Source organism: Actinokineospora enzanensis DSM 44649 (assembly GCF_000374445.1).
In the GTDB taxonomy this organism is placed as follows: Bacteria; Actinomycetota; Actinomycetes; order Mycobacteriales; family Pseudonocardiaceae; genus Actinokineospora; species Actinokineospora enzanensis.
This window is the reverse complement of record NZ_KB894405.1, coordinates 440,518-498,188: the sequence shown is the minus strand read 5'-3', so window position 1 is coordinate 498,188 and position 57,671 is coordinate 440,518. Positions and strand designations below refer to the sequence as shown.

At 69.9% G+C, this 57,671-nt stretch carries 48 protein-coding genes (2 of these 48 only partly in view); 17 read left to right on the top strand and 31 right to left on the bottom strand.

Going from position 1 to position 57,671, the window contains the following annotated elements:
* Positions 1–2,185 carry the 3' portion of an ATP-binding protein gene (locus C503_RS0106810; protein WP_018681444.1) on the top strand. It extends 158 nt beyond the left edge of the window, so only the last 2,185 of its 2,343 coding nucleotides appear in the window; its start codon lies off the left edge, out of view; the stop codon is at positions 2,183–2,185.
* Positions 2,186–2,331: 146 nt separating this feature from the next.
* On the opposite strand, the gene C503_RS0106805 is transcribed toward C503_RS0106810, so the two are convergent.
* Entirely contained in the window at positions 2,332–2,907 is a 576-nt protein-coding gene (locus C503_RS0106805; RefSeq protein WP_018681443.1) for a hypothetical protein, read from the bottom strand.
* Positions 2,908–3,369: 462 nt separating this feature from the next.
* Between C503_RS0106805 and C503_RS38290 the strand changes: the two genes are divergently transcribed.
* A complete protein-coding gene (locus C503_RS38290) occupies positions 3,370–5,280 on the top strand; it encodes a vanadium-dependent haloperoxidase (protein ID WP_169514502.1) in 1,911 nt (636 codons plus the stop codon).
* Positions 5,281–5,487: 207 nt separating this feature from the next.
* Here C503_RS38290 and C503_RS0106795 read toward each other — a convergent pair whose 3' ends face one another.
* The 7 genes from C503_RS0106795 to C503_RS0106760 all read right to left on the bottom strand — a co-directional run bounded on the left by C503_RS0106795 (position 5,488) and on the right by C503_RS0106760 (position 12,799).
* Complete coding sequence (locus C503_RS0106795) at positions 5,488–6,111, bottom strand: superoxide dismutase (protein WP_018681441.1); 624 nt, start codon at positions 6,109–6,111, stop codon at positions 5,488–5,490.
* Positions 6,112–6,248: 137 nt separating this feature from the next.
* Positions 6,249–7,025, bottom strand: coding sequence for a hypothetical protein (locus C503_RS0106790; RefSeq protein ID WP_018681440.1), 777 nt, complete (start codon positions 7,023–7,025; stop codon positions 6,249–6,251).
* Between the two features lie 172 nt (positions 7,026–7,197).
* A complete protein-coding gene (locus C503_RS0106785; protein ID WP_018681439.1) occupies positions 7,198–7,380 on the bottom strand; it encodes a hypothetical protein in 183 nt (60 codons plus the stop codon).
* A gap of 7 nt (positions 7,381–7,387) precedes the next feature.
* Positions 7,388–9,475 (bottom strand): tetratricopeptide repeat protein, encoded by a 2,088-nt coding sequence (locus tag C503_RS38285; protein ID WP_063710770.1) that lies wholly within the window; start codon positions 9,473–9,475, stop codon positions 7,388–7,390.
* A gap of 11 nt (positions 9,476–9,486) precedes the next feature.
* Positions 9,487–10,677 (bottom strand): hypothetical protein, encoded by a 1,191-nt coding sequence (locus C503_RS38280; RefSeq protein ID WP_018681437.1) that lies wholly within the window; start codon positions 10,675–10,677, stop codon positions 9,487–9,489.
* 420 nt (positions 10,678–11,097) lie between these two features.
* Positions 11,098–11,508 carry a helix-turn-helix domain-containing protein gene (locus C503_RS0106765; protein ID WP_018681435.1) on the bottom strand — a complete coding sequence of 137 codons (411 nt, stop codon included), beginning with the start codon at positions 11,506–11,508 and terminating at the stop codon, positions 11,098–11,100.
* 346 nt (positions 11,509–11,854) lie between these two features.
* Positions 11,855–12,799, bottom strand: a complete 945-nt coding sequence (locus tag C503_RS0106760; protein WP_018681434.1) for a helix-turn-helix transcriptional regulator — start codon at positions 12,797–12,799, stop codon at positions 11,855–11,857.
* A 57-nt stretch (positions 12,800–12,856) separates the two neighbouring features.
* Between C503_RS0106760 and C503_RS0106755 the strand changes: the two genes are divergently transcribed.
* On the top strand, positions 12,857–13,984 hold the full coding sequence (locus C503_RS0106755; protein WP_018681433.1) for an epoxide hydrolase family protein: 1,128 nt from the start codon (positions 12,857–12,859) through the stop codon (positions 13,982–13,984).
* 100 nt (positions 13,985–14,084) lie between these two features.
* A complete protein-coding gene (locus C503_RS0106750) occupies positions 14,085–14,597 on the top strand; it encodes a nuclear transport factor 2 family protein (protein ID WP_018681432.1) in 513 nt (170 codons plus the stop codon).
* A 144-nt stretch (positions 14,598–14,741) separates the two neighbouring features.
* On the opposite strand, the gene C503_RS0106745 is transcribed toward C503_RS0106750, so the two are convergent.
* Positions 14,742–15,191 (bottom strand): hypothetical protein, encoded by a 450-nt coding sequence (locus C503_RS0106745; RefSeq protein WP_018681431.1) that lies wholly within the window; start codon positions 15,189–15,191, stop codon positions 14,742–14,744.
* 487 nt (positions 15,192–15,678) lie between these two features.
* On the opposite strand from C503_RS0106745, the gene C503_RS0106740 reads away from it, so the two are divergent.
* Complete coding sequence (locus C503_RS0106740) at positions 15,679–17,778, top strand: M6 family metalloprotease domain-containing protein (protein ID WP_033400318.1); 2,100 nt, start codon at positions 15,679–15,681, stop codon at positions 17,776–17,778.
* A 44-nt stretch (positions 17,779–17,822) separates the two neighbouring features.
* Here the strand turns inward: C503_RS0106740 and C503_RS0106735 are convergent, their stop codons facing one another.
* Both C503_RS0106735 and C503_RS0106730 read right to left on the bottom strand, forming a co-directional pair.
* The gene (locus C503_RS0106735; protein ID WP_156893023.1) at positions 17,823–18,050 is read right to left on the bottom strand and encodes a hypothetical protein; all 228 of its coding nucleotides are present in this window, start codon (positions 18,048–18,050) and stop codon (positions 17,823–17,825) included.
* A 226-nt stretch (positions 18,051–18,276) separates the two neighbouring features.
* The gene (locus tag C503_RS0106730; protein WP_018681428.1) at positions 18,277–19,608 is read right to left on the bottom strand and encodes a glycosyl hydrolase family 18 protein; all 1,332 of its coding nucleotides are present in this window, start codon (positions 19,606–19,608) and stop codon (positions 18,277–18,279) included.
* Between the two features lie 425 nt (positions 19,609–20,033).
* Here C503_RS0106730 and C503_RS0106725 point away from each other — a divergent pair, with 425 nt between their 5' ends.
* On the top strand, positions 20,034–20,762 hold the full coding sequence (locus C503_RS0106725) for a phosphatase PAP2 family protein (RefSeq protein ID WP_018681427.1): 729 nt from the start codon (positions 20,034–20,036) through the stop codon (positions 20,760–20,762).
* 35 nt (positions 20,763–20,797) lie between these two features.
* On the opposite strand, the gene C503_RS0106720 is transcribed toward C503_RS0106725, so the two are convergent.
* Both C503_RS0106720 and C503_RS0106715 read right to left on the bottom strand, forming a co-directional pair.
* On the bottom strand, positions 20,798–21,175 hold the full coding sequence (locus C503_RS0106720; RefSeq protein ID WP_018681426.1) for a PPOX class F420-dependent oxidoreductase: 378 nt from the start codon (positions 21,173–21,175) through the stop codon (positions 20,798–20,800).
* Between the two features lie 13 nt (positions 21,176–21,188).
* On the bottom strand, positions 21,189–21,782 hold the full coding sequence (locus tag C503_RS0106715) for a dihydrofolate reductase family protein (protein ID WP_018681425.1): 594 nt from the start codon (positions 21,780–21,782) through the stop codon (positions 21,189–21,191).
* Between the two features lie 90 nt (positions 21,783–21,872).
* Here C503_RS0106715 and C503_RS0106710 point away from each other — a divergent pair, with 90 nt between their 5' ends.
* The gene (locus tag C503_RS0106710) at positions 21,873–22,325 is read left to right on the top strand and encodes a winged helix-turn-helix transcriptional regulator (RefSeq protein WP_018681424.1); all 453 of its coding nucleotides are present in this window, start codon (positions 21,873–21,875) and stop codon (positions 22,323–22,325) included.
* A 220-nt stretch (positions 22,326–22,545) separates the two neighbouring features.
* Here the strand turns inward: C503_RS0106710 and C503_RS0106705 are convergent, their stop codons facing one another.
* The 4 genes from C503_RS0106705 to C503_RS0106690 form a co-directional block, all read right to left on the bottom strand.
* On the bottom strand, positions 22,546–23,121 hold the full coding sequence (locus C503_RS0106705; protein ID WP_156893022.1) for a hypothetical protein: 576 nt from the start codon (positions 23,119–23,121) through the stop codon (positions 22,546–22,548).
* 201 nt (positions 23,122–23,322) lie between these two features.
* Entirely contained in the window at positions 23,323–24,525 is a 1,203-nt protein-coding gene (locus C503_RS38275) for an ATP-grasp domain-containing protein (protein WP_018681422.1), read from the bottom strand.
* A gap of 3 nt (positions 24,526–24,528) precedes the next feature.
* Positions 24,529–25,788 carry an ATP-grasp domain-containing protein gene (locus C503_RS0106695; RefSeq protein ID WP_018681421.1) on the bottom strand — a complete coding sequence of 420 codons (1,260 nt, stop codon included), beginning with the start codon at positions 25,786–25,788 and terminating at the stop codon, positions 24,529–24,531.
* 27 nt (positions 25,789–25,815) lie between these two features.
* Positions 25,816–27,588: a hypothetical protein gene (locus tag C503_RS0106690; protein WP_018681420.1), complete on the bottom strand. Its 1,773-nt coding sequence runs from the start codon at positions 27,586–27,588 to the stop codon at positions 25,816–25,818.
* Positions 27,589–28,452: 864 nt separating this feature from the next.
* Between C503_RS0106690 and C503_RS38270 the strand changes: the two genes are divergently transcribed.
* The 5 genes from C503_RS38270 to C503_RS0106660 all read left to right on the top strand — a co-directional run bounded on the left by C503_RS38270 (position 28,453) and on the right by C503_RS0106660 (position 33,892).
* On the top strand, positions 28,453–29,706 hold the full coding sequence (locus C503_RS38270; RefSeq protein ID WP_018681419.1) for an MFS transporter: 1,254 nt from the start codon (positions 28,453–28,455) through the stop codon (positions 29,704–29,706).
* 113 nt (positions 29,707–29,819) lie between these two features.
* Entirely contained in the window at positions 29,820–30,407 is a 588-nt protein-coding gene (locus C503_RS0106675) for an ArsR/SmtB family transcription factor (RefSeq protein WP_018681418.1), read from the top strand.
* Complete coding sequence (locus C503_RS0106670) at positions 30,404–31,633, top strand: MFS transporter (protein WP_018681417.1); 1,230 nt, start codon at positions 30,404–30,406, stop codon at positions 31,631–31,633. The genes C503_RS0106675 and C503_RS0106670 overlap by 4 nt, the downstream gene beginning before the upstream one ends.
* 55 nt (positions 31,634–31,688) lie before the next feature.
* Positions 31,689–32,285, top strand: coding sequence for an acyl-CoA-like ligand-binding transcription factor (locus C503_RS0106665; RefSeq protein ID WP_018681416.1), 597 nt, complete (start codon positions 31,689–31,691; stop codon positions 32,283–32,285).
* A gap of 65 nt (positions 32,286–32,350) precedes the next feature.
* Complete coding sequence (locus C503_RS0106660; protein ID WP_018681415.1) at positions 32,351–33,892, top strand: FAD-dependent monooxygenase; 1,542 nt, start codon at positions 32,351–32,353, stop codon at positions 33,890–33,892.
* Between the two features lie 72 nt (positions 33,893–33,964).
* On the opposite strand, the gene C503_RS0106655 is transcribed toward C503_RS0106660, so the two are convergent.
* The 12 genes from C503_RS0106655 to C503_RS0106600 form a co-directional block, all read right to left on the bottom strand.
* Positions 33,965–34,786: a MerR family transcriptional regulator gene (locus C503_RS0106655; protein ID WP_018681414.1), complete on the bottom strand. Its 822-nt coding sequence runs from the start codon at positions 34,784–34,786 to the stop codon at positions 33,965–33,967.
* 36 nt (positions 34,787–34,822) lie between these two features.
* Positions 34,823–35,662: a TrmH family RNA methyltransferase gene (locus tag C503_RS0106650; RefSeq protein ID WP_018681413.1), complete on the bottom strand. Its 840-nt coding sequence runs from the start codon at positions 35,660–35,662 to the stop codon at positions 34,823–34,825.
* A 27-nt stretch (positions 35,663–35,689) separates the two neighbouring features.
* Positions 35,690–36,727 (bottom strand): methyltransferase domain-containing protein, encoded by a 1,038-nt coding sequence (locus tag C503_RS0106645; RefSeq protein WP_018681412.1) that lies wholly within the window; start codon positions 36,725–36,727, stop codon positions 35,690–35,692.
* A 59-nt stretch (positions 36,728–36,786) separates the two neighbouring features.
* Positions 36,787–37,542: a methyltransferase gene (locus C503_RS0106640; protein WP_018681411.1), complete on the bottom strand. Its 756-nt coding sequence runs from the start codon at positions 37,540–37,542 to the stop codon at positions 36,787–36,789.
* 239 nt (positions 37,543–37,781) lie between these two features.
* Entirely contained in the window at positions 37,782–38,513 is a 732-nt protein-coding gene (narI, locus tag C503_RS0106635) for a respiratory nitrate reductase subunit gamma (protein WP_018681410.1), read from the bottom strand.
* Complete coding sequence (narJ, locus tag C503_RS0106630; RefSeq protein ID WP_018681409.1) at positions 38,510–39,136, bottom strand: nitrate reductase molybdenum cofactor assembly chaperone; 627 nt, start codon at positions 39,134–39,136, stop codon at positions 38,510–38,512. Before narJ ends, narI begins: the two co-directional genes overlap by 4 nt.
* Positions 39,133–40,791, bottom strand: a complete 1,659-nt coding sequence (gene narH, locus C503_RS38265; RefSeq protein ID WP_018681408.1) for a nitrate reductase subunit beta — start codon at positions 40,789–40,791, stop codon at positions 39,133–39,135. Before narH ends, narJ begins: the two co-directional genes overlap by 4 nt.
* Positions 40,791–44,471 (bottom strand): nitrate reductase subunit alpha, encoded by a 3,681-nt coding sequence (locus tag C503_RS0106620; protein ID WP_018681407.1) that lies wholly within the window; start codon positions 44,469–44,471, stop codon positions 40,791–40,793. Before C503_RS0106620 ends, narH begins: the two co-directional genes overlap by 1 nt.
* Before the next feature lie 31 nt (positions 44,472–44,502).
* Complete coding sequence (locus C503_RS0106615; RefSeq protein WP_018681406.1) at positions 44,503–45,729, bottom strand: MFS transporter; 1,227 nt, start codon at positions 45,727–45,729, stop codon at positions 44,503–44,505.
* A 515-nt stretch (positions 45,730–46,244) separates the two neighbouring features.
* Positions 46,245–49,001 (bottom strand): tetratricopeptide repeat protein, encoded by a 2,757-nt coding sequence (locus C503_RS0106610; RefSeq protein WP_156893021.1) that lies wholly within the window; start codon positions 48,999–49,001, stop codon positions 46,245–46,247.
* A 374-nt stretch (positions 49,002–49,375) separates the two neighbouring features.
* Positions 49,376–50,782: an MDR family MFS transporter gene (locus C503_RS0106605; RefSeq protein ID WP_018681404.1), complete on the bottom strand. Its 1,407-nt coding sequence runs from the start codon at positions 50,780–50,782 to the stop codon at positions 49,376–49,378.
* A gap of 292 nt (positions 50,783–51,074) precedes the next feature.
* A complete protein-coding gene (locus C503_RS0106600; RefSeq protein ID WP_018681403.1) occupies positions 51,075–52,538 on the bottom strand; it encodes an MFS transporter in 1,464 nt (487 codons plus the stop codon).
* 102 nt (positions 52,539–52,640) lie between these two features.
* Here C503_RS0106600 and C503_RS0106595 point away from each other — a divergent pair, with 102 nt between their 5' ends.
* Complete coding sequence (locus tag C503_RS0106595; RefSeq protein ID WP_018681402.1) at positions 52,641–53,267, top strand: TetR/AcrR family transcriptional regulator; 627 nt, start codon at positions 52,641–52,643, stop codon at positions 53,265–53,267.
* A gap of 45 nt (positions 53,268–53,312) precedes the next feature.
* A complete protein-coding gene (locus C503_RS0106590; protein WP_018681401.1) occupies positions 53,313–53,951 on the top strand; it encodes a TetR family transcriptional regulator in 639 nt (212 codons plus the stop codon).
* Here C503_RS0106590 and C503_RS0106585 read toward each other — a convergent pair.
* Positions 53,945–55,528, bottom strand: a complete 1,584-nt coding sequence (locus C503_RS0106585; protein WP_018681400.1) for an FAD-dependent oxidoreductase — start codon at positions 55,526–55,528, stop codon at positions 53,945–53,947. The genes C503_RS0106590 and C503_RS0106585 overlap by 7 nt on opposite strands.
* Positions 55,529–55,717: 189 nt before the next feature.
* On the opposite strand from C503_RS0106585, the gene C503_RS0106580 reads away from it, so the two are divergent.
* The gene (locus tag C503_RS0106580) at positions 55,718–56,140 is read left to right on the top strand and encodes a RidA family protein (protein WP_018681399.1); all 423 of its coding nucleotides are present in this window, start codon (positions 55,718–55,720) and stop codon (positions 56,138–56,140) included.
* A 101-nt stretch (positions 56,141–56,241) separates the two neighbouring features.
* On the opposite strand, the gene C503_RS0106575 is transcribed toward C503_RS0106580, so the two are convergent.
* Complete coding sequence (locus C503_RS0106575) at positions 56,242–57,057, bottom strand: hypothetical protein (protein WP_156893020.1); 816 nt, start codon at positions 57,055–57,057, stop codon at positions 56,242–56,244.
* Between the two features lie 155 nt (positions 57,058–57,212).
* Between C503_RS0106575 and C503_RS0106570 the strand changes: the two genes are divergently transcribed.
* Together C503_RS0106570 and C503_RS0106565 are read left to right on the top strand one after the other, a co-directional pair.
* Complete coding sequence (locus C503_RS0106570; RefSeq protein ID WP_156893019.1) at positions 57,213–57,662, top strand: hypothetical protein; 450 nt, start codon at positions 57,213–57,215, stop codon at positions 57,660–57,662.
* A protein-coding gene (locus tag C503_RS0106565; RefSeq protein ID WP_018681397.1) for a hypothetical protein crosses the window boundary here: on the top strand, positions 57,659–57,671 show its start. It continues 485 nt past the right edge of the window; 13 of the gene's 498 nt are visible here — the first part of the coding sequence; it begins with the start codon at positions 57,659–57,661; the stop codon falls past the right edge of the window. Before C503_RS0106570 ends, C503_RS0106565 begins: the two co-directional genes overlap by 4 nt.

Genomic DNA, 57,671 nt, shown 5'->3' with positions numbered 1-57,671 from the left:
CACCTCGGTGCATTTCGCCGGGCGCTCCGGGCTACCGCCGGAGTTCTCCGCGTCCCGGGACATGCCGCTGACCGGTTCCTTCTGCCCGGTCGTGGTGAGCACGAACCGGCCGGTGGCCATCGACGACGCCCGAGCCGACCCGGACTACCGCGGTTTCGACGCCGTCCGAAGCGGCGTCCTGCGGGCCTACCTGGGTGTTCCGCTGCGGGACGGGCACGGCCGGGCGGTGGGCGCGCTGGCCGTCGCCGATGGCCTGCCCAGACGCTGGAGCGACGACGACATGGTGACGTTGCTGCGGTTGTGCGAGTTCGCGTCACCGCGCCAGGAGAAGCCGATCGGCACGGGCGGGCCGGACGAAGCGGTGCTGGTGGTCAATTCGCATGGTGATATCGCCGAGTGCAACACCACGGCGGCGGAGATGTTCGGGTGGTCGACCGCCGAGCTGCGCGGTCGACCGATGAACACCCTGATACCCACCCAGGCGTGGGAACGGGCCCGGGACTCCACCGGCCGGGCCGCCCGCAGCCGGGTCACGGCCCACCACAGCGACGGGCACCCGGTGCCGGTCGAACTGTCCATCTCGGATCGGGAGACCGCGCACGGGCACCAGTGGTCGGTACTGGTCCTCGACGCGGCCGAACGCGCGGCGGCGGAGCGGTTGGCGTCGCGACAGGACAGTTTCCTGCACACGGTGCTGGACAACCTGCACGCCCCGGTGGCCGCGTGCGACGCGGAGGGCAATGTCGTCCTGCTCAACCAGGCGTTGCGGCAGAGCATGGGGTTGGCGGGCGGCGGGATCTCCAGCAACATCGACCAGGTGGACTCGGTGCTGTTCCATGGCGACGGCGCACCCATGTCCGGCCGGGACACACCGCTGGCCAGGGCATTGGCCGGGGCCGTGGTGCGCGACGCCGACCTGGTGGTCAAGCTCCCCGGCGCGCCCGTCCGCGCCTTCCTGGCCGACGCCACCGCCATCCACGACGACGGACGGGTGACGGGCGCTGTCGCCGTGCTGCACGACGTGACCCGCCAGCGCCGGTTCGAGCGCTTCCGCCACTGCGAACTCCAGGTGGCCGAGACCCTGGCCACGGCCGTCAGCCTGACCGAGGCGGCACCCGCGCTCGCCGAGGCGGTGGCCCATGCGTTGGGATGGCCGCACGTGCGACTGTTGCTAGTGGACCCGGTGACCGACAGCCTGCACACCGCCGGGCAATGGACCGCGCCGCCGCTCGATGCCTCCTCCGTCGACGAAGTCGTGCACGAAGCCGCCATGACGAGCGGTAGACCGGTCTGGGTCGCCGATATGGCCGATGCCAGAACCGGGCTGCACACGGCCGTGGCCATGCCCATCCCCGGCAGCCCCCCGGTCGGGATACTCGCCTGCTTCGCCGACACGTGCGAGACCGACGAAGCCGACTTCACCGCGGCCCTGCGCTCCATCGCCGCCCACATCGGACAATTCGCCGCCCAACGGCACGCCGCGGGCCTCGCCGCCCAGCTGGACAGCTCCCGCGACGATTTCGTCAGCCTGGTCGGCCACCAGCTGCGGACACCGCTGACCGCGGTCGTCGCCTACACCGAACTCCTGCTCGACGGCCCCGTCGACCCCGCCACCGAACCCCTGCTGTCGGTCGTCCACCGCAACGCGACCGCGCTCACGACCATCGTCGACGACCTGCTCGACCTCGCCGCCCTACGCAGCGGCGACGCCGACCTGCGCCCCACCACCACGGACTTCGCCACCATCGTCCGCGACGCCACCACCGCCCACCTCGACATCGACACCCCCGACCACCTCCCCATCGAGGCCGACCCCACCCGACTGCGCCAACTCGTCGACCACCTCGTGTCCAACGCGATCAACTACGGCGCCCGCACCGGCACGATCCGCCTCACCCGCCTGCTGGACACCGCCGAACTCACCGTCACCGACACGGGCATCGGAATACCGGCCGAGGACCGCCCCCACCTGTTCCGCAGCTTCTTCCGCGCGACCAACGTCCGCCACGGCGCCATCCCGGGCGCGGGTCTGGGCCTGGCCATCACCCGCGCCATCGTCGAAGCCCACCACGGCACCATCACCATCGACCACCACGACCCGGGAACCACCGTGACCGTGCGTCTCCCCCTGCACCTGCCTCCGGTGCCTGGCCAGCGGGCTCGGCCGGCATCCGCTGGGTACTGATCATCCACCTGGCAAACCAGGCCGCGCGTGGTGGTCGTTCGGCGCTCGTTGTTCAGAAGACGGAAGTCTATTCGAACCTTCAACGAAGGGAGGGTCCGATAAAATCGAGACCGGGTGATCCGAGTTTCCAAGCAGGGCTCGCGGTCTCAGCTCGTCGGGTGCTCGCGCGCCCTGCGCCGCAACGCTTTTCGGGCGGCTCGCGGGGAGATTCCGGGGCGTTCGCTGAGCAGCCTGCTGATCTCGGTCTTGCGTAGGTGGGCTGCTTTCAGCGAGGGGAACAACCGGTCGGGAATCGCGGGCACGGAGTCCATGACGATCTGGTATTTCATCGACAGCTTGGCCTGTTCTTCCGGCGTGGACGGGATCCGGTATTCCGCTTTCAGTCCCGACAGCCTGCGCACGGCGTCGTCGTGGCGTCGTTTGCCCGCCTTCCAGTCGACCGTCAGATCGACCAGGGTCACGATGAAGGTCAACACCGCAAACCAGCCGAGCCAGGTCGACCGCTGCGCCACGACCGGGCCGATCCGCACCACCGCCTCCCCCGCGGCAAACGCGAACGCGGTCGCCACCGTCGAGGCGACCAGCAACCCGCACGTCATGGCCAGTGAACGCCGTGCGCACCGGTCGCGCAGGATCGAGTGGGCGGTGATCATCTGATCGAGCACGCGCCGCTGCCGGTCGAACTCGGCGGTCTCGCCCGAGGCGGGTGGCGAGGTGGTCACGAGGCACAACCGTTCGCTCGATGAGCCAGGCAGTCCATGTCGCTCCCCGACATCGTTGACGTTGCCACCAGGACATCGGGTGTATCGCCTGCGGCAGGCCACCCGCAACGGATGCGACCTCGACGCCCGCGGCACGCATCGACGCCTGCCCGAGCATGTCCTCAAGACGGTGCCCGCATGCCTCCTGCGCCGGAACCACGTCCCGTCGCGCTTCGATCGTGCGCACTCGCGTCGACGGGGGCAGCACCGGCCCCGTTTGGAGTCTTGTCGGAGAGTGGCCGGGAAGCCACGGTGGGTGTCGGTCGGTTCTGGGGTCGCGTGGGGTCGGGGGCACGCGCTGGGCTTTCCTGGAGGGCGTCGACGATGCGTCGTGCCGTGGTTTTGTTGTCCTGTCTTGTCTTGGCGACGAGTCTGGGGGTTCCGGTCGCCGCCGCGGGGAGTGTGCGGCCGCGGGATGTGGCGGTGTCGGATACCGATCACGTGTTGTTCTGGAACGACGTTCTCCTCGATGTCTTCCGGAGTCGGTCGAGCGGGAGTGCGGCGCCGACCCGGTTGTCCAGGGCGGCGGCGATGATGTACGGCGCCGTCTACGACGCGGCGAACTCGGCGCGGTGTGCGACCGCGAGTGGTTGTCTGGGGCAGCCGTATCTGACCCGGGTTCCGGTGCAGGCAGGCACGGCACCGGATCCGAGCAGCGCCATCGACCACGCCGCGTACCGGATCCTCACCGGCCTCTACCCGAACGACTCGATCGACTTCGGCGCGAAGCTGGCCGCGGCTCAGGCGACGATCCCGGGCACCGTCACCCAGGCGCAGCGGGACCAGGGTGCCGCGATCGGGGACAAGACCGCGCAGGTGATGGTCGTGACCAGGGCCAACGACCACTCGGACGACACCGTCGCCTACTCACCGGGCACCCGGCCGGGTGACTGGCGGCCGACCGGCTCCGGGGCCGCGCTCGACCCGAACTGGGGGCTGGTGCGGCCGTTCGCCATGGACACGCCGAACCACTTCCGGCCGTCGCACCCGGAGGGGGCACAGGACGTCGGTGAGCTTCTCGCGTCCCCGACCTACCGGGCGCACCTCGCGGAGGTGCGGGACGTCGGCCGGTTCGGGTCGACCTCGCGCAGCGCCGACCGGACCCAGGCGGCGCACTTCTGGGCCAATGATCTCGACGGCACCTACAAGCCGCCGGGGCAATTGCTCCAGCACACTGCGATCATCGCGCGACAGCTGCCGGGTCAAGACCAGTTCGCCAACGCCAGATTGTTCGCGTGGATGTCGCTCGCCCTGGCCGACGCCGCGATCGCCGCGTGGGACGCCAAGTACCGGACCGACATCGACCTGTGGCGGCCGGAGACCGCGATCCATCTGGACTCGACCGACCCCGACCCGAGCTGGCAGCCCGAGTCGCGGCGTACCGACGGCACGACGTTCTCGCCGCCGTTCCCGGCGTTCATCTCCGGGCACGCGACCTTCGCCGGAGCCTGGGCGGGCGTCATGAAACGCTATGTCGGCACCGACAACTTCGCCTGGACCGCGACCACGGAGGACCCGTTCGCCCAGGGCGTCACCCGCTCGTTCGGCACGTTCAGCGACGCGGCCAGGGAGAACCAGCTCTCCCGGGTCTGGCTGGGGGTGCACTACCGGTTCGACGGCGAGTACTCGCTGCCCACCGGTGACCGGATCGCCGAATGGGTGACCCAGCACCTCCTCGGCACCAACGCGACGCTCGGCCTCGACTCGTTCGCGCGCTCGGTCACCGACGGGTTCGGCCCGGCCGACACGGGCGGTGACTGGTGGGTCGGCGACCCGGCCGTCGACTACGCCGTGCGCGGCGGCGCAGGCCGGATCACCCTGCCCGTCGCGGGTGCGGGGCGCAGCGCGTACCTGAACCGGATCCGCTCGACCGATACCGACCTCGCCGTCAAGATCAGCACCGACAAACTCGCCACCGGCAACGGAGTGTACGTCGCAGCGGTGGGCCGGAAGATCAACGACGCGGGCACCTACCGGGCGACCGTCAGCCTGCGCCCCGACGGGAGCGTCCGGCTCGGGCTCCGCCGCACCGACGCCGCCGGGGCGGAGACGGCGCTCACGACCGACCAGACGATCAGCGGGCTCGCCTACCAGCCGGGCAGCGTGCTGCGGGTCCGGCTTCAGGTCACCGGCACGGCACCCACCACCCTGCGCGCCAAGGTGTGGGCCGACGGCACCGCCGAACCTGGTTGGCAGGCCACCACGAGCGACCAGACCGGCGCGCTTCAGGGCGCCGGAAACGCGGGACTGCTGGCCAACCTGTCCGGCTCGGCCACCAATGCCCCGATTGTTGTCACCGTCGACGACATCGCCATCTTCCGCGTGGTCGGATGAGGACGGAGATCATGTGGGGGTCAAGGAAAGCATCGCCATATCGCCTAGGCCTGACGGCCGTCGGATCAGCTGATTTCCTTGCGGGCTAAGCCATTCGTGACGACCATCCACCACAGTGGTCCGAGCGCGGCGAGGGCTCCCGACCAGACCGGCCGGGAGCCTTCCACTACAGCGGTGCATTGTCGGAGCATTCCGCTGTCAAGTTCGTCAGGTCTTCGGCAGGATGGACGTGCCCGCGCGAGCGATGTCGAAGCGTCGTGTGACGTCGGTCCAATTGACCAGGGACCACAGCTTCTGCACATAGTCCGGACGGACATTGCGGTACTGCAGGTAGTACGCGTGCTCCCAGGCGTCGAACACCAGCAGCGGCGCGGTGTTCGCGCCGACATTGCCGTGATGGTCGTAGACCTGCTCGACGATCAGCCGCTCCCCCAACGGTTCCCAGGCCAGCACGCCCCAGCCGGAACCCTGCACCGTGCTCGTCGCCGAGGTGAGCTGGGCGGAGAAGCCGTCGAACGAGCCGAAGTGCTCGTCGATGGCCGCGGCCAGCTCCCCCTCGGGGCGATCGCCGCCGTCCGGGGACAGGTTGTCCCAGAAGATCGTGTGCAGGACGTGCCCGGACAGGTTGAAGGCGTAGGTCTTCTCCAGTCCGACCAGGCCGCCGAACTCGCGCTGGTCGCGCGCCTCCGCGATGCGGTCGAGGGTGTCGTTCGCGCCCTTGACGTAGGCGGCGTGGTGCTTGCCGTGGTGCAGCTCCAGGATCTCGCCGGTAATCGCCGGTGCCAGCGCGCCGTAGTCGTACGGCAGGTCGGGCAGCGTGTACTGGCCCATCGTGCCTCCCAAGCTTCCGGGGTCTTGTCGCATACCGATGCTAGTTGCAACTTACTTGCGATAGATCACCGGGGTCGACGGAAGACCATGACCTGCGCGGTCGGTGCACCGGGCCGGTGCACCGACTGCGACGGCGGTCAGGCCGGGCGCGGGAGTGCGACCTTGTCGCTGAGCCGGAAGACGGTGAACTCCACCTGGGACTGTCCCTCCAGCCAGGTGGCCAGCACCGAGGAACCCTGCGCCACCAGGGACTCGTCGCTCCCCTGGTTGGCGCCGAGGTGCATCAGGCCCGCGCTGCCGTCGGTGCAGAAGTAGGACAGGTGGGCGCGCAGCCCCGGGTCGGCCACCGCTTCCAGGGCGGCGGCCCACTCCTCGTTCGCATCGGCCTCCAGCGGCAGCACGCTCTCCGGCCCGTCACCCAGGGTCAGCGCGGCGCGCATCGCGTCGAACAGGGTGCCGTCCGACACGAGCCTCGGGTAGGCGACGTACCACCGGCCCGCCCAGACCGGGTCGGCGAGGTCGACGCCGTGCCGCTCCAGCAGGGGCGCCAGCTCCGCACCACGCACCAGACCACCCGCGATCGCCACCTCGGCCAGGTCGGCCGCGAACCCCGACGGCGCCTCGTCCAGGTCACCGAACTCGAAGATCGACAACGCCGCGTCGAACCGCGACGGCGGCTCACCCTGGTCGAACAACCCACAGTCCAGGACGACCGGCTCCGCGCCGCGCAACGCCTCGGGGCGGACCCAGGCCGGGTCACTGTCGTATCCGAACTCGTCGAAGACGTTGCCGCCCGCGTACGCGGCGTAGTCGGCGTCGGGCGAGTGGGTGGCGAGGGGGCTGCCCAGCATGATCTCGAAGGCCTGGGAGAGCTGTCGACGCCAGTCGTCGGACAGCGTGGATTCATGGTTCACACGCAGACAATACGACCCGGTGTGGATCTTTGTCGACGTGCCGGAGTCCACATAGGAACTCCGACATCGTGGCGATCCCCGCCACCCGTGCCTACCGGGACGACCGGAGTTCAGCTCGACCGGCGCCTCAGGCCCGCCAGAAGGTTGCGCCGGTTGTGCGGAAGGTTGGTGCTCAACCCACTCCGGCCAGCTCCATGACGACCGTCACCTGCTTGTCCTCATGATTGAGGCGGATCTCCTTGGTCCCGGACCATCCGTCCTCGAAACGGACGTGCACGGTCCGATCGGCCCAGTTGAACGCGTTCTCCACCTGGGCGACGAACGGCAGGCCTGCATCCAGGTCGAACCAGGGCACCGGGCACTCACGTCACCGCGGCCAGTTTTCGTTCGCATTCTCGTAGAGCGGCGATGATGTCCGGGTCCTCGGGGGCGAGGGCGTCGGCCGCCGACAGATCGGCTGCGGCGGCTGTCAGGTCGCCGACCTGTTCGTGGACCACGGCTCGGTTGAACAGCAGTGCCGGGTCCTCGGGGCGCAATCCGAGTGCGTGTCCCAGGTCTGCCAGGGCGACCACGTGATCCCCTTGCGCGTGCGCGACGACAGCCCGGCCCGACAACGCCGCGACCAGGTCCGGGTCGGCGGTCAGGGCGCGGTCGAACTCGGCTCGGGCGGTGGTCAGGTCGCCTTCGTCGGCGTGGGTCTGGGCGAGGGCGGCGACGAGGGCGGGGGCGGCGGGGTGGAAGGCGAGGCCGCGGGTGGCGGCGGCGCGGGCGGCGGTCGGGTCGCCTAGTTCGAGGTGGAGGGCGGAGAGGTTGATGTGGGCGTCGAGGCGTTCGGGTTCCAGGTCCAGGACGTACTCGAAGTCGGCGATCGCGCGGATGGTCTCGCCTGCTTCGGCGAGGGTGTCGGCGCGGTTGTAGAACACCTCCGGGAACGGTGGGCCCAGGTGGGTGCACTGGGTGTACTCGGCGATCGCGCCGTCCAGGTCGCCCAGGCGGCGGAGGACGGTGCCGAGGTCGAAGTGGTACTCCGGGTAGTCCGGGTCGGTGGCGATCACCGCGCGGTAGTCGGCGGCGGCTTCTTCCAGTCTGCCCAGGCCGGTGAGGACCTGCGCGCGGTTGTAGCGGAGCACGGACCGGTGTAGCTGGTGTTGGTCGGCGCCCAGTTCGCGGTCCAGTTCGGTGATGCCCGCGGTGACCAGGTCCAACGCGACCAGCGGTCGGCCGCGGTGGGCCTCGATCAGGGCGAGGCCGTTGTTGTGGAACACCGTGTTGAACGCGCGCAGCTGTCGGTCGTCCAGCAGGGCGGAGATCACGATGGCCTGGTTGATCCAGCCCAGGGCACGCTCGTGGTCGCGGTGATCGGGATCGTGGTGGCGGGTGTACAGCATTGCCGTGGCGTAGGCGCATTGCAGGTGGATGCCGGTGCGCACGCTGTTCGCTCGGGCTTCGTCGCAGATCTCCTCGGCCTCGGGGGCGCGGCCCAGGGCGGACAGCGAGGTGGGGAGCTTGGTGGTGAAGATCCACCACAGGTCGTGGTGTTCGGTGGCGGTGACCATCGCTCGGCCGCGTTGGGACCATTCGACTGTGGCGTCGTAGAAACCCAGCTTCATGCAGTCGTCCAACGCGAACGCGATCGCCTCCGCGCCCGCGCCCAGTGGGTCGGCGCCGCGGCCTCGATGCAGTGGGAGGGCGCCCCAGCGCCAGGATCCGCCCTCGACCTCGTCGGCGCGGCGGTCGTGCAGGATGCGACGGTCCTCATCGGACAGTGCCGTGTAGGCGGCGAGTGCGTGCGGGTCGTCGCCGGTCAGATCGGTGGCGATGTGGTGCTCGGCGAGTGTTCTCTGGTCGGATGTCGGGTCGCGGTCGATGGTGTCGACCGGGACGACGCGGCACCAGCGGGCGGTCTCGGCGAGGGCGGTGTCGGCCTGTTCGTGGTCGGAGTCCATGGACGCGGTGGTGGCCACCACGGTGAGCAGCGCCGGATCGATCCGACGGACCAGGACCGACACCAGCTCGCGGTCCGTGGGATCGGCGGCGTGCAGGTCGGTGATGACGAGCGAACGGCCACCGCCGAGGACGCGCAGGCGGTCGCGGATGAACTCGACCAGGCCGTGGGCGATGCGCAGGGTGCGCAGGCGGGAGTAGAACCGGGTGCGTTCCTCGGGCACGGCCAGCATGGTCAGCGTCCGCAGCGAGGCGGGCACCACGTCGCACAGTTCCGGGGCGACGCTGAGAAGTTCCACCTCGTGGTCGCGCACCAGGTCGGGCTGTTCGCGTTGCGCGTCGGGGACGAGCAGGCGCAGCAGCGTGCCCGCGGCGGTGTAGGGGCCACGCAGGTTGCGGTGGGCGGACACCGGCTCGGTCAACGGGGGCGGCAGGGTCGACGCGCGTACCGCGTCGGCGCGGTCGAACGCGCGACCGCCCACGAGCAGAAGGTGGCTGTCGGACACGGGTTCCTCCTTCACGCGCCTGCTCGGCGCCGTTCACGCAGGTGGAGAACTCCGGCGAGGACGATCTCGCCGACACTCAGGAACAGGAACACCAGACCGTCCACGAACTGGCCGGTGCTCTCCCCGCCCGCGAAGAGCGCGCCCAGCACGGTGCCGAAGGCGTGCCCGGCCGCGGGCACCATGGACGTCACCAGGACGGCGATCATGAAGGCATAGCCGAGCACGATCAGCACCGAGTACCAGCGACCCACCGCTTGGTCGCGCGGGTGCCACAGGTCGGGGTCGTGCGGGCGGGGGCGGCCGCGCACGGCGGCCCAGCGGTTGGCCAGGATCGCGCGGGCGGTGACGTGCAGGTCGACGCAGCCGAGGATGGTGACCACCAGGTGGTAGATGTCGGTCTGCAGGAAGAACCAGAACTGCCAGACCACCCGCAGCAGCGTCAGGTACGCCAAGCCGAGCGCGATGGCCGCCACGGTTCGCGCGACCGTGCCGCCGTCGCGCAGCCACGCGGCGAGCAGGGTCAGCACCGCCATGGCGCCCACGTCGACGAACAGTCCTGCCAGCAGCGGCACGAACCGTTTGCGGCGGGGCACCGAGACCAGACCGTCGAGGGTGGTCTGGAAGACCAGGAAGTAGAGGCGTCGGCTCAGGGACAGTTTCGACGGCAGGCCCAGGCGTCTGCCCGCCAACGCGTGCGCGGCCTCGTGCAGCAGGACCAGCGGCAGCTGGCCAAGGAACATCGTCACCATGACGACGGACATGTAGTGGGTGAAGAAGAGGTGGTGGTAGGTGGGCGCGAGGTCGTCGCCGGTGAGCGTCACCCAGACCCACGCGGCCAGCAGCGCGACATAGAGCACCGCGGCGACCGGGGAGAACAGCACCGCGGCCAGCCGGGTCCAGCGCAACCGCATCGGCGCCGCCGGGGCCTCGCCGTCCGCCAGCAGGAAGCCCAGCTCGTCCAGGTCGGCGGCGAACTCGGCGATGTCGACCGACTCGCCGTAGGTGTCGGCGTACCAGCGCGCGGCCACCGGCGGCGGCGTGCCGTCGACCAGCTTGCGCAGCAGCGCGGCGCCGTCCGCGGGCAGGGCGACGAAGGTGCCGGTGTCGATCCGGCCGACGGTGACCTCGTCGCCGTCCTGGTTGAAGACCAGCGGGTGGAACCTCGGCGCGACCGCCGTCTCGTCCGCCGTGCTCTCCGACATGCCTCGCTCCTGCCTGCTCGCCCGGTCGCCTGGTCGGGATGGCACCCCGGCGGCTCGGGCCACCGGGGTGCCGATGCCTGGACTAGGCGGGCCTGCAGGCGCAGCCGCCGTAGAGCGCGGTGGCCGCGCTGGTGAGCTTGACCGAGCCGACCTTGCGCATGGTGATCTTCTTCATGGTTGCTCCTCTCGGGGTGCCTCGAACGCCGATTCCGGGTTCGGCGCAGACATTGTTAACAGCAGGTTTCCACTGTTCACAACGGTCGCGACCATGAACAGAACGAGTTCGGAACACCGGCGGGCAGCCGGGAAACACCGATGGGCCACGAGCGGGAACCCGGACGAAATGGACCGACTATCGGAACGGGGACGCGCGGAATCCCGGCACGGCGAATCGCGCCGTCCGGGTGGAACTGTCCTCGGTCAGGCCCGGGGGCCCATATTCCGGTGCGCCCGGCCTGCCGCCGCCACGCACATCTCGGCGCACCGGGACAGCAGCCAGGCGGCGCTCAGCAGCACCGCAGCACCGAGCCCGCCGGGTGACTGTTCGGCCGGAACCCTCGGCTGCGCCGGGGAGTCACCAGAGCGCATCGACACCTGCGCGCGCATCGCGGCGACCCGGAGATCCCGCAGCGTGGTCAGGTCGGATCCGGCGATCCGGGCGTACGCGGCCAACGCGGACGGCGGCGGCACCCGCTGTCCCCGTTCGTAGTCGACCAACGCGCTGTGCGCCCGCAACCCGAGCCGCCGCGCCATGGCCCGCAACGACAGCCCCTCGGTCAGCCGCAGCCTGCGTAACTCCGCACCCAGCGCGCGCGTGGCATCCGATTCCATGGAACCGCCCCTCCTCCACACCGCGATGCCCCGCCACCGCACGAGGACCCCCTCGATCCCAGCAGGCTATCCCCGCCGCGTGGCCCCGGAAATCAACCGAACGCAGCACGGTACGGCAGTCGGCCGATACCGGAAGTAGGAGTGTGCCGGGAAAGATCGGCCGAATGGGAGCAATCCGCCCTGGAGGGTGCCGCCGAACCGGTCGATCGCCGCAGATATATGCATCCGTGAATTCGGCCCGAAACGGACGGAGAACGGACCATGGCTGCCGTTCGGACGTGTTAGAGCCCATTCAGTCCAGGTTCGGTGTCCCGGTTCGAACGCCGTCCGGGAGCACCGGCCCGCGTCACGCGCGGGCGTAGCGGTCGGCCAGGACGTGGAGCAGGGGGCGGAGTTCGGGTGGGGACTCGACGGTGAAGTCCAGGCCGAGCATGCCGATGAAGGCGGCCACCGTCTCCAGTGAGTCGGCGCCGGTGACCAGGACGGAGGTGGTCGCGTCGACCGCCTCGACGGCGCCGACGGCGGGGTTGATGCGGGTCAACACGGTCTCGGCGGGGGCGTCGACACGCAGTCGGGCGTGCACGTTCCAGCCACTGCTGGCGATCCGGCGCATCGCGAACGCGGTGTAGTCGCCGTCGGCGATCGGGGTCGGGGCGAAGCGGCGGTGGGTGCGCATGCGCGGGGTGAGGCGGTCCGCGCGGTAGACGTCCCAGTCGGCGGTGACGGGGTCGCGGGCGACCAGGTACCAGCGGCGCTGCCAGGACAGCAGCCGGTAGGGCTCGACCAGGCGCGGGGTGCCGTCGTAGTCGAAGCGGAGCTGCTCGACGGCGTGGATGGCGGTCGCGACGGCGCGCAGCACGGCCGGGTCGACCTCGGGGTCGGGGGCGTCGGTGGCGGTGTTCTCGGGGGCGTGCTCGACCGCCGTCGACAGCGCCTCGACGGCGGGGCGCAGGCGTGGGGGCAGGACCTGTTCGAGCTTGGCGAGGGCGCGGGCGCTGGCCGCCTCGATGCCCGCGATGCCGCGACCCGCGCGCAGCCCGATCGCCATCGCGACCGCCTCCTCGTCGTCGAGGAGCAATGGCGGCAGCTTTCCGCCCGCGCCGAGCCGGTAACCGCCCGTGGCACCCCGGGTTGCGTGCACGGGGTAATCCAGGCCGCGCAGTCGTTCGATGTCGGTGCGGACGGTCCGGGTGGTCACCCCGAGGCGCTCGGCCAGCTCGGTACCACTCCACACGGGACGGGCCTGGAGCAGCGACAACAGGGCGAGCAGCCGGGCCGGGGTGTCGGTCATGAACTCCTCCGCCAATTAGGAAGCAAACGTTCCTATAGCCACTCTAGCGTTACCGGCATGACGAACACGAACCTCCGCCCCTTCCGCGTCGAGATCGCCCAGACCGAGCTGGACGACCTGGCCGACCGCCTCGCCCGCACCCGCCTCCCCCAGCCCGCCCCCGGGGACGACTGGGCGACCGGCACGCCGAACCACTACCTGCGCGCGGCCGTCGCGGCGTGGCGGGAGTTCGACTGGCGGGCCGCCGAGGAGCGGATCAACGCCTACCCGCACTTCATCACCGACATCGACGACCAGCCGATCCACTTCGTCCACGTCGAGTCCCCGCACCCGGACGCCACCCCGCTGCTGCTCCTGCACACCTACCCGGGCTCGTCCGTCGACTACCTGGGCATGATCGACCGGCTGGTCGACCCGGTGGCCCACGGCGGCACCGCGGACCAGGCGTTCCACCTGGTGATCCCGGACGCGCCGGGCTTCGGTTTCTCCACCCCGGTCACCGAGTCCGGCTGGCATTCGGCCCGCGTCGCCCGCGCGTACGACACGCTGATGCGCCGACTCGGTTACGACAGCTACGGGGCGCACGGCTCCGACCAGGGTGCGATGATCGCCCGTGAGCTTGGGCTGCTCGCGCCGGAGGGGTTCCTCGGTCTGCACGTGTTGCAGTTGTTCTCGTTCCCCTCGGGCGACCCGTCGGAGTTCGAGCGCTTGGAGCCGCGGGATTACGCCGGGCTTGAGCACATGAAGTGGTTCCAGAAGGTCGGCGGCTACAACACGATGAACGCCAGCAGGCCACAGACTGTCGCCGCGGGTCTCAGCGACTCTCCGCTCGGCCTGCTCGCTTACAGTGAGCTGTTCCAGTCGTTCGGCAATGGCACTTCCCTGGTGCCGCTGGAGACTGTGCTGTTGGAGGTGTCGGTGGCGTGGTTCACGAACGCCGCGGCCGGGATGACCCGCTCGTACTACGAGAACTCGGAGGCGCCTGAGTCCTCCGCGATCAACGCCGCGCCGACCGGGGTCGCGGTCTTCGCGGACGACTTCCAGACGATCAAGGTGTTCGCCGAGCGGGACAACAGCGCCATCGTGCACTGGAGCCGGTTCGAACGCGGCGGCCACTTCGCCGCGTTGGAGGTCCCGGAACTCGTGGCGACCGACATCCGCGCGTTCTTCACCGCCCTGCGCTGAACCGGGAACGTCGGATGGACCGGTGTTCCGTTGGGGGCTTTTTGGGGGTGTCGGGGTGGGATGCTGGGGATGATCATGTTGCCGATAGTGGGGACGAGCGATGCAGATCAATCGGAGAGCCTTGATCGGGGCGGCGGCGCCGCTGGGGGTGGTGGCCGCTGCCGGGTTGACCACGCCTGCCGGGGCCGAGGGTGTGGGTGTTCGGCGGGTGGAACGGTGGACCGACGCGTATCTCGCGGCGTGGGGGGCGAAGGATGGGGACGCGGCCGCGGGGCTGTTCACGCCGGACGCCGTCTATCAGGTGATTCCGGGGGTGGCCGCGCAGACCTACGTCGGGCGGGCGGCCATCAAGGACTATTGGATCGGGGTCACGGCGCCGCAGTCCGACTTCACCGGAGTACGGGGTAAGCCTGTTGTCACCGGTAACCGTGCCGCGGTCGAGGTGTGGGTGACCATGCGCGCGGCCGGGGCCAATCCGGACGGGGATGACTGGGTGACGCTCATCGAGGCCAATCTTCTCACCTTCACGCGGGACGGGCTCTGCTCCCGCAACGCCGAGTACTGGCATTTCCAGCTCGGCCGTATCACCCCGCCTGCGGGCTGGGGCTGCTGACCTCATTGCCGAGCGTGCCCCAGGACGTCCGCGGATGTCCTGGGGCACGACGCTATCCTGCCGACCGGTCCCGGAATGCCTTACCCGTTCCGCGTCACCCCCGCGACCGGCAGGCTCCTCTTCGGACTTCCCCGGGTCCGACGGCTATCTGCGGGTGGCGCGGTTCTCGGTGGTGGCGCTGACGGAGCCGGGATCGGTCTGAACGTAGGCGAAGCTGTCGCCGGAGGGGTCGAGGTACAGGTCGAAGTGCAGGGTGCCGTTGATGGTGAAGGCGCCGGTGCAGTCCGCGTTGACGGAGTAGGTGCCGGTGAAGGCGGCGCGCGGGGAGGCGACGCCGTTGAAGTTGCTTGTGGACGTCCCGGTGAGACCGCCCGTGCCGTCGAAACGCTCGGAACCGGCGAAGGCCAGCGGGACGGCGCCGCCGCCGGTGACCGACCAACCGTTGCCCGCGAACAGGTAGACACCGCGCAGCGTGGCCTTGGAGCAGGTGGGCGTGGCCGTCGTGGGGCTTGCCACGGCGGAACCGGTCACGGCGATGGCGGCCACGACCGCGGCGGCGGCGATCGCGATGGGACGGGAAAGTCGAGCGAACATCGGGACTCCCTGTGGGGTCGGCGCGCGTGACGAGGGAACTGCGCACGGGGATCGTCATCGCGGAAGTGGCGGAGTGGTTGGCGATGGATTCATCACGCTGCCGTATGCGCGGAGATCTCGTCAACGGGGCTTCCGCCCCTGTTCCGGCCGGATTTCGCGTTGTGGGACATCATATGACGTAGTCTCTCTCCGAGATCACCGGAAAAGCATGGAAACTGTCCCACCGAAAACCGGTGAAACAATTTTCCGTCAATCTGTTCAACATACTCGAAGATCTCTGTCAGCCGCCGCGGACCGCGAGTGAACAACACTCGCATTGCCCGGGCGCCTACCTGCGGTGGCCCGGCGCCGCCCCCGGGTCGGGGGCATAACAGAACCGGCGGGGCGGGCCGTATATCCCGTGGTTCCCAGGCTTTTTGTTAACTGGCAAAGGTTTCCCGATCTGTCCGGATCGTTAGCATGGGTGGACCGACACATCGGAGGCGGCATGTACCTCACCCAGGTCCGCAGGCGTCCGTTACTCCTGATCGGCGCGCTGTTATCCGCTGCCGCGCTGGTCTCGGGAAATGGCAATGCGGTCGCGGCCCCACCCGACCAGCCCGAACACCAATGGCAGTATGGCCACTGGCCGCGACAGCAGCCGTGGCAGCAGGCCCGGGATGGCGCGCGGGTCGCGGCGTACGACGGGCTGCCCGGACCGATCGACCCGCAGAACTGGGTCAACCCCGACCACATGACGTGGGAACAGGACTACCGGAAGATCCCCGGCACGAACTGGGCCGACCCGGCGGTCAAGGGGTCGAAGCGCACGTTCAAGGGCGCGCTGGTCCTGCTGGACTACCGGAACCAGCCGTTCGTCGTGACCCAGCCGCAGCACTCGTCGGTGTTCGGCAACCCCGGCGCCGAGGCGCACGATGTCCCGCGCACCCAGGTCGGCCAGTTCTACCAGGACTTCCTCAACAAGCCGGGCACGCTCAACCGCGGCCACACGGTGCACGAGTACTGGATGGAGAACTCCGGCGGGCGCTTCGGCGTCGACCTGAAGGCGTTCGGGCCGTACACCATGCCCGGCAAGGACCACGAGTACGGCATGGAGTTCCAGTCCGGCACGGCCTGTCCCGCAGGCGACCGGTGCACCCGCGACCTGCGCGCCGACGGTCGCGCGGCCTGGGTCGCCGCGGTCGGGTCGCAGGTCCCGGCCGGGTTCGACTTCGTCTACTACCTGTCCGCGGGTCAGGACGAGACCAGTACCTGGCAGGAGTTCGGGCCGATCAAGTTCGCGACCAAGGCGGACGTGCCCAAGGCGTTCGGCTCGCCCGACCCGGCACTGCCGAACTGGGCGCGCACCCGGTACGTGGACTGGACGTCGTGGGCGTCCGCGTCGACGCTGTGGCCCAACGCGGTCAGCGGCTCGTCGACGCAGGCGGAGAGTTCGGGGCAGGGCGTGTTCGCGCACGAGCTGACCCACATCCTCGGCATCGGCGACAACTACGGCAACCCGTTCGGGACGCCGCAACGCCGGGACTACTCGGGAATCTGGGACATGCTCTCCCGCGGCGCGTTCAACGGTCCCGGTGGCCCGCACTCCCGCTGGGTCGTCCCGGCCACCGCGGGTGCGTCGATGGGATCCCAGCACACGTTGCGGAACAAGCTGAAACTCGGGTTCCTCGACGAGGTCAACGTCCTGCGCCTGTCCCGGGACGCGCTGGCCAAGTCCGGCATGGTGATCGCCAGGGTCACCGCGCGCGAGGCGCGGCCCGGCGCGACGGGGCTCTCCGGCGTCAACATCGTGCTCGACCGGGGCGACCTGTCGACCAGATGCGACATCCGCACCGACCCGTACTGCGACGGCGGCGGCTACCAGAACTACACCGTCGAGGTCGTCGACCGGATGGGCGCGGACTCGTTCACCCCGGACTCCGGCGTGCTGCTGGCGAAGACCAAGAACGCCGATGACGCGCCGTTCACCTGGGTGATCGACGCCAACCCGCAGGACATCGGCATGACCGACTACGTCCTGCCCGACGGCCGCAAGGTCCCCATCACCATCGGCGACTACCGCCAACTGTCGGACGCGCTGTTCCACGCGGGCACGAACTCCGGCAGTGAATACGAATACGTGGACCAGGCCAACCGCCTGCACTTCTACGTACTCGACATCAAACGCGACGACAAGGGAATCCTGTCCTACACCGTCGCCATCCGCTCACTCAGCGGCGCGGGCCCGCAGAAACGCGGCGTCCAGGTGCAGCCCACATCCGGGCACTCCGACCCGGACGGCGTGGCGACCTGTGCGTTCCCGTTGTCCAACACCGGTACCGGCGGCAAACCCGCCGGGCAACACCCGGAGGACGTCAGCGCCTATCTCAACGGCGACGTCTACCGGGTCACGGCCAAGGCCGATGGTCCCGGGTGGACGGTCGACGTGCCCAACGCGCTGGCCACGGCGCAGTTCGGTGAGAACGTACAGGTGCCGGTGTACGTCAAGCGGGACAGCGGTTCCGGTCCGGCGAAGGTGACCTTGACGGCCACCTCGGAGAGCAGCCCGACCATCACCGCGACCGCCACCTGCACCGTGGACGGCTGATGGGTCCGGGGGCGGGCCTCCCCCGCCCGCCCCCGGACTTCCCCTTACCGGTTGGCCAGCAATACCGCGGGTGCCGCCAGGCCGTACTCGATCGCCGTGGCGTCCGTGCCGTACTCGATCGCGGTGGCCTGGGCGTGGATGACCCCGTCGGTGTCGGTCGTCTCGGTGTGGATGACACCGTTGTCGGCCAGGGCGGGCTGCCCGGCCAGGCTCATCGCCACCACCGCCGCGACCCCCAGCCCCACCTTGACCACGTTCGCTCTGCCACTCATCGGAACCGCCCCTCTCCACAGCTACGCCCGTACGGCTCACCACTTCATACCGATCGGGGTTACACGGGACCGGGGGCTCGGTTCACGGCTCCCGGGGATGCTCGGCAAACCGACCGCGCCGCTACGAGAAACCGCTACGAGAAAGAGCCCGTCCGGCCACACAGGGCTGAGGCCGGACGGGCTCTTCGTTCTGGCACAGGCTGGGACTATCCGGTACAGGCTGGGACTAGCGGCCCTGCAACGATCTGACGTTGTCGCCGAAGCTCCAGCTCTTCGAGCCGTCCCAGTTGAGCGACCAGGTCATCAGCCCCTTGAGGCTGCCGCCGCCGGTGGTGCTCCACGCCTGGGACACGAGCGAGGGCGTCATGTAGCCGCCACCCGCGCCGGGCTGCGCGGGCAGACCCGGGACCTGCTTGTCGTAGGGCACCTTGATGGTGGTGCCCTGGATGGTCAGGCCGTTGTTCAGGCAGTCGGTCTGCACCTTGAAGCCCTGGACCGTGGCCGCCTGGTACGAGTCACCGCTGCAGCCGTACATGCTGCCGTTGTAGTACTGCATGTTCAGCCACCAGAGGCGGCCGTTGTCCACGTACTTCTTGATGATCGGCAGGTAGGCGCCCCAGATCGAGCCGTAGGTGACGCTGCCGCCGGTGACGTACGCGGTCTCCGGGGCCATCGTGAGACCGAAGTTGGACGGCATCTGGCCCAGCACGCCGTCGATGATGCGGATCAGGTTGGACTGCGACGCGGACAGCGTGTTGATGCTGCCCGAGCCCGACAGGCCGGTCTCGATGTCGATGTCGATACCGTCGAAGTTGTACTTCTTCAGGATCGGCACGATGGTGGCCACGAACTTGTCCGCCACGGTGGCCGAGTTCAGGTCGATGCCTGCGGCCGCGCCGCCGATCGACATGAGGATCGTCTGGCCGGAGGCCTTCGCCGCGCACATCTCCGCGGGCGTGGACACCTTGACGTTGCTGTCCATGCCGTCTTCCCACAGCACGGTGCCGTCCCCGCGGATCACCGGGAACGCGGCATTGAGCACGTTGTAGCCGTGCTGGCGGATCACCGGGTTGGTGACCGGCGTCCAGCCGAACGGCGGGTGCACGCCGTTGATGGAACCGTCCCAGTTCTCCCAGTAGCCGACGAGGACCTTGCCAGCGGGCCTCGACTTGACCGCGCAGGTCTCGCCGCCGGGGGTGGTGGTCGTCGTGGTCGGCGGGGTCGTGGTCGTCGTCGTGGTGGTGCTCGTGTTCGGCGGGGTGGTGGTCGTGGTGGTGGTCGTCGTTGTCGTGGTCGTCGTCGTTGTCGTGGTCGAGGTGGGCGGGTTGCCGTCGCAGGCACCCTCGTCCGACCACAGCGACTTCGACGCGGCGGGGTTCCAGCCCGCGCCCGGCCACGCGGTGTGCGCGACCCTGGCCTTGTAGAGCCGGTTCTGGTAGGTCACCTGGGCCCCGGCGGCGTAGTTCGTGCCCTCGGCCCACGCGGGGGCGCTACAGGGCACGAGCGCGGACGGCGCGGCCGACGCAGGCCCGCCCCCCACCGCGAGCGCGGTCGCCACAATAATGGCAACACTGGCAACCATCGCGATCACTAATCTCTGGGATCTCGTCAATCTTGATGGTAAAGAAAAGTTCCACATACTGTGATTATCATAAACCGTCCAGTCCATGTCCATACTTGCGCGCGCCCGCGACCCGGCGCCACCGGCCCGCTGTCACGCTTTCCGAGATCGGGTGCCGTGTGTCCGGTTACGGAGTGTTTCACCGCGTTCCCAGAATAGGGGGCGATTCGGTCGACCGCCGAGATGTCGGGTGTCCGATGACGTGCGCCGGGCCGGGCAGCGCGCGGGCCGGGCAGGCTCGGTGCATCTTGATCCGCAGCACCGTTCGGCCTCCCCGCCGCGCCGCCCGCACCAGCGACGACGCCCTGTCCCGGTCCGGACCACACCGATTTGACGTGGTGGCTGGGTAGGCTCCGGGGCGCATGGGGGTCTTGTCGCCGCGGCGCGTGTGGTCGAAGTGGTATTTCGAGGTGCCACTGCTGGTTGTCGGGTATTTATTGTTCGGGCTGGCTCGGGCGGCCGTCGATCGAGGTGAACCTGCCGCCACCGATAACGCGTTGTGGGTTCAGCGGGCGGAACGGGCTCTCCATATCGCTATCGAGGATCCGTTCAACCAGGCGATGCTGGGAAGCTCCGCCGCGATCTATCTGACCGGATACTTCTATCGGTTCAGCGTATTCGCCGTCCCGGTCGTCCTGGTCTGGCTCTATATTCGGAAGCGGGAGCGGTACGGGCGGTTGCGAACCGCGCTGGTGGTGGTGATGTTGCTGGACCTGCCATTGGTGTGGCTTTGCCCGGAAGCGCCACCGCGCTTTGCCCAGCCGGGGATTGTCGACTACATGGCCACCTACGACATTCTCGGCGGCGCGGCCGCGCGGGTCCCGCACGCGGGGGCGAACCTGTTGGCTGCCATGCCGAGCATGCACGTCGCCTGGACGACCTGGTGCGGCTATGCGGTGTGGTCGGCTCTACGCGAACGCGCACCTCGGGTCGCTTGGTCGGCTTGGGGGTATCCGGTGCTGACCGCGCTTGTCGTGATTGTCACCGGACATCACTACGTGCTCGACGTCCTGGCCGGGGTGGCACTCACGGGAGTCGCGGTCGGTTTGACCACCTGGGGCCGTCGGATGGTCGCGCGCGGTCGGGAGTGACCGGCGCTTCTGTCTATAAAGGACGACCGAGACGGTCAGCCGATGATTTGGCGGTCCGGCTCGATGAGCGCGACGACGCGCTGTTCGTCCCGGCCGTAGGGCCTGCCGATGTACTTCGTCGAGATGCGGTCGACGATTTCCCAGGCGGGGTCGCCCGCCAGCCATTCGACGACCCGGCCGCGCAGGATGACCGGTCGGAACGGGTTGTCGGCGGGGGTCAGGGAGACGGCGACGCGCGGATCGCGGTGCAGGTTGCGGGCCTTGCGGCTGTCCGGGCCGGTGAGGATCACGACGTGGTCGCCGTGGGTGCCGATCCAGACCGGGACCGAGTGCGGGGCGCCGTCGGGCAGGAGGGTGGCAAGGTGGGCGATCGGGGTGCCGTCGAGGACGCGGCGGATGTCGGGGTTCAGCATCGTCGGCTCCGGCTTATCGCTTGATCAGGTAGTGCAGGTGGGTGACGCCGGGGGCCGGGACGGCCTCGACGAGGTCGAGGCGCACGTGCTCGGGCAGCGGCTGGAAGAAGGGTCGGCCCGCGCCGAGGAGGATCGGGACCTGGTGCAGGACGAGCTCGTCGACCAGCCCCGCCTTGAGCGCCTCGGTCATGACGCCGCCGCCCATGAGCCCGACGTCCTTGCCGTCGGCGGCCGCGCGGGCGGCCGCGATCGCGTCCTCGATACCGGTGGTGACGAGCGTCTGTCGTTCGCTCACCTGCGGTAACGGGCGGTGGCTCAGCACCACCAGCCGCGCCGCCGGGTGCGGGCTGCCGCCACCGAAACCGTCGGAGTCCTCATAGGTGTTGCGCCCCGCCACGACCGCGCCGACGCGGCCCGCGAGGGCGTCGAAGACCCTGGCGCTGGGCTCGCTGAGCCGGAACCCGTCGAAGACGCGGCTGGGGGTGTCGCCGTCGAAATACCAGTCGAACAGCATCGACCCGGTGCCGAGTCCGTGCCCGGGGCCCGGCTCGCGGCCGGTGATGTACCCGTCGACCGATACCGACAGGGCGCCGATGACCTTGCTCATCCTCGCGTTCCCTTCCAAGTTCCTTCAGGAGACTCCGCAACCGTAGCAGCTTGAGTTCCCTCAGGGAACCCCACGCGCTAGACTGGCCACATGCAGCGCACCGACTTCGGCAGCATGACCTGCTCGATCGCGCGGACCCTGGACGTCATCGGGGAACCCTGGTCCCCCCTCGTCCTCCGGGACGTCTGGGTCGGGCTCACCCGGTTCGAGCAGCTCCAGGCCGACCTCGGCATCTCCCGCAAGGTCCTCACCGAACGCCTGAACCACCTCGTCGACGCGGGCATCCTCGACCGCCGCCCCTACGACCGCCGCCCCCGCTACGAGTACGTCCTCACCGAGAAGGGCACCGAACTCGTCGACCTCCTCCTGGTCATGGCCCACTGGGGCGACAAGTGGCTCGCGGGCCCGGCAGGACCCCCGGTCCTCCACCGCCACCACGCGTGCGGCGAGATCACCACCGTCGACCTCCGCTGCACCCACTGCGGCGAACCGATGCACGCCACGGACGTCGACCTGCTGCCCGGTCCCGGCGCGACATCCTGACCTGCTTCGAGCCACGAGACCGGGTGGCCCTCGCCCGTATCCACGCGGCAGCGGACTCCGCCGTGCTCGGCATGATCGACGAGGCGCGAGAACGGCTGCGGGGCGCGCTCGGCGAACTGCGGCACCTGGCCCGCGGGAGCACAGCGTCGGCTACCTCCTGGAGGATCGGGTCGCCGACGAGGTGGAACAAGGACCACAACCAGGCGGGATGGCCGGGAACTCAGGCGAGGGCGCGGACGAGGCCGTGCAGCCAGGTGTCGTAGGTGCTGGTCGCGTAGATCTGTTCGGGGACCAGGTACAGGGAGCTGCCGACCCGGCGGACACGGTCCTCCACGATCGGCAGGACGGTGATCCGAATGGCGAAGGGGGCGGCCTCGTGGCCGATCTCGGCTTCGACGGCCCGGACGATGTCGCCCTCTCGGCCGTGCGGCCTGCTCATGGCGGCGCGTTTGCGGCGCGAGTGCCAGGTGTCGGCCTCGGGCCAGCGGGCGGCGACCACGGCCTGCAGTGCGGGATGGTCCGCGAGGCCTGCGAAATCGGGCGGGGCGAACCTCGATATGTCGGCGAAGGTCGGATCGGTGCGCGTGCGGTGGGCGACGAGGGTTTCCCACCAGCGCAGCCATCCGTCGGTGAGGTCGGCGGGGCGCGGTGTGGATGGGTCGGGCAGGGGTGTCAGGTCGGTCTCGCCGACGACGTCCACGTCGATGCGTTCGGCGGCGCGGAACCACAGGGCCCAGTCGAAGCCCTGGTCAGAGGGTTTGACGCCGATCGACCACGACTCCGGTCCCGAGAACATCCCGACCACCCCCCCATCCCACACTCCCGCGAATCACCGCCGTTGTCCAGTTCGGTGGCCCCGGTCGCGGCCGGATCCGCTCGACGTCGGCCATCGGGAGTTCGCCGTCGTCGTGGACGAGGATGACGCCGTTCCGGTCTCCCACCGTCGAGGACGACCGGACGGCTGCTGGGGCGGCGCACCTCGGAAAGGGCTTCTCCGTCAGCGACGGATGTCGATGCGCAGGCCTGCCAGCAGGTCATGCAGAGTCTCGTCGACCGCCGCCCGGGTGGGTCCGCCCACGACGAGCACGCCGTGTCGGTCCGCGGAGCCTCGGATGGGACCGATGACGTCGCCCGGTCGGACCGACAGGTGGGCCGTGATCACCGCGGGATGGGACACCGCGTCCGTCCATCCCCCGACGGAATGGACGGTGCCCGGTGGCAGCAGCAGGAACTCGACGCCCGCGGCGGTGGCGGGTGGCGGGATGTCGGCGACCTCGCCGAACAGGTCGTCGATGAGCAGGCCGTACAGCTCCAGGCCGGGGCGGGTGTGCTCGACCATGGCGTGGATGAAGTCGCCGCCGGGGCGGGCGTGGACCTCGCCCAATACCACGGTGTCGTCGTCGACCCAGAACTCGACGTGGAAGATGCCGTGGGTGATGCCGATGACCCGCAGGGCCGCCTCGATCTCGGCGTGGGCCGTGGCGGCGGTGGCCGGGTCGAGGTCGGCGGGCATGCGGTGGCCGGTCTCCACGAAACCCGCGCCGGTCGTCTTGGCGGTCAGGGCGAGCACCCGGGGTCGGCCCGCGAGCAGTACGCCCTCGGCGGAGAACTCCCGTCCGGACACGAAAGTCTCGACCAGGAACGGTGTTCCGGCGGGTAATCGGGACACGGCATCGGACAGATCCGCCGGTGAGCGCACCAGGGATACGCCGACGCTGCCCATGCCGTCGCGTGGCTTGACCACCCAGGGGCCGCGGGTGCGGGCGACGAAAGCCGTCGCGGCTGCCAAATCCTCGGCCACCGCGCATTCCGGCTGACGGAATCCCTTGTCCCGCAACAGCTCCCGACACAAGTCCTTGGTGCGGATGGTGTGCGCGACAGCGGGATCGTTGCCCGCCAGGCCCAACGCGGACGTGGCGGCGGCCACCGACTCGACGCACATCTCCCGGAACGTGAGCACGGCGCCGATGCCCGCGCGGCCGTTCGCCCACGACCGCACCGCGTCCGGCGAGTGCACGTCCAGCACCGCGGTCTCACCGACCACACCGGACACATCAGCCGCGGCCAGGTTCGCCGCGGTGTCCGCGCCGATCACCCGCACGTCCCGGCGGGCGGCCTGCTCGGCCACCCGGCGCATCTGGTCGCGGCCGTGCGGCGTGGTCGAGGCACAGCCCAGGACCAGGAGAGTCCGATCAGCCACGGGTCAGCCCTCCGCCGGGGTGACGCGCACGGTCACCGCGTCGACCGCCCGGAGCAGCGTCGCGCGGACCGCCTCGGCCGAGTCGCCGACCGCGAGGACCGCGCCGATCGTGCCGGACATGTAGTCGGCGGGCGGCAGGGCCACCTTCGCGCCTGCCGCGCGTTCCACGATCGCGTGCCGCACGCCCGGCACGCCCAGCGCCTCGGCGAGGCCGTCGACGCCCGCGAGCACGCCGTCCCGGTCGGCCATGATCTTCCGCACGCCCGAGTACAGGCCGTCGCCCGCGGGCAGGACCGGCTCGCGCCCGGTGGCCACCCGGATCACGTTCTCCGCGAACGGCACCCCGGTCGCCAGGCCGACCAGGTGCGAGGTGATGAAATCGCCGCCCACCCTGGCCGCCACCTCGACCAGCTTCGCCGTGCCCGCCGGGGACACCATGCACTCCAGGTGGAACGTGCAGTCGTCCAGGCCGAGCGCGCCGATCACGACCTCGGTCAACCGGCGCACCTCGGCCAGCGTGGACTCGGGCAGGCTGCTCGGGAAGACGTGCGCGACCTCCAGCCGGAACGGCTCGCTGGTCTCCTTGTCGGTGACGCCCGCGATGTGCAGGCGGCCGCCGGTGACGAAGCCCTCGACGCTGTGCTCGGTGCCGACCAGGAACTCCTCGACGATCAGCTCCCCCGGGTTGCCGGTGAACGCCTTGTCCACCTCCGGCCGGGTGTAGCGGACCAGCTCGTCGAACGCCGCGCGCAGGTCGTCCTCGCCGCGCAGCACGAAGATGCCCTTGCTGCCGGAGCCGGAGGTCGGCTTGAGCACCGCCGGGTAGCCGATGTCCGCGACCGCCTTGGTCAGCTCTGCCCACTCGGTGACCCGGGCGAACCGCGGGATCGCCTCCGGGTGGTCGACCAGCGCCTGCCGCATCAGGAACTTGTTGCGGGCCGCGCGCGCCGCCGCGACCGACGGGGCGGGCAGGCCCAGCCTGGCGGCGATCCGGCTGACCGTCTCGACGTCCCGGTCGGACCAGGTGACCACGCCCGCGACGGTGTGCTCGGCGGCGATCGCGTCCACCGCGGCGTCCACCGCGGCGAGGTCGAAGGTGTCCACCTTGTGCACCGTGCGCACGATCCGCTCGGGCAGCCCGGCGGGAACGCTGTCGGCGATCAGTGCGACACCGTGGCCCTGTCGGTGCGCCGCCTCGATCGCCGCGCCGTGCTCCAGGTGGGTGCGGCGGGTGTTGAGGAAGATGACGACGGGCTTGGACATGCTGACGGTCCTCACTGGCTCTGGTCGTTACCGGGCGGTGGCGAGCGTCGACGAATACCGGGCCTGGTACCACGGATTGTCGAAATCGAGGATACCGGGATCGGCGGCGCCGTCGGCGAACGCGTCGACCCGCGCCTGGTACAGGCAGCGCAGCAGCTCGCCGACGGCGGTGCCCGCGCGGAGGTCGTCGAGCGTGTACGGCTCGCCGAACGCGCGCATCAGGCGGAAGTCGAACATGCCGGGCCGGTGCTCGCCCGCCATGGCGACACCGAACGGCACGCGGATGGCGTAGCGCACGCCGTTGGCCACGTGTCCGGTGTGGTGCTGGTCGGACCAGTCCGTCAGATCGGACATCGTGGGGGCGAAGAACCAGTCCCGTTCGTCCGCGCGCTCGTGCATGCCGATGGTGTGCGGCAGGTAGTGCCAGCCGTTGTAGCGCATCCGCGCGCTGATCGCGCGCAGCACCTGGGGCAGCTCGTCCGCGGCCGCGGCGAAGTGCTCGACGAAGCCGCGGCTGGGGGTGACGCAGCAGTAGAACGCGGTGGTGGTCCACTCCATCGCCTCGGGGCTGTCGGCGGCGACCATGGCGGCCAGCTCGCCGATCCGGCGCGGGCCGCGGGACATGCCGACGTCCGAGCCGATCGCCTCGGTGCCGACCATCACCAGTTCGTGCAGCACCTGTTCGAAGCGGGTGCTGAAACCGTCCGCGCCGGAACCGTTGAGCGCGGGCATGGCCGCCTCGAACGCCGTGCGGAGTTCCGCGAAGTCGGCGGGGATCGGGCAGTCGAGTTCTCGTGCCGCCGCGCGGACGACCGCGGTGGGCACGTCGGCGATGGTCACCGGGTCGTGGGCGAGGGTTTCCCGCTTGTTCAGGTTGAGCCCCTGGATGACGCGGTAGGGCCGGGCGCCCGCGGCCGTCGCCGTCGCGCGGCCCTCGGCGCAGGTCTCGGCGAGCAGCTGGAGTGCCTGCCCCGTCGGAAGTCCGTCGATCGGAGGTCGCCCGACCCGGTAGTCGTCGATCTTGCGTCGGAGGAAGGCGAGCAGCCGGTCCGGGCGCAGCTGGGTGCCGCTGAACTCCTCGGCGCGGACGGCCGGGCCGGAGCTGATCAACGCGTGCAGGCAGGCCAGGAAGCAGGCGTCACGCACGTCCCAGTCGGTGATCTCGGTCTCCGCCAGGGACTTCAGCCTGCATCGGTCCGAGTCCGGGCGCACGGACTTGCCGACCAGGTTGCTGGACTTGCCCAGGTTGCCGTAGTGCGCGGTGCCGGTGTAGAGCTGCACGGGAGCCATGTGCAGCAACGAGAACCGGATCTTCTCGATCATCGCGTCGACCCGGGTCCGGGGCAGTCCGGCCAGCCAGTCGCGGATGTCGACCGCCTCATCGAAGTCCCGAGTGGACAGACGGGCCAGCTCGGCGGCCAGGCCCGTGGGCCTGCCATTGGGCCAGTGGACGTATCCGACCGGGTGTCCGTCGTTCTCTTGGTCGTCGTTCTCTTGGTCGCTGTTCTCCTGGTCGCTGTTCTCCTGGTCACCGAACAGCAGGCGGGCACGGCCGGTGCGGGTGAGCACGAGCCGTTCACCCGATCCGGGCTCGGCGCGCAGTTCGGCGCGCGCCGCGCGGGCGGCGGCGAACAGGTGTTCCTCGGGCCGCGTCAGCGCGCGCAGGCCGATCTCCACCGGCACCCGGCCCGCCAGCGAGGCCGCGTGCTCGACCGCCTCGGCGACCGTCGCGCGCGCCGCGGCCTCGCTCGCCACCGACTCGACGAGCGCGGCGAAGCCTTCCGATCGCAGAATTCCCACGTCTTCCCCCAAAGAAGCGGTTCGCATGTCCGATTGGCATGGTGCGGAGCGGTCGGCTCCGCGATGACCCGATCCATGGCACAGCGCGACACGATCCGTCTTCGGATTCGGGCCGCACTCTCAGATTGTCAGCAGTCAGCAGTCAGAAGTCGGAACGTCTCGGAATGTCCGGGAGTCGACGACACAGGGTCTACCGGACGCCCGGCGTGGTCCGGGCGCTGCATTTCCCTTGCCACCCTACCCGCACCGCGGCGGTCACCGGGAGTCCATTTCGATGAATCCGTCAGGTCCGGACAGCCAACAACCAACCGACACGATGTGTGGTCGGCCGAAAAGTACCGAACCCTCGGCGGCCAGGTCAACGTGAATATCGAGGAGCGGACTTGTGATCACCGACACCTTGCCTCGGCCCCGGTCGACTGCGGAGCCTGGCGTGGAGACGGACATCGAGACCGCCGGAAAGTAATCGGCCACGGTGGATAGTCACCTCCGCCCCGCCCGGCGCGTCCCCACCTTTCGCTTATTGTCCACAGCGGAGTGGAGGAAATCGGACAACCCGCGTCGAGCGGCCTCCCCGGTCGCGCGTGGTCACCGGATCGAGGTAGGGAAGTACCCTCGGACGGTCCATCCAGGAGACCTGCCGGTGGACATCGGCCGTGGAACGAGTGAATGCGGTCAACCTGTTCTCCGTGGCGATGTACATTGGCGCTCGGTCCCGGTCATCGCGCCTGCTGTGGCGAGAAGTGGTCCGGCCTGACCGCGGGTGGGGTGTGGTTCCGCGGCCCGGACCCGGCGTCGTGCCTGCTCGGAACGGTGCGGCCGGTGGCGTACCGGGGTGGGGTCGGTGAGGAACGAGAGAGTGGGATGACGGAGACGCTCGTGCAGGAAGCGCGGTCCCGCCGGTTCCGGCTGCCCATGGAACCGGGCTCGCCCGCGCGCAGGCTCGTCGCCGTCTCCCTGGTGGACTCGCTGGGCACCGGCCTGTTCTTCGCGGGCTCGGTGCTGTTCCTGACCAGAAGCGTCGGTCTGACAGCAGGCCAGGTCTCGCTCGGCCTCGCGCTCGTCGGCCTCGTCGGCTTCCTCAGCTCGGTCCCGGTCAGCTCGCTCGGCGACCGGATCGGGCCGCTACGGCTGCTGATCGTGCTCCAGTTCTGGCGGTTCGTCGGGTTCTGCGGGTACGCGCTGGTGCACACGTTCCCGCAGTACCTGATCGTGGCGTTGTTCATCGCGCTCGGCGACCGGGTGTCCAATCCGGTCCTACAGGCGACAGTGGGACTCGCGGTCGGGGAATCGGAACGGGTCACGACGATGGCGTGGGTGCGCAGCACCCGCAACGTCGGCTACACACTGGGCGCCGCGCTGGCTTCGGGAGCGGTCGCGATCGGGACAGAGTGGAGCTACCGGGGGATCGTGCTCGGGGACGGGCTTTCGTTCCTGCTGGCGGGTTTCCTGCTCTGCCGCGTCCGACTTTCGCCCGCAGGCAGCGAAACCGGTGCTGCCGCCGTGCCGAAACGCCGGTTCCGGTACCTCCGGGACAGGCGGTACCTGGCGTTGACGGCGTTCAACGGCTTCCTGGCCCTGCACCTGAGCATGCTGACGGTCGGCATTCCGTTGTGGCTGTCGCAACGGACGGACCTGCCCGGTCCGTGGGTACCCGCGCTCGTGTTCGTCAACACGATCCTGGCCGTCCTGTTCCAGGCCGCCGTCGCGAGACGCCTCGGCTCCCTGCGGCGTGCGGGCATCGCCTGCCTCGGTGCCGCCGTCGCCCTCGCCGCCACCTGCGGCGTGTACGCGATCACCGCGAGCACCGCGGGCGTGCTCACCATCACACTGGCCATCACCGGCATCGTCGCCCTCACCACCGGCGAGCTCCTCCAGTCCGCGGGCGCCTGGGAGATCTCCTACGACCTCGCCCCGCCCGAACAGCGCGGCGTCTACCTGGGTGTGTTCAGCCTGGGCGTGGTCGGCGCCGAGATCCTCGGCCCCAGCCTCTACGGCGGCGTCGTACTGCCTCTCGGCCCGCTCGGCTGGGCCATCCTCGCCGCGTTGTTCCTGATCGCGGGCGCGGGCGTCTTCGCCCTCTGCCGCCGCGAACTCGACCGTCCCACCGCGGACTGACCCGCCCCTCTAGCCCCCTAAGCCGCGCCTGACCTGGGTGTTTGACGTGGCCCGGCCTGGCGTGCAACTCTGAAAGAGGTCTTTCGAAACAATCCTTTCAGAGTGGGGTGGGGATGGCCGAGCTACCGCCGCGGATGCGGGTTCGGGATGTCGAGTTGATGCGGGCGTTGGCGCATCCGCTCCGGGCCGCGCTGGTGAACTACCTGCTGGCCGTGGGGCCGCGGACGGCGAGCGAGTGCGCGACGGCGGTGGACTCGTCGGCGTCCAACTGCAGCTGGCATCTGCGACAGCTGGCCGGGTGGGGGCTGGTCGAGCGGGTCGAGGCGACGGACGCGCGGGAGCGGCCGTGGCGGGCGACGCAGGTGGGGCTGGACTTCGACGAGCTGGACACCGACCCGGCCATGCAGGCCGCCCAGCTCGCCGTGATGGGGGCGAACGTGGCGAACGACCAGGTGCTGACCCAGCGGTTCATCGACACCGTGGACGAGCTGGACCGGGAGTGGCGGCTCGCCGCGGCCATGGGCACCTACTCGTTGCGGGTCACCCCGGCCGAGCTGACGGAGCTGACCTCGTCCATCGACGCGCTGCTCCGCCCGTACACGACCACGATCCGCACCGACCCGCCCGCCGGGGCCCGCCCCGTGCATGCCAACTGGCGGGCGTTTCTTCGAATCGAAGCCGACGGGAATCCCAGTTCATGAGGGACCTGTTGCGGGAACGGGCGTTCGCGCGCCTGTGGATCGCGGGTCTGTTCGCCGAGACCGGTGAGTGGATGCTGCAGGTGGCGCTGCCGGTGTACGTCTACCAGGCGACCGGTTCGGCGGGCTCGACCGCGCTCACCATGGCGGCCGGGATCCTGCCGATGGTCCTGCTCAGCCCGGTCGCCGGGGTGCTGGCCGACCGGTGGGACCGGCGGCGGCTGCTCTGGGGCGTCTGCCTCGCCCAGGCCGTGGTCGCGGCGCCGCTGCTGGCCATGAGCGGGCACAGCGCGGTGTTGATCTACGTCGTGATGGCCGCGCAGTCCGCGTTGGCCTCGCTGTTCGAACCGAGCCGCAACGCGCTGGTACCGGCGCTGGTGGGAACGGAACGGCTCACCGCGGCCAACGGACTGATGGGGTTCAACAGCAGCATCTCCCGGCTGGCGGGCAGTTCCCTCGGCGGTCTCGTCCTCGGCACCAGCGGTCTCGGCTGGGTCGTCTGCGGCTACCTCGCCGCGCTCCTGGTCGCGGCCGCCCTGCTCCTCCCGCGCTTCACCCGACCGGCCACTCCCCCGCCCCGCCAACCGATGCTCGCCGCGTGGCTGGAAGGTCTCGCCGAGTTCCGGGACGAACGGCGGCTGCGGGTCACGGGCCTGGCACTGGGGCTGACCTCGCTGGCACAGGGCATGTTCCTGGTGTTGTTCGTGGTCTTCGTGACCGGTCCGTTGCACGGCGGCGACGCCCAGGTCGGGCTGTTGCGCGGCATCCAGGCCGTGGGCGGGCTCGCCGCCGGGGTGTCGATCGCGGCCCTGAGCCGACGGGTCGCGCCCGCGGTGTCGCTGGGGGTCGGCACGGTCGCGCTCGGGGTGCTGTCGGGCGTGATCTGGAACCTGCCGTCGCTGACCACGTCCGACTGGGTCTACCTCGTGCTGTTCGGCGCGGTCGGGGCGCCCGCGGTGTTCTGCACGGCGGGCGCGCTGACCATGGTCCAGACGAGTGCGCGGCCGGACCGCGCGGGCCGGGTGCTGGCCACGGCCTACGCGGGCATGGCCGGGTGCCAGACCGTCGGCATGCTGGCCGCGGGCGCGCTGGTGAGCGTCTGGTCCCTGGACGTGCTGCTCGACCTGCAGGCCGTGCTCCTCGTCGTCGCCGGTCTGGTCGCCCTGGTCGGCCTGCGCCGACGTGCGGAAACGCCGATCGAGCGGCCGGTGGCCCTTGTCTCCGGGTAAAACTTGCGTGCCGCGCATATTTTCGTGGCGCGCAACTTCGGGTACGGTGGCGGACATGGGTCTTCGGGAGCTCAAGAAGGAACAGACCCGGGAGGCGCTGAGCTGGGCGGCGATCCGGCTGACCGTCGAGCGGGGGTTCGACGCCGTGCTGGTCGAGGACATCGCGGCGGCGGTGGGGGTGTCGCCGCGGACGTTCAACAACTACTTCTCCGGCAAGGCGGAGGCCATCGCCGCCCGCAACCTCGACCGGGGCAAGCGGATCGTGGCGGCGCTGCGGGCCCGCCCCGCCGACGAACCGCTGTGGCAGGCGATCGCCGAGGCGGTGGCCACCGGGTTCATGACCATGCCCACCGGCACTTTCACGGAGAGCCCGCACTGGCACGCGGGCGTCAAGCTGATGATGCAACACCCGGCGTTGCAGGGCGAGGCCCTGCGCGCCAACGCCATCGTGGACGGTGCGATGGCGGTGGTGATCGCGGAACGAACCGGGACGGACCCGGAACAGATGTACCCGCAGCTGATCGCCCGCACGGTCGGGGCCGCCGTCCTGGTCGCCATGGAGCAATGGTGGCGGGCAGACTCGTCGGCCTCGTTCGAACCGTTCCTGCGCGAGGCGATCCAGCAGCTCGCCAATGGTCTGACCGCACCCTGACCCACGTTTGCCCGTCGCCCCCGCGGGGGCTGCTTCGCCATGCCCATTTTCCGGGAGGAACTGCCATGTCCTACGACGTCGTCATCGCGGGCGCGGGCCCGAACGGCCTGATGCTGGCCTGCGAGCTCGCCCTCGCGGGCGTCCGCCCGCTGGTGCTGGAACGGCTGCCCGAGGTCACCGAGCGCAACCGGGCCAACGGCCTGGTCGGCCAGGTGGTCCGGGTGCTCGACCACCGGGGCCTGTACCAGCGGTTGAGCGGGACTCCCGGACCACCGGAACCCGTCCCGCACTACACCTTCGGCGCGATGCGGCTGGAACTGTCCGACATCCCGGACAACCCGCTGTACATCATGGCCGTGCCGCAACAACGGGTGGAACAGGTACTGGAACAGCACGCAACGGAACTCGGCGTGGAGATCCGACGCGGCCATGAGCTGACCGGGTTGTCCCAGGATCCCGATGGCGTGAACATCGACGTGTCCGGTCCCGACGGTCCCGATCGGTTGCGGACCCGCTATCTGATCGGCGCCGACGGTGGGCACAGTGTGACCCGCAAGCTGTTGGACATCGGATTCCCGGGACGAACCCGGAACGACACCGTCTCCCGCACCGCGCACGTCACCGTTCCCGCGGAACTGGTCGGACCGTCCGGACTGGACGTTCCGGGATACGGGCTCGTCCCATCGTTCCTGCACCACCGCACGGAGCGCGGCCTGATCGGTTATGTCCCGTTCCCGGGCCGCCCGGCCATGCTGTTCACCCTCGAATGGGAACCGGCCCCGACCGACGGACCGATGACCCTGGACGAGCTGCGGGCGAGCGCGCACCGGGTGCTCGGCGTGGAACTCCCGCTTTCCGAACCCGCGGGCCCGGGACCACACCTGCTGCGGCGGGTCGAGGGCGGGAACACCCGACTGGCCGACCGGTACCGGGACGGCCGGGTGCTGCTGGTCGGCGACGCCGCACACGTGCACTCGGCGATCGGCGGTCCCGGGCTCAACCTCGGTCTCCAGGACGCGGTCAACCTCGGCTGGAAGCTCGCCGCCGTACTGCACGGCCAGGTCGGCCCCGACCTGCTGGACACCTACGAGACCGAGCGGCGACGGGCGGCCGAGCGGGTGATCACGCACACCGAGGCCCAGGGGATGCTGATCTCCCCCGGCTCCGCCACCACCGCCCTGCGCGAGGTGTTCGGCGAACTCCTGACCGACCCCGGCAACCGCCGCCACATCGCGGCCACGATGGCAGGCTCCGACGTCCGCTACGACCCTGGCCCCGATCCACACCCGCTCACCGGCCACTTCCTCGGCGACCGTCCGGTGTGGACCCGGGACGGCCGGACCCGACTGGCCGAACTGGCCCGATCCGCCCGCCCTCTGCTGTTGGACCTGGCAGGCGACCCGGCCACCGCCACCGCCGCGACCGACTGGCGAGACCGGGTCGACGCGATCACCGTCCGGGCGGACATCCCGGCCGGAGCCGTACTGATCCGCCCGGACGGCTATGTCGCCTGGGCCACCGACACGGCAGGCCAGCGTGGCCTGCGCGCGGCACTCACCCGCTGGTTCGGCACCGCATCGGTATCCGTGCCTGCCGGTCTGTCATGAGGCACGTCGGCGATGACATGGATGATGTGACGGTTCGGTCGGCGCCCTATCCGGCAGCCGACACCATTCAGCTCAGAGACAGGCGCTGCCACGGTCCCGGACAGGACACTGGAACTCGGCCACGTACTCGCCATCATCGAGATATTCGACAAAAACCTGCCGGTACACCCCATGAGATTCCAGATCATGGCTTTCCAGTGCGGCATCGATGGTGAGCCACGGATCGCCGGTGTCGTCCAGCGAGCGGCGATGGGTCACGACAGCCGCCCGCTCCACCGCAGGCAACTCGACCAGTTCCAGACCTGATACCGGAACAGCACCCGAAACAAGTGGGACACCCACCGCAACGTCGATCTTGGAACCGTCCGGGCGGCCAAAGTAGGTATGCACACGAAGGCCGTCCGGCACGCCCGCCGCAGTCAGCTGCCCGGTAAGCGACGCGGCCAGCGCGCGCACCATGGACTTGATCTCGCTGGTGTCGTTGACCTCGCCGCTGACCTGGGCGAGGCGCAGCGCGGGCAGGGATTGGAGCCGCAAGGTTTCGGTGGTCATGGACTGTTCCCTCTCGATCGCTCGGAGTCGCCGCTCCACCCCGGCCAGCCGCTCCCGGTCGGCCGCGATGCGCTGTTCCAGCTCGTCCCGGCGCAGCCGCAACATGTCCCGCAACCGCTCCACGGGCAGGTCGTCGAGGAGGGCGCGGCACTGGTCCAGTGTGAACCCGAGGTCCTTCAGCGCGACCAGACCGCTGACCCGGCCGACCTGCGCGGCCGAGTACCAGCGGTAGCCGGAGGCCGGGTCGATCCGCTGCGGCGCCACCAGCCCGAGGGCGTCGTAGTGCCGCAGCATCCGGACCGACACGCCGGTGCGGTGGGCGAGTTCTCCGATGCTCAACATGGTGAGCCGATTCCAGGCCGTGACACGGTGTCAGGGTCAAGGCCGCGGCGCGCGTTGGCGGGCGATCTCGTAGAGGGTGATCGAGGCGGCGACCGTGGCGTTGAACGAGCTGGCCGAGCCGACCATGGGGATGCTGATCGTGCTGTCGCAGTTCTCGGTCCAGAAGCCGCTCATGCCCGCGGTCTCGTTGCCGACGACGATCGCGGTCGGGCCGCGGAAGTCGTGGTCCCAGATGTCGGCGGCGGCGTCCTCGCTCGTCCCGACCACCCGGAACGGGACGGCGGAACGCAACCAGTCCAGGGCGGCGGCCGGGCTCGCGGCGCGGACGGCCGGGACGGCGAACAGCGAGCCACGGCTGGCCCGGACGGTCTTGGGGTCGTAGAGGTCGGCGGCGTGCCCGGTGATGATCACGCCGTCGGCACCGAGCGCGTCGGCGGAACGCAACAACGAGCCGATGTTCCCGGGACTGATGGGACGGTCGAGCACGACCACCACGCCGTCGGCACGCGGCCGGATCCGGTCGAGGTCGTCCGGCGGGGATTCCACGACGGCGATCAGCTCGGGGGTGTCCTCGTCCTTCTCGCCGAGGTCGTGCAACAGATCGGGAGCGAGGTGCACCACCTCGTCGGCAACCCCGCCGGTCACCAGGTCCCGGGCCCACTGCGAACGCACGTCACCCGCGTGCAGCAGGGCCCGGACCCGCCAGCCGTGCGCGAGCGCCTCGTTGATCGGCCGCACGCCCTGGACCAGGAACTCGCCCCGCCGGTGCCGGGCGTTCCGGTTCGTCAACAGGGACTCCCACTGTTGGAACCGGGCGTTGCGGCGACCCACCCGGGACTCGTCCGTCTTCGGGGGATGGCGCCTGACGTTGGACATGGCTCGTCTCTCTCGGATAACCGGCATTCACACGGTGAAGGTCACGACTGAGGGGTGCGCGCCGAACAGGCTCACCTGGCGGACGTCCCGCACCCGCAGCCCGGCGGCCTTCGCGGCGGTGAACTGGTCTTCCGCCTCGTGCAGCAGCAGCACGGCCTGCCCGGTGTCGGACAGCACCCGCCGGACCTCCCGATAGAGGCGTTCCGGTTGCGCGGACAGCGTGCCCTGTGCCGGAACCTGCCGGTCCCATGGCGGGTTGCTCACCACCCGATCCACCCGACCGGTGGCGACGGGCAGCCTGCCCGCGTCCGCCCTGAGCCAGGTTGTCGCGGGCCCGTTGGCGGTGGCCGCGGCGACGGCGCGCGGGTCGTGGTCGCTGCCCAGCAGCCGGGCCTCGGAGACGAGGGCGGCGGTCTCGATGAGGATGGTTCCGGTTCCGCAACAGGGGTCGAGCACGGTGTCGCCGGGCCTGACGCCTGCCAGCACGGCCATCGCGGCGGCCAGCGGCGGGTGCAGGGTTCCCCGGGTGGACTCCTGCTTGTAGTCGCGGCGGTGCAACGGACGGTCACCGATACGGAGGGCCAGTGCCGCGCGGGTGCCCTCGACCGTCACGCGGAAAGACAAGGTGCCTTCCGGCGGGGCCGCACCGCCACGCCGGGAGTGGTAGGGCAGGCCGAGGGCGCGGGAGAGCTCGATGCCGACGGCGTCCTCGATGTCGAACCGGTTGTAGTTGCGCTTGCCGAGGAAGGAGGCGGCGACGTCGACACCGGTCGCCGTGTCGGCACCACCGCAGCGGCCGCGTTGACGCAGGAGCTCGACGGGGTCGGCGGCGCGGGCGGCGGTGGTGAAGCGGACCAGGTCTGCCTTGGTGTGCCCGACCTCGTCGATGGCCGCGACCAGCAGGAACAGGTCGTCGATCGTGCGCAGGCCGAGCAGCCGGGGGTCCGGCTCCGGCGCGCTGAACCACACCTCGCGGTGCCGCTCCCGCCGCACCCGCCCGAACCCGGCGATCTCCCGCGCGGCGACATCCTCCAACCCACGCAGGGTCCTCGCCAGGAAACGCACGTGTTCGATCCCTTCCCGCCGGCGGGATTACCGGCCGTCACATCATAGAGCGGGGGTTTTCAGCGCCGGTGCCCGAGAAGGTGGAACACCCGGCTGAGCCCGCGGTACGGGTCCCGCAGACTCGCCTGCAACTCCACGGCGGCGACGACTTCGAGGTCGTCGGGATCGGGATCGCGCCAGTCGGTGAACAACCACACTCCGTACCAGGCCACCGGGTCGACCTCGCGGTCCCGCATCAGCTGGGACAGGTGGTCGACGGTGTCGGCCCGGGTGGAAGTCCCGAAAACTCCCGTTTCGGTTGCGGCATCGAACGCGGCCAACGCCTCGTCCCACCGCTGCTCGATCGCGGGCCGGACGGCGAGGGTGCGCGCGTTGAGAGCCATGATCGAGAGCAGACCACCGGGCGCCAGCGACCGACAGAGGGCGTCAAGCATGGGCTCGGGCTGGTCGAGGTACATGAGCACGCCATGGCAGAGGACGACGTCGAAGGTCTCGCCGTCCGCCTTCTCCCCCTCGGCCTGGATGAACCTGACCCGGTCCCGAACCGCCTCGGACTCGGTCGCGACCCGTTGCCTCGCCTTCGCCAGCATGGCCTCGGACGGGTCGAGGACCGTCACGTCGTAACCGAGCCTGGCCAACGGAAGGGATTGGTGCGCGGCTCCCCCACCCACGTCCAGGACGGAGGCGGGCGGGGCGGGGAGGTGGCGGAGCAGGTGCTGGTGCAGGACGTAGGTACGCACCTGCCCCTTCACCGTCGCATAGGCCCCTTCCACGAACGCGTCGGCGAGCGCGGCCCAGGCATCATCATCGGACACGACCGGAGTCTCCCAGCCCCAAGGCCCATCCACGCGCGCCGCGCCTGACCGTCACCCGGTTCCCGAGCCGGACTCCTCGTCCGAATGACGCTCCGGCCGTCGTCCCGTTCGCTCCCGATCACAGTCGACAAGCATCCACCACCCAGATCGGTGGACACGGCAGATCGGGACCCTTCCCCCAAGTTCAATCCAACGGCGGCCGCACGCGAACAGTCGACTTGCGAGATATCGGACCGCGCTCAGGTTGCGCGTTCCCAACCGCGCCTCGGAGCCCTGTTGCCCGGGGCGGCGTCGCGGCTGCGATAGACGATGTAAGGCCTGGTGGCGTAGCCGAGGGGGAACGAGAAGACGTGAACGAGGCGGCTGAAGGGCCAGAAGGCGAAGAGGGTCCAGGCGGCCATGGCGTGCAGGCGGAAGCCGAGTGGGGCGGCGGCCATCAGGGCCGGGTCGGGTTGCAGGATGAAGATGGAACGGAACCACGGGGACACCGTCTGTCGGTAGTCGTGCGGGTCGCCCGCCAGGGTGCCGAGGAAGGTGACGGTCAGGCCGAGCAGGATCGTGCCGATCAGCAGGACGTACATGACCTTGTCGTTGCGGGTGGTTGCGGAGAAGACCGGGCCGACGGTGCGGCGGCGGTAGATCAGGATGGCGGCGCCCGCCAGGGTGCAGATGCCCGCGAGGATGCCGAGGGATACCGCGACCAGGTGGTACGCGTGGTCGGTGATGCCCGCGGCCTCGGTCCAGGAGCGGGGGATGACCAGGCCGCCGACGTGGCCGAGGGCGACGAGCAGGATGCCGAAGTGGAACAGGGGGCTGCCGAGGCGCAACAACCGGTTCTCGTAGAGCTGGGAGGAGCGGGTGGTCCAGCCGAACTTGTCGTAGCGGTAGCGCCAGAGGTGGCCGACGATGAAGACGGCGATGGCGGCGTACGGGATCGCGCCCCACAGCAGGATGTCCAAGGGGGAGTTCATCGGGCGGCTCCGGTGGGCATGTACTCGGGCGGGCCGTACGGTGCGAGGCCGACCTCCTCCTCCGGCGGCCCCTCGGCTGCCAGGCGCGCGATGGTCGAGTGGTCGTGGGTGTTCAACGGCGGGAGGGTGGCCGTCACCGACTCCAGCACGTTCGCCCAGGGCGAGTCGCACTCCCGCAGACCGAGGCGCATCAGTTCCAGGCCCGCGCGGTGTTCCAGCAGGAGGCGGCGGCCCGCGGCCGCGTCCCCCGAGGCGGCGAACTCCAGTACGACGGCCAGGTGGTCCGGTAGTTCGTCGTCGTTCAGTTCCATGCCGACCGCGCGGTACGCGTGTTTGAACCGCAACAACGCCATGCCGCGTTTGCGGGTGTCGCCGTAGGCGAAGTACGTCAGGTACGGGCTGAACTTCCGCCGGTGGTCGAACGTGGCCACGTAGGACGAGGCCAGCTCGATCAGCGGCGTGGTCTCGACCTGGTCGGCGAACACGCCCAGTGGGCGGGCGATGGCGTCGGGCAGGACCCCGGACGCAGCGCGCAGCAACGGGATCGCCTCGACCAGCCGCGCGTCCGGATAGCACAGGGACAGGGACTGGAGCTGCCAGGCCGTGGTCGGGTACTCGGTCACGGCTTCGGCTCCTCTCCCCGCAGCGGGAACAGCCCGTCCGGCCGTCCCTTCCCGTCCCAGTTGAGCAGGTTGACGCGCTTGCCCTTGTCGGTGGGCGCGGCGAGGGTGTCGGCGGTCTGCCGGTCGCGGAGCAGATGGAAGTTCTCCACCGCAATCGGGGACAACGCGCCGGAACTCTCGCCGAACGGGCCGGTCATGCCGGGGCCGCCCTCGTAGTCGAGGCTGCACTCCGTCGCCAGTTCTTCCAGGCCGTGGGCCTGTTCGGCGTGCGCGGGCGGGATGACGTAGCGCTCGTCGTACTTGGCCAGCGCCAGCAGCCGGTACATGTCGTAGACCTGTTCGCCGGTCATGCCCACCGCCGCTGGGATGGTCTCGCGCGGCTCGCGGCCGAGGTTGATGTCACGCATGTAGCTGCGCATCGCCGCCAGCTTGCGCAGCACCGCGTCCACCGGGGCCGGGTCGCCCGCGGTGAACAGGTTCGCCAGGTACTCGACCGGGATGCGCAGGGCGTCGACGGCGGCGAACAGGTTGCCGTGGTCCTCCGCGTCGTGCCCGGTGTCGCGCACGACGTCGACCACCGGCGACAGCGGCGGGATGTACCAGACCATCGGCATGGTCCGGTACTCCGGGTGCAGCGGCAGCGCCACCCGGTACGTGTTGATCAGCGCGTACACCGGGGACCGCTGCGCCGCCTCGATCCAGTCCCGCGGAATACCCGCGCGTTCCGCCTCGGAGATCACCGCGGAGTCGTTCGGATCAAGGAAGACTTCGCGCTGCGCCGCATACAGGTCTCGATCATCCTTTGTGGACGCGGCCGCGAGGACGCGGTCGGCGTCGTAGAGCATCAAGCCGATATAACGCAATCGTCCGACGCAGGTCTCGGCGCACACCGTGGGGATGCCGACCTCCACCCGGGGGAAGCAGAAAGTGCATTTCTCCGCCTTGCCCGTTCGGTGGTTGAAGTACACCTTCTTGTACGGGCAGCCGGACACGCACATCCGCCAGCCCCGGCAGCGGTCCTGGTCGACCAGCACGATGCCGTCCTCGGAGCGCTTGTAGATCGCCCCGGACGGACACGACGCGGCGCACGACGGGTTGAGGCAGTGCTCGCAGATGCGCGGCAGGTAGAACATGAACGTCTTCTCGAACTCCAGCCGCACCTTGTCCTCGATGCCCTTGATCATCGGGTCCTGGTCGGCCAGGTCCGGGGCACCGCCGAGGTTGTCGTCCCAGTTCGCCGACCAGGTGATCCGGGTGGGCTTGCCGCTGATCAGCGAGCGCGGGCGGGCGACCGGGGTGTGCTCCTGCAGCGGCGCGGTGGTCAGCGTGTCGTAGTCGTAGGTCCAGGGCTCGTAGTACGCGTCCAGGCCGGGCAGCTTGGGGTTGCTGAAGATCGTCAGCAGTTTGCGCAGCCGACCGCCGCCCTTGAGCCGCAGCCTGCCGCGCCGGGACAGCTCCCAGCCGCCGCGCCAGCGCTCCTGGTCCTCGTAGGTGCGCGGATATCCCTGCCCTGGACGGGTCTCGACGTTGTTGAACCAGACGTACTCGACGCCGGAGCGGTTGGTCCACGCCTGTTTGCAGGTGACCGAGCAGGTGTGGCAGCCGATGCACTTGTCCAGGTTCATCACCATCGCCAGCTGGGCCATGACGCGCATCAGTAGACCACCTCCTGCGAACGGCGGCGGATCACGGTGACCTCGTCGCGCTGGTTGCCGGTCGGCCCGAGGTAGTTGAACGCGAAGGACAGCTGCGCGTACCCGCCGATCAGGTGCGACGGCTTGATCAGCAGCCGGGTCAGCGAGTTGTGGATGCCGCCGCGTTTCCCCGAGGTCTCCGAGCGGGGTACGTCGATGAGCCGGTCCTGGGCGTGGTGCATGTACACGGTCCCGGCGGGCATGCGGTGCGACACGATCGCCCGCGCCACCACCACGCCGTTCCGGTTCACGGCCTCGATCCAGTCGTTGTCCGCCACGCCGATCCGCTCGGCGTCGTGGTCGGACATCCAGATCGTCTGGCCGCCGCGGGACAGGCTGAGCATGAACAGGTTGTCCTGGTACTCCGAGTGGATCGACCATTTGGAGTGCGGCGTCAGATAGCGCACCGTGATCCCGGTTGCCCCGACCTCTCCGATCTCCGGCTCGGAGAACAGCGCGGTCATATCCAGTGGTGGTCGGAACACCGGGAGCTGTTCGCCCAGCTCGGCCATCCAGTCGTGGTCGAGGTAGAAGTGCTGACGGCCGGTGAGCGTGTGCCAGGGCTTGTGCCGCTCCACGTTGATGGTGAACGGCGAGTACCGGCGGCCGCCGGTCTCCGAGCCGGACCACTCCGGCGACGTGATCACCGGGACCGGCGCGGCCTGGGTGTCGGCGAACGTGATCCGCTTGCCCTCGTGCTCGGCGGCCAGGTCGGCCAGCTCGGTACCGGTGCGCTGCTCCAGGGTGCGGAAACCCTGGGTGGCGAGGTGGCCGTTGGTGGTGCCGGACAGCGCCAGGATGGCCTCGCACGCGTGGATGTCGCGGACCAGCGACGGGCGGCCATCGGCCGGGCCGCCGCGGATCGCCCCGTTCTTGCCTCGGAGATAGTCGACTTCCCGCTCGACGTGATAGGTCAGGCCCTTGGTGGTCACACCGAGCTGGTCGACCAGTGGACCCAGCGCGCCCATCTTCGCCGCGATCGCGGTGTAATCGCGCTCGACCACGGTGATACGGGGCATGGTGACGCCCGGGATCGGTTCGCACTCCCCCATCCGCCAGTCCAGCACCCGCCCGTGCGGGGTGGCCAGCTCGTCGGGGGTGTCGTGCAGCAGCGGCGTCGCCACGATGTCCTTGCGCACACCCAGGTGCTTCTCGGCCAGCTTGCTGAACACCTCGGCGATGGCCTGGAACGCCGCCCAGTCGGTGCGGGTCTGCCAGGGCGGGGCGATGGCCGGGTTGAACGAGTGCACGAAGGGGTGCATGTCCGTGGTGTTGAGATCGTGTTTCTCGTACCAGGTGGCCGCGGGCAATACGACGTCGGAGAACAGGGTCGTACTGGTCATCCGGAAGTCCAACGAGAGCAACATGTCCAGCTTGCCCTCCGGCGCCGCCTCGGCCCACCGCACCCCCATGGGCCGCATGCCGGGCCGTGCCTCCTCGGCGCGCAGCGCGGAGTCGGTGCCCAGCAGGTGCTTGAGGAAGTACTCGTTGCCCTTGGCCGACGAGCCGAGCAGGTTGGCCCGCCAGACGCTGAGCACGCGCGGGAAGTTCTCCGGCGAGTCGGGGTCCTCGCAGGCGAACCCCATCATCCCCGTCTTGAGCTGGGTGACCACATGGTCGGCGGCGGACACGCCCGCGGCCTCGGCCTCGTCGGCCAGGTCCAGCGGGTTGCGGTCGAAGGTCGGGTACGAGGGCATCCAGCCGAGCCGGGTGGCCAGCGCGATGATGTCCGCGGTGGTCTTGCCCGCCAGCACGCCCTTGGTCGTCGCGGCGGAGAGCGTGTCGGCGCCGAACGGGTCGTAGCGGAACTGGTCGGTGTGCAGGTACCAGAACGCGGTCTGGATCATCTGCCGCGGCGGGCGCGACCAGTCCAGACCGAAGGCCAGCTGCGACCAGCCGGTGACCGGGCGGCACTTCTCCTGGCCGACGTAGTGCGCCCAGCCGCCGCCGTTGACGCCCTGGCAGCCGGTCAGCGTGGTCAGCGCGAGGAAGGCGCGGTAGATGGTGTCGGAGTGGAACCAGTGGTTGGTGCCCGCGCCCATGATGATCATCGAGCGGCCGCGGGACTCCTCGGCGTTGGCCGCGAACTCCCGGCCGATGCGGGCGGCGACCTTGGCGGGCACGCCGGTGATCGCCTCCTGCCAGGCGGGGGTGCCCGGGTGCGCGGCGTCGTCGTAGCCGCGCGGCCAGCTGCCGGGCAGGCCGGGGCGGCGCACGCCGTACTGGGCGAGCAGCAGGTCGAACACCGTGGTGACGAGGTGGCCGCCGACCCGGCGCACGGGGACACCGCGGCGGAGGGTGTCGGCGGTGGGGTTGTCGAAGCGGGGCAGCTCCACCTCCACCGACTCGCCGCCGTGCACCGAGAGCAATGGGTCCACCTGACCAAGGTCGAGATTCCACTTGCCCACGCCCTGCTCGCCGTAGCGGAAGCCGAGGGAGCCGTGCGGCACGATGGGTTCGCCCGCGGCGTCGAGCAGGACGGTCTTGAACGCCGCGTTGTCCACATCGGATTGATCCGGGAGGTCGGCGGCGGTGAGGAACTTGCCCGGTCGGTGCACTCCGTGGTGCTCGTCCAGGCGCACCAGGAACGGTAGGTCGGTGTAACGCTTGACGTAGTCGGTGAAATACGGCACCTGGCGGTCCACGAAGAACTCGCGGAGCACCACGTGGCCCATCGCCATGGCGAGCGCGCCGTCGGTGCCGGGGCGGGCGGCCAGCCACTCGTCGGCGAACTTGACGTTGTCGGCGTAGTCCGGGGCGACCGCCACGACCTTCTGGCCGCGGTAGCGCGCCTCGGCCATCCAGTGCGCGTCCGGGGTGCGGGTGACCGGCAGGTTCGAGCCCCACATGATCAGGTACCCGGCGTCCCACCAGTCGCCGGACTCGGGCACGTCGGTCTGGTCGCCGAACACCTGCGGGGAGGCCACCGGCAGGTCGGCGTACCAGTCGTAGAAGGACAGCATCGCGCCGCCGAGCAGCGACACGAACCGGGCGCCGGAGGCGTGCGAGACCATGGACATGGCCGGGATCGGGGAGAACCCGGCGACCCGGTCGGGCCCGTAGCGCTTGATGGTGTGCACATGCGCGGCGGCGACCATCTCCGTGGCCTCGTCCCAACTCGCGCGCACCAGTCCGCCCTTGCCCCGAGCCGCCTTGTACCGACGTGCACGTTCGGGGTCCTCGACGATCTCCGCCCATGCCTCGACCGGGTCCCCGGTGCGGGCCTTGGCCTCTCGGTACATCTGGAGGAGCAATCCACGGATGTACGGGTAGCGCACGCGCGTCGGCGAGTAGGTGTACCAGGAGAAGGCGGCGCCGCGAGGACAGCCGCGCGGCTCGTACTCGGGCCGGTCGGCGCCCGCGGAGGGGTAGTCGGTCTGCTGGGTCTCCCAGGTGATGATGCCGTCTTTGACGTAGACCTTCCACGAGCACGAGCCGGTGCAGTTGACGCCGTGCGTGGAGCGGACGACCTTGTCGTGGCTCCACCGGTCCCGGTAGAACTCGTCGGCTTGGCGGCCGCCGATCCGGTGCAGGGTGCGCAGGTCGGCCGAGACCTCGGCGCGGGTGAAGAAGCGGCGGGTGCGCACCAGCGCCGCACTCAGTTCCGAATCGAGGCCGGGGGGCTCGGTCGAGGTGCTCACAGGCGTCCTTCCGGTGGTGGGTTCTCGGTGCTCAGCCGTGCGCGGGCAGACGGCGCCGCACGGCGGTAAGGGTGAACGCGAGCGTCCCGGCCGCGACCACGGCCAGCGCAGCCAAGCCGACCGCATACGAGCCGAACGCGCCGTACAGGGCGCCCATGACCAGCGGCGGGACGAACCCACCGAGCCCGCCCGCGGCACCGACCACGCCGGTGACCGAACCGACCTTGTCGGCCGGTGTCACCAGCGCGACCAGCGCGAACACCGCGCCGCTGCCCGCGCCCAGGGCGGCGGCCATGGCCAGGAACGCGATCGTGCCGACCGGCATCAGGGCCGGGGTGAACGCCTGGACGGCCGCGCCGAGGGCGACCACGGTGTAGGAGGCGGCGAGCACGCGGACGGGCCCGAGCCGGTCGGACAGCCAGCCGCCCGCGGGCCGCATCACCACGGCGAGCAGCACGAACCCGGCCATCCGGTTCGCCGCGTCGGACTGGGTGAGGCCGTAGGCGGTCTTGAGGTAGGCGGGCAGGTACACCGAGAACGCGACGTACCCGCCGAAGGCCACGGCATAGAGGAGCGAGGCCTGCCAGGTCGCGCCCAACCGGGCCGTCGCGGCCAGCCGCTGGGCCAACGGCGCGGTCGGCACCGGCCGTCCCGGCGCGTCCCGCAACACGACCGCCGCGAGCACCGCGTAGACGAACAGGGCGACCGCGATGGCCAGGAACGGGGTCTCGATGTCACCCGCATTGACCAGGGGAACGGTGGTCAACGCGCTGATCGCCGTCCCACCCATTCCCGCACCGAACACCCCGATCGCGAACCCCCGCCGCTTGGGCGGGAACCACGCGTTGACAAACGGGACTCCCGCCGCGAACACGGTCCCACCGATCCCCAGGAAGAACCCGCCGACCAGAAGCGCCGCCAGCGACCGATGCCCCCACAGACCGAGGAAAAGCACCGGCACGATCGTGGCCGCCGACACGATCGGGAACATCACCCGCCCACCGAACCGGTCCGTCAACGCACCCACGGGAATCCGACCGACGGAACCGACCACCACCGGGACAGCCACGAGCAGGGCCTGTTGGAACGCCGACAGCCCCAGCGACTCCTTGAACCGGGGACCGAGCGGACTCAACAACGCCCACGCCCAGAAGTTCACCGCAAAACCCAAGGTGGCCACGACCAACATGCCCACCCGCCGCCCGACCGCAGACACGCCCGCGACATGCTCGCCCTTGATGTCCCGTGTCGAGGTCATGGTTCCCGCTCCACCGCTCCCAGCCCACGCCGATTCAAGTGAGACAACCGGAAACCCCACTGACGTGCCACTCCGACATGCCCCATTCCGGTGACCCCACTCCCTTCAAACCGCCCTCCACTCGATTCCCCCCTTCCCCACCATCCCGATCACCACCACCCCACAAGATCACCTTCACCCCCCTCACCCACACACACCACCCACCCCAGCCACCCCAAACCCAGCCACCACTAACTCGCCCACCCCAACCCCGCCCTCCCACCCCAGCCACCCCCCAACTCGACTACCCCTAACCCAGCCACCACGCGGGATCGCGCCGGTCTCTTCCCACCCGATCCCAGGAGGCCCCCAGGGCCGAGTGGGATCGGGTGGGAAGAGACCGGCTGAAGGCGATCCCGCCGCGAGGCGAAGCCGAGGCCAACAACACAGCACCACTCCACTTTGCTCACTGAGGCGACACCGGTCCAGAAGCCCAAAGCCGCGACCACCAGTGACATTGGTCCCGGCCCGGTCAACTACTCCGCTTTCACGGCGAACGACGCCACACGCCCGTCGGCATACTCCCACTCGATGACCAGCCTGGTGATCGCGTCGACGACGCTCGCGTACTCCGCCGCGATCGACGAAGACGCGTCCACATGCGCACGCATGACGTCCAAGGCGTGCTCCAGTACCCGCCGAGCCGCGCCCGCGTCACCCAACCACCGGAGCAGCCCGGCGGCCAGTGTGCACTGGTTGACATAGGGCGGGATGTTGCGCAAGGGGTTGGCGCGGACGAGAGACAGCGCGTCCGCGCGCATGTTCTCCAGATCCATCAGAGCCGCCCTGAGCTCACCCGCGTCCGCCTTGCATATGGCGACCACGTGGAATGCCCTGTTCACATCCGGGATGTGGCGACCGGGCGTCGACTTGTCCGCTTCCCGGAGCAACACCACCGCCTTCTCGGCCGAGGCCAGACCGGTCGCGGGTCGACCGGCTCGGGTGTGCATCAAACCCGACATGGTGAGGGTCTTGGCCAAGGCTGGACGGTAGCGCGGGTTCTGCGCGGCGAGCCTTTCCTGCAGTGTCCTCGCGATGTCGAACATCTCTCCCGCCTCGTGCACACGCCCGGCCGCCATGCGGCTGGAGCCCAGTACGAAGTGGGCGTTCGCGTAGTTGGCCAGATGCATTTCCCGGTACAAACCCAGGGGCGCCGACTTCCAGGTGGCGACACCGGCTTCGGCAGCCGCCAGCGCCTCGTCGAGGCGTCCCGCCATGCCCAGGTCCGCCGCCAGGTTCGTCTGCGCGGCGGCGAACGTGGTGAGGAACAGGTCCGGTCTGACAGCCACCGGGCCTGCCGCCCGGGCGATGATCCGTTCCCAGGTCGCGACCGCCTCCGCGAACAAGCCGGACTCGTGCAACCTGATGCCGAGGGAGTTCAACGACGCGAGCAGTCGCGGCAACTGGTCGAGCGAGTCCATGTCGATGGCGGACATGGTGAGGGCGACGGCCTCCCGGGCGTGGGTGAGTGCCGCCCGCGTCTGCCCGAGTTCGGCTTGGACTTCGGCGAGTACGTGCACGGCCGCGGCCAGGCTCAGGGTGAACTCCGCGGGCATCCCGGCAGCCAGGCCGCGATATCGACGAGTCGCCTCGTTCGCCGCGACGTGGGCCTTGGCGACCTCACCACGCCGTAGCAACGCCCGCGCCCGTGCATCCAGGGCTCTGGCGATCAGGGCCTCCTCGCCGATCTTCCTGCCGACCGCGACGGCCCTGGTGGCAGCGCGCACGGCGCCGTGCCCGTCGCTCAACTGTGTGCACAGTTCGGAAAGTTCGATCAGCGCGTCGACCAGGGCGCTCGACCTGCCCGGCAGTCCGCTGACCACGGCGGCCAACTGGGCGCGACGTGTCCGCGGGAACCAATCGGGTGCCGCCGCCTCCACCAAGGCCGAGTCCGCCCGACCCGGAATGAGCTCGGCCAGGGCCGCGTCGAGACCGTCGGTCGGCGAGGCGTGCTCGAACACCGCGGTCAGCAAGGGAACTCGTTCCGGGACGCTTCGCAACAGGTCGACGAGCACCGGGAAATGTTCCGGATAGGTCCGCAGCGCGTTCGCGAGGATCTCGATCGCGTGCTCGTCCGGCGGAATGATCGTGGGCACACGCGATGCGGTCGTGAGTACGACGTGGTCGGCCAAGGCGCGAGGTGCCAGTCGGAGGGGCTCGCCCACGCGGTCCCGGAGCCAGTCGACGGCGCCCGCGAGCACGTCGGACGAGGTGGTGGCCAGGCGCGGGACCCGGCTGAGCGCCGACGGGGTCACCAGTGCCGCGGTGACCAGCTCGGCCAGCGCGTGGTCGCCGCGCAGGCTCGCGGGCAGCCTCAGATCCGGGTCCGCCGCCCAGCGGTCCACGGTGTGCCGCCACAGGGCGGTCATCAGCTCCGTCCGCGACATCGTGCGCGGGCCCCTCGGGTCCGCACGGTCCAGCACCGCGAGCACCGCCCGGCACAGCACGTCGAGCGGGGTGTCATGGTCGTCGCCGACCCGGGTCCTCGCCATCGCAGGCGGCGGGACCCGCCAGACCGCGGCGAACGCCCGGGTGGCCTCGTTGAACCATCGGATCCGGTCGTTGTCGGTGCCGATGGGACCGAGTCGGAGCACCAGCGCCGCCGCCGAGATGTCCATGGGCGTACGGGCACACAGCAGCAGCCGCACCCGGGTACGGACGGCGCGCAACGAGCCGATCAGCTCGTCGAGGTCGGTTCGACGGTCGGCATCGGTCACCACGACCAGGGTCGGTCCCGGGCAGGCATCGATGGCCGCGGCGACCCCGGACACCGAGACGACGCGGCCGCAGTACCACTCGTCGGGCAGGGTGCGGGCGAGTTCGACGGCCAGGCGCTTCTTGCCCACGCCGCTGCCGCCCTGCACCACCGCGATCCAGCCCCGGTCGCCGAGGCACCAGTCGCGCAGTTCGGCCGATTCCGTTCTCCGGGACCACAACGGTGCCGGGCACCGCGCCGCCGACAACCAGGTCACGACCTCGGCGGATGGGCGTGGCGGGTCGAGCAGCTCGGGCAGGATCCCGGTCCGGGCGATCAGGTTCTCGTCGGCCTGTGTTCGCAACCTCCACAGGCTCAGTGCTACGAGGGCCGCGACCGTGGTCACCAACGCGAGCGCCGCCCAGGCCTCCGGATCGTCGTCCGTGGCGATGTTGGTGAGCACCCCCGCGCCCGTGTTGAGCAGGATCGCACCGACGACGTCCGACACGGCCAGGCCGCGCCATCTCCGAGACCGCACCGCGGCAGTATGTCGTACGGACAATCTCACGTGGATTTTCGGGGCTCGATGGACATTGTCCAGTGGCCATATTCGAGACAATTCTCCGCGATATCGCGTGGGCATTCCGGAACGGCAGGCCGGGCATGTCCCTGTCCGGACCCGGGAGCGCCACTGTGGACAGTCGCGAGCTGTGAGCCGCGCCGCAGACGAGGCTGTGGTCGAGGTCGGGGCTCGCGCCGCGCCATCTGTTCCGCCTTGCGCGTTGAGCGTGATTACCGGGATGGTCACGCAGGCAACCCTCCCGTTGTCCGTGACCGATCCGCTTGACCTGGTTCGGGTGATCTTCGCCGACCGGGACGGCGGGGCGCCTGGGTGGCGCCCCGCCTTGGTGGTCAGCGGGTGTTGCGGATCTTGTCGTTCTTCAGGGATAGGGCGAATAGCAGGCCGACCAGCAGGATCGGGGTCGCGACCAGGAAGACCGGGGTGAGGGCGTCGGCGGCGTCCTGGGGCAGGTATTTCGTCGTGGACGGTAGGTGGGTGTTGAAGATCGAGGCGAAGATGGAGATGCCCAGGGACGTGCCGACCGACCGGCTGAAGGCGATGGTCGAGGAGACCGTGCCCATGTGCTCACGGGGAGCCGTGTTCTGCGCGGCCTGCGTCAGGACCTGGATGTTCAGGCCCGCGGCGATGCCGTAGACAGCCATGTAGGCGCCGAGCAGGGCACGCGGAACATCGGCGTCCATAGTGGATAGAAGGAGTGCGCCGACGGCGCCCAGGGCCATGCTGGTGACGGGGAACCACTTGTAGGTTCCGGTTCGGCGGATGAACCGGGTGCTGGCGATGGATGACAGGACCAGGCCCAGCATCATCGGCAGGAGTACGACGCCGGAGAGGGTGGGGGTGGCGCCGGTGACGAGTTGGGTGAACAGGGCCAGGAAGTTGACGGAGCCGAGGAAGACGAATCCGGCGATGACGCTCAGGATGACGCTGAGGGTGAAGGTGGGATTGCGGAACAGGGTCAGTGGGATCAGCGGTTCGGTGGCGCGGCGCTCGGCGGCGATGAACGTGAGGATCAGGACGACGAAACCGGTGGCGAGGCACAGGATCATCGGGGACGTCCACGCATAGGCGGTACCTGCCCAGCTGCCGAGAAGGGTGATCGCGACGATGGCGGCGCTCAGCAGGATGATTCCCGCGTAGTCGACGGACTTTCGGCGGCGTTGCACCGGGAGTCGCAGCCGGGAACCGATGGCGGTCAGGGCGAACGCGGCGATGGGCAGGTTGAGGTAGAACACCGAGCGCCAGCCGAGGGCGTCGGTGAGCAGGCCGCCGACGGCCGGGCCCGCGAGGGAGGCGAGGCCGAAGACGACGGACACGTGGCCGTAGTACTTCGCGGCCTCGCGGGGTGGGGCCAGGTCGGCGATCACGGTGATCGCGGTGACGAAAAGGCCGCCTGCGCCGATGCCCTGCACCGCGCGGAAGGCGATCAGTTGCGGCATCGAGGTGGCGAGGGCGCAGGCGAGTGAACCGACGGCGAAAACGCTCACGGCGGTGGTGAAAGCTATTTTTCGACCGGCGGTGTCGCTCAGTTTGCCGTACAAGGGGGTGGCGACCGAACCGGCGATCAGATAGGCGGTGGTGACCCAGGCGAACAGGTCGAGACCGCCGAGGTCGGCCACCATTCTGGGCAGCGCGGTGGCCGTGACCTGGGCGTCGAGGACGCCCAGGAAGACGGCGGCCATCAGGCCAAGCACCAGCAGTGTGCTGGGGCGGGTGGATTCCACCGTGGGTGAAGTCATGGGGGGATGTCTCCAGATCAGCATTTGTGAATGTGATCCGTCGCCATTCGACGCGTGGAACCATGAGCCAGGAGTCTGTGCGGCGACGGGTAAGTAAGGCCCACCAGGGCGACCGGGCGAGGACATGCCTCGTCGACGGTCCCGGCGTAGCCAGGCTTGCTTCCCGAACGCGCACACGAAACGCCATTACGGCGCGACGCCTACGAGCTCACTCCATGCGAATGGGTACCTCTTTCCCCAGAAACATTCTCGGCGAGCACCATACCGGCGCCCCGAACACCTGACAACCGTTTTATCGCGGCTCTCGCAGGAGCAGCGCGAGACCCGCCGGGACCAGTGCGATCAGCGCGGCGACGAGGAACACCGTGTCCGTCGCGGAGATGAACGCGTCGAGCGCGGCGTGCCTGCGGTCCGGCGGCAGCGCGGCGACCGCGGCCGGGTCGAACTCGCCGAGCGACCAGCTGATGATCGTGCTGAACAGCGCGTACCCGAACGCCACCCCGAGCTGCTGGTTGAAGCGCAGCGACGCGCTCGCGATGCCGACATCCGCGAGCGGGACCGCGTTCTGGGTGAAGCTCAACGCCAGCCCCGTCGACTGTCCCAAGGCGACTCCGATGACGAACATGCCCACGCCGACCCACACGTAGCTCGTCCGGTCGTCCAGTCCGCTGAACCCCAGTAACACCGACGCGTTCACCACGCCGGTGCTGAACAACAGGTACTTGAACCCGCCCAACAGCCGCACGATCCACTTTGCCACGAACGCGGCGGCGACCAGCCCGGCCGCCATGCACAGGCTCGCCAGTCCCGCCTGGGCGGCGCCGAGGCCACGGCCCACCTGGAGGTAGCCGCCGACGTAGAACAGGGCGCCGGACAGGCCCAGTCCGGAAAGGAACGCGCTCGGCATCGTGATCCGGAACACCCGGTTTCGCAGCAGGGACAACGAAATCAGCGGCTCGGCAGCGGTCGTGACCCGCCGGACGAACCCGGCGAGCAGTGCCACCCCCGCCACCGCGAGCAGGATGATGACGCTCGAACCCCACGGGTACCGCTTGCCGCCCCACTCGACGCACAGCAGCAGTGTCCCGCCCGCGCCGCCGATCAACGCGGCACCGAGGAAGTCGACCCGGCGGCGGACCCGGTGCGCGGGCAACCGGAGCAGGACCGCGACGATGACGAAGGCGGCCAGGCTGAGCGGCAGGTTGAGGTAGAACACCCACCGCCAGTTCAGGGTGTCCGCGACCAAACCGCCAAGGGACGGGCCGAGGGCGAGGCCCAGTCCCAGCAGGACACTGGCGAAGGCCGACCGCGCCGACGTCGCGGTGGCCATGTCGACCTCCGCGTCCTCGGTCCGGAACAGGATGCCGATGATCGTCAGCGCGGTCGTGGTGAGCCCGCCGGCGCCGACGCCCTGCAGGGTGCGGAACACGATCAGCTCGGTCATGGACCGGGCGATCCCGCACAGGCACGAGCCGACGAGGAACGTCCCCATCGCGACCAGGAAGACCGGTCGCGGGCCGTGCACGTCGACGAGCTTCCCGTAGAGCGGCACGACGACGCAGTCCGCGAGGGCGTAGGACGTGGTCAACCAGGGCAGCAGGGCGATGCCGTGCACCGGGTCCAGGTCCGCGACCATCCGCCACGAGACGGCGCTGACGATGTTGATGTCCAGCAGGGACAGCAGCAGCGTGGTCAGGCAGCTCGCCGCCACCAGGATCACCCGGCCCCGGCCCGGCGCGGGCAGTACCTCGGTCATGCCACTCCCCTTCGTCGGTTCGGCAGCAATATTGATCCGAGTCAAAGTTTTTGGCAAGTACAAGTTTCAGCCGAGTACAGATGCGCTGCTAGGCTGCCCGGCATGGGCGACGGGCTGCGGGCACGGAAGAAGGCGCGGACCAGGGACGCGATCGCGGCGGCGGCGACCGCACTGTTCCTCGAACGAGGGTTCGACGCCGTGTCCGTGGCGGAGGTCGCGGCGACGGCCGACGTGTCCAAGATGACCGTCTTCAACTACTTCCCCACCAAGGAAGACCTGGTCATGCACCAGATCGACGACGCGGACGCGGCGGCCCGGACGGTTCGCGGGCGGACGTCCGGCGAGTCGCCCGTCGCCGCGCTCCGGCGCGGGTTCCTGGCCGATCTCGCCGCTCGGGATCCCGGCAGCGGGCTGTCGGCGGACGAGCACTTCCTGGCGTTCCGGCGGATGGTCGTGTCGACACCCGGGCTCCGGCTGCGGTTGGGGGATCTCCAGCTGCGCGCGGCCGCGCGCCTGGCCGAGGCGTTCGCCGAGGTGCTCGGGGGTGCGGAGCTCACCGCCCGGGTCGCGGCGAGTCAGGTGATCGCGGTGCGGCAGGAGCTGGTGCAGTACAACTTCGACCGGGTGTCGGCCGGTCGGACTCCCGACGAGGTGTACCCGGAGGCCGTGGCCGCCGCCGAGCAGGGCTTCGACCTGCTGGAGCGGGGGTTGGGCGCGGTGTTCGCCTGAGTCAGACAAACGTTTGTCTCAGTCAGGCGGCGGTATGATGCACGCATGCCCCCTTCGAAACCGCGCCGTTCGCCCGCGCCGGAACAGCGGCAGCGTGACTCGGAGCGCAGTCGGCAGCGGATCCTGGAGGCGGCCGCGGCCGAGTTCGCCGCACACGGGTACGCCGGGGCGCGGGTGGCCGCGATCGCCGCGCGGGCCGGGGTGAACCAGCAGCTCATCTCGTATTACTTCGACGGCAAGCAGGGGCTTTACCACGCGGTGACCGGGGCCTGGTGGGAGTACGAGCGGGAACTTGTACCGCCGGGGACCCCGTTCGCCGAGGCGGCGCGGCGATATGTGTTGCAGGCGTTGCACAACCCGGACGGGATGCGGCAGTTCGCGTGGCGGGGCCTGGAGTACACCGGGCCCGAGGACGACCCGGATCGGGTGCAGCGGTCCGAGCGGATCCGGCGGGACGTGGACGCGGTGCGGGCGCGGCAGGCGGAAGGGGCGTTGCCGTCCGATGTGGATCCGGAGTGCCTGGTGGTCATGTTGATGGCCGCCGCGATGGCACCGGTGACGTTGCCGCAGGTCTTCGCGGGACTGTGCGATGTGGACCCCCGCTCGGCCGAGTTCCTGCACCGTTACGCCGAACAGATGGCGGTGGTCACGCGGATGCTCGGCCTCGGGGAGACCACTCAGTGACCCAGTAGGCCGCGCATCGCCTGGTGGAGCACGGGTTCGGCGGGACGGGCGGCACTGCGCCAGGCGACGAAGCCGTCCGGGCGGATGAGGGTGGCGCCGGTGCCGGTCAGGCCGAAGGACGCCAGGAACGTGCCGTCGGGGTCAGCCAGGTCGGTGCCGACGCGGTAGGCGTCGATGGCGACAGGCGCGGACTTGACCTCGGCGTCCCAGTCGTCCTCCGGTCCGGTGAGGAGGGTCCAGACGCCCGCGCAAAGCTCGGTGGTGGAGAAGCGGGTTCCGTTTCGTGCCAACCAGACGTGCGGTGCGCGGAGGCCTGGTTCGCCGGTGGCGGTGCGAGGGTCGCTGGTGATGCCGCCCGGATGTTCCGTGTGGACGGCCGCGGAGGTGTAACGGTAGCCGAAGATCATGGTCAGGTCGTCGAGGGCGGCGTTGTCCTCGACGGTGCCGGTGCCGCGGGCGCGCATCACGTCCAGGGTGTGGGCGAGCGTGGCCAGCGCGACGGGGCGGCGTTCGGCGTCGTAGGTGTCCAGGAGCGCGGGGGCGCCGTGACCGGCCAGGACTGCGGTGAGCTTCCAGGCCAGGTTGTGCGCGTCGGCGATCCCGGTGCTGGCTCCGTAGGCACCCGAGGGCGGCACGGTGTGCGCGGCGTCGCCGATCAGGAAGACCCGGCCGTCCCGGAAGCGGTGCGCGATGACGCCGCCGCCGGTGGCCGAGGTGTGCGCGACCTTCTCCGGGCGGCCTGGGACGGGTGGCAACAGCGTGATGTCCACATCGGATAGACCGATGGCCTGTCGGGTCAGCTCGGTGCACCGTTCCTCGGTGTAGTCCGACGGGCGCTCACCGGGGGCGTAGCCGAAGCTGATCGTCCAGCGGTTCGGGCCGACCGGGACCAGGGTGGTGTTGGGGGTGGGTTTGTCCAGGTAGGCGAGGATGAACCGACGTCCGCGCATGGCCTCGGTGAGGTCGGCCGCGAAGATGATGTACGCGCCGAGCGCGGGCGGGAGGGCCTGGTCGGTGCCGATCCCGAGCCCGGCCCGGATGCCCGCCCGGTGGCCGTCGGCGGCCACCAGGTAGTCCGCCCCGATCCGGTACTCGGTCCCGGCCGACTCCCGGACCACGACCTCGACGCCGTCGGTCCGGCTGTCCAGGGAGATCATCTCGGTGTCGAAGCGGATGTCCGCACCGGCCGCGATGGCACGGGCGCGCAACAGCCGTTCCAGCTCGTCCTGGTCGATCGCGGCCCACGCGACCGGGCTCAGCTCGACCGGCGCCCGGTAGTGGTCGGCGAAGTCGACGCGGAACCGCTCCTGCCCGGCAAGGGTGTCCGCGCCGATCATCTCCGGGAAGTCGGCCAGGTAGGACCGGCGTGCCCGTACCTCGTCGGCCAGGCCGTGGCCACGCAGGATCTCGACCGTGCGTGGGTTGAACGCCCGCGCCTTGGGCATGATCGACTCGGTCGGGTGCCGTTCGACCAGCGTGGCCCGGACCCCCTGCCGGGCCAGGAAGAAGGCCGTGGCCAGGCCGGTGAGGCCGCCGCCGATGATCAGCACCGGTGTCCGGTGGTCGCGCGTTCCCATGGATTCCCCCTGCTCGTGGTCGCTGCGAGCATCCATTTTCAACCAGCCGTCCGGCTATGTCAATCATCTGGTTGATTGACTACGTTCCCCGGTGCTCGGAATCACTCCGACCTCGCTCGACGGGTAGGTAGGGTCGGCGCGGGATCCGGGCCGGTGGTCCGGGCCACACGAGGGTGAGGAGCGAGACGCGTGAAGAAGATCATCGACAATCCGGCCGGGGTGCCCGCCCCGCCGCCGGGCCGGTACTCGCACGTGGCGCGGGTGGAGGTCGCGGACAGCGTCACGCTGGTGCTGGCCGGGCAGTGCGCGGTGGACGACGAGATGAAGGTCGTGGCGCCCGGGGACGTGCGCGCGCAGTCGGAGCGGATCTTCGAGATCATCGGCACCCTGCTGGCCGCGCACGGCGCCACGTTCGCCGATGTCATCAACGTCCGCACCTACCTGACCGACATCGGCGGCGACCTGGCCGCCTACGCCGAGGTTCGCAACCGCTACCTGCCGGTGGACGCGCTGCCGACCAGCACGACGGTCGAGGTCTCCAAGCTGTTCCTGCCCGAGGCCGTCATCGAGGTCGAGATCACCGCCGTCCGCGCCCTGGTCGACGGCGAGTAATCAGTGGCGTGACCGCCGGTGGCGTGCCCGACGCGCGACCGGCGGTCACGGCGCGACGACTTTCCCTCCCGCCTCCCACGAAACACATTTCCGTGGAGCGATCAGGCCGAGATCGTCGCCTGATAATGGGATGATCCGCAGGACGCGCCGCCGTAGCCGGTTATGTCGATAGCGCCTTGGACGCCCCTATCGAGGGTGAGGCGCAGTTGGCCGGAGACCGGAAAGAACGGGCAGGCGAAGATATAGTCCGATGACGCCGTGAAATTGTTGGAGCCGGTGGCGGCCATTCGCTCATCCGGGGCGACGGTGTAGGTGTTCCCGTTCGCCGACACGGTGGCCATGTCGAGCTTGGCCGAGGTCGACGGGTAGCAGCCGGAGTTCGAGCCGAAGCGGATCGCGCCCACTTCCGGTTGGCCCGCGGGGAATCCGGAGATCAGGCAGACGTCGACCGGGTTCACGCCGTTGGTGGTCCCGGTGGTGGTGATCGTGGACACGACGCGCAGGGTTCCGGTGCGGCGGAAGGAATTGCCGGACACGGTGCCGGAGATCGTCACGGTGAAGGCGCCGGTGGCCGGGGCCCGTGGGACCTCGGTGTCGGACTTGGGCGGCAGCGCGGCGGTCGTGGTGCGGGTGGCCTTGGCCGGACCCGAGGTCCGGGTGGAGCCGCCCGCCCGTGCGGTCCGGGCGGTGCTCGTGCCGCGAATTGTGGTCACCGCGGCGGAGGATTCCGGTGTCGTCGCAGGCGCGGCGGGCGGCGGTTCGGTGGTCGTGGTCGTCGTCCGCGGGGTCGGCGTGGTGCTGGTGATGACGATGGCGTCGGAGTTCTCGTGGCCGCAGGCGGACAGCGACAGGGCGGTCGCGACGAGGAACACCATCATGGTGCTGGACAAGGGCGTGCCGCATAAGGAAGTGCGCACGGTCTTCCTCCCCTGTTCGGGGCGTGGGGTTGTCGCCGACTATGTCTGTGCGGATTGTGATCCCGTTACGACGGCCGCCCCATTCGGAGTAGTAACGGCTCCGGACAGGTCCGCGATATCGCAGGCGGATCGATCGCGAACGGAAGGGGCGATCGGTGAGTTCACCTCGCATTCTTCGTCGCCGTTGGTTTCTCGCGGTCGGCACGGTCGCCGCCATCGTGGTCCTGGGTGTCGCCATCGCGTTGTCCGGGGCGGCCGGACAGACCACACCGGACGGTCCGCGGACCGGTGTGCCGCTTCCCACCACGGTGCCCACTCCCGTTGCCACGCACCAGATCGAGCGGGACTGGCTGCTGGTCGACTACCTCGTCCAGGATGACGGCACCGGATTCTTCACCGGTCGGATCACCGTCACCAACCAGGCCGCCACGGCGCGCATGGGGCTGTTCAAACTGGAGATCTCGTCCGGCAAACAACTCAAGACGCTCATGGGCCAGACCGAGAAGCCGATCGACCCCGGCGAGACCGAGGTCGTGGAATTGCCGATCGGCGACCAGTTCGTGGCCGGACCGTACACGGTCGTCTTCCACGAGGCATACGCGTGAGCGCCGACC

What these genes read in the sequence shown, in the direction of transcription:
- C503_RS0106795 (WP_018681441.1), bottom strand. Translation starts at nt 6,111, where the DNA reads ATGGGCCAGTACACGCTGCCCGACCTGCCGTACGACTACGGCGCGCTG.
- C503_RS38280 (WP_018681437.1), bottom strand. Translation starts at nt 10,677, where the DNA reads ATGTCGGAGAGCACGGCGGACGAGACGGCGGTCGCGCCGAGGTTCCAC.
- C503_RS0106765 (WP_018681435.1), bottom strand. Translation starts at nt 11,508, where the DNA reads ATGGAATCGGATGCCACGCGCGCGCTGGGTGCGGAGTTACGCAGGCTG.
- C503_RS0106760 (WP_018681434.1), bottom strand. Translation starts at nt 12,799, where the DNA reads ATGACCGACACCCCGGCCCGGCTGCTCGCCCTGTTGTCGCTGCTCCAG.
- C503_RS0106755 (WP_018681433.1), top strand. Translation starts at nt 12,857, where the DNA reads ATGACGAACACGAACCTCCGCCCCTTCCGCGTCGAGATCGCCCAGACC.
- C503_RS0106750 (WP_018681432.1), top strand. Translation starts at nt 14,085, where the DNA reads ATGCAGATCAATCGGAGAGCCTTGATCGGGGCGGCGGCGCCGCTGGGG.
- C503_RS0106745 (WP_018681431.1), bottom strand. Translation starts at nt 15,191, where the DNA reads ATGTTCGCTCGACTTTCCCGTCCCATCGCGATCGCCGCCGCCGCGGTC.
- C503_RS0106740 (WP_033400318.1), top strand. Translation starts at nt 15,679, where the DNA reads ATGTACCTCACCCAGGTCCGCAGGCGTCCGTTACTCCTGATCGGCGCG.
- C503_RS0106735 (WP_156893023.1), bottom strand. Translation starts at nt 18,050, where the DNA reads ATGAGTGGCAGAGCGAACGTGGTCAAGGTGGGGCTGGGGGTCGCGGCG.
- C503_RS0106725 (WP_018681427.1), top strand. Translation starts at nt 20,034, where the DNA reads ATGGGGGTCTTGTCGCCGCGGCGCGTGTGGTCGAAGTGGTATTTCGAG.
- C503_RS0106720 (WP_018681426.1), bottom strand. Translation starts at nt 21,175, where the DNA reads ATGCTGAACCCCGACATCCGCCGCGTCCTCGACGGCACCCCGATCGCC.
- C503_RS0106715 (WP_018681425.1), bottom strand. Translation starts at nt 21,782, where the DNA reads ATGAGCAAGGTCATCGGCGCCCTGTCGGTATCGGTCGACGGGTACATC.
- C503_RS0106710 (WP_018681424.1), top strand. Translation starts at nt 21,873, where the DNA reads ATGCAGCGCACCGACTTCGGCAGCATGACCTGCTCGATCGCGCGGACC.
- C503_RS0106705 (WP_156893022.1), bottom strand. Translation starts at nt 23,121, where the DNA reads ATGTTCTCGGGACCGGAGTCGTGGTCGATCGGCGTCAAACCCTCTGAC.
- C503_RS0106695 (WP_018681421.1), bottom strand. Translation starts at nt 25,788, where the DNA reads ATGTCCAAGCCCGTCGTCATCTTCCTCAACACCCGCCGCACCCACCTG.
- C503_RS38270 (WP_018681419.1), top strand. Translation starts at nt 28,453, where the DNA reads ATGACGGAGACGCTCGTGCAGGAAGCGCGGTCCCGCCGGTTCCGGCTG.
- C503_RS0106675 (WP_018681418.1), top strand. Translation starts at nt 29,820, where the DNA reads ATGGCCGAGCTACCGCCGCGGATGCGGGTTCGGGATGTCGAGTTGATG.
- C503_RS0106670 (WP_018681417.1), top strand. Translation starts at nt 30,404, where the DNA reads ATGAGGGACCTGTTGCGGGAACGGGCGTTCGCGCGCCTGTGGATCGCG.
- C503_RS0106665 (WP_018681416.1), top strand. Translation starts at nt 31,689, where the DNA reads ATGGGTCTTCGGGAGCTCAAGAAGGAACAGACCCGGGAGGCGCTGAGC.
- C503_RS0106660 (WP_018681415.1), top strand. Translation starts at nt 32,351, where the DNA reads ATGTCCTACGACGTCGTCATCGCGGGCGCGGGCCCGAACGGCCTGATG.
- C503_RS0106655 (WP_018681414.1), bottom strand. Translation starts at nt 34,786, where the DNA reads ATGTTGAGCATCGGAGAACTCGCCCACCGCACCGGCGTGTCGGTCCGG.
- C503_RS0106650 (WP_018681413.1), bottom strand. Translation starts at nt 35,662, where the DNA reads ATGTCCAACGTCAGGCGCCATCCCCCGAAGACGGACGAGTCCCGGGTG.
- narI (WP_018681410.1), bottom strand. Translation starts at nt 38,513, where the DNA reads ATGAACTCCCCCTTGGACATCCTGCTGTGGGGCGCGATCCCGTACGCC.
- narH (WP_018681408.1), bottom strand. Translation starts at nt 40,791, where the DNA reads ATGCGCGTCATGGCCCAGCTGGCGATGGTGATGAACCTGGACAAGTGC.
- C503_RS0106615 (WP_018681406.1), bottom strand. Translation starts at nt 45,729, where the DNA reads ATGACCTCGACACGGGACATCAAGGGCGAGCATGTCGCGGGCGTGTCT.
- C503_RS0106605 (WP_018681404.1), bottom strand. Translation starts at nt 50,782, where the DNA reads ATGACTTCACCCACGGTGGAATCCACCCGCCCCAGCACACTGCTGGTG.
- C503_RS0106600 (WP_018681403.1), bottom strand. Translation starts at nt 52,538, where the DNA reads ATGACCGAGGTACTGCCCGCGCCGGGCCGGGGCCGGGTGATCCTGGTG.
- C503_RS0106595 (WP_018681402.1), top strand. Translation starts at nt 52,641, where the DNA reads ATGGGCGACGGGCTGCGGGCACGGAAGAAGGCGCGGACCAGGGACGCG.
- C503_RS0106590 (WP_018681401.1), top strand. Translation starts at nt 53,313, where the DNA reads ATGCCCCCTTCGAAACCGCGCCGTTCGCCCGCGCCGGAACAGCGGCAG.
- C503_RS0106585 (WP_018681400.1), bottom strand. Translation starts at nt 55,528, where the DNA reads ATGGGAACGCGCGACCACCGGACACCGGTGCTGATCATCGGCGGCGGC.